General features: G+C 58.0%; 56 protein-coding genes and 1 tRNA gene (1 of these 57 cut by a window edge). 32 read left to right on the top strand and 25 right to left on the bottom strand.

The genetic code is table 11. The annotated features are described in order from the left end of the window. The 4 genes from EE949_RS09385 to EE949_RS09370 all read left to right on the top strand — a co-directional run. Positions 1-350, top strand: partial view of a murein hydrolase activator EnvC family protein gene (locus tag EE949_RS09385; protein WP_122664221.1) — the final stretch only. The gene continues 973 nt to the left of window position 1, outside the view; only the last 350 of its 1,323 coding nucleotides appear in the window; the start codon falls outside the window, past its left edge; the stop codon is at positions 348-350. A 30-nt stretch (positions 351-380) separates the two neighbouring features. After that, positions 381-1,703, top strand: a complete 1,323-nt coding sequence (locus tag EE949_RS09380; RefSeq protein ID WP_122664021.1) for a S41 family peptidase — start codon at positions 381-383, stop codon at positions 1,701-1,703. Positions 1,704-1,707: 4 nt separating this feature from the next. Then, positions 1,708-2,499 carry a divergent polysaccharide deacetylase family protein gene (locus EE949_RS09375; RefSeq protein WP_122664020.1) on the top strand — a complete coding sequence of 264 codons (792 nt, stop codon included), beginning with the start codon at positions 1,708-1,710 and terminating at the stop codon, positions 2,497-2,499. A gap of 373 nt (positions 2,500-2,872) precedes the next feature. Further along, positions 2,873-4,372 carry a trypsin-like serine peptidase gene (locus EE949_RS09370; RefSeq protein WP_122664019.1) on the top strand — a complete coding sequence of 500 codons (1,500 nt, stop codon included), beginning with the start codon at positions 2,873-2,875 and terminating at the stop codon, positions 4,370-4,372. 29 nt (positions 4,373-4,401) lie between these two features. Here EE949_RS09370 and EE949_RS09365 read toward each other — a convergent pair whose 3' ends face one another. From EE949_RS09365 to EE949_RS09335, 7 genes are all read right to left on the bottom strand, one after another. Beyond that, positions 4,402-5,178: a substrate-binding periplasmic protein gene (locus EE949_RS09365; RefSeq protein WP_122664018.1), complete on the bottom strand. Its 777-nt coding sequence runs from the start codon at positions 5,176-5,178 to the stop codon at positions 4,402-4,404. A 220-nt stretch (positions 5,179-5,398) separates the two neighbouring features. Further along, a complete protein-coding gene (hisF, locus tag EE949_RS09360; protein ID WP_087265831.1) occupies positions 5,399-6,169 on the bottom strand; it encodes an imidazole glycerol phosphate synthase subunit HisF in 771 nt (256 codons plus the stop codon). Positions 6,170-6,373: 204 nt separating this feature from the next. Next, the gene (hisA, locus tag EE949_RS09355; protein ID WP_122664017.1) at positions 6,374-7,111 is read right to left on the bottom strand and encodes a 1-(5-phosphoribosyl)-5-[(5-phosphoribosylamino)methylideneamino]imidazole-4-carboxamide isomerase; all 738 of its coding nucleotides are present in this window, start codon (positions 7,109-7,111) and stop codon (positions 6,374-6,376) included. A 106-nt stretch (positions 7,112-7,217) separates the two neighbouring features. Next, the gene (locus tag EE949_RS09350; protein ID WP_087265827.1) at positions 7,218-7,478 is read right to left on the bottom strand and encodes a DUF2164 domain-containing protein; all 261 of its coding nucleotides are present in this window, start codon (positions 7,476-7,478) and stop codon (positions 7,218-7,220) included. Positions 7,479-7,483: 5 nt separating this feature from the next. Beyond that, positions 7,484-8,122, bottom strand: coding sequence for an imidazole glycerol phosphate synthase subunit HisH (gene hisH / locus EE949_RS09345; RefSeq protein WP_122397909.1), 639 nt, complete (start codon positions 8,120-8,122; stop codon positions 7,484-7,486). After that, positions 8,122-8,715 (bottom strand): imidazoleglycerol-phosphate dehydratase HisB, encoded by a 594-nt coding sequence (hisB, locus tag EE949_RS09340; protein WP_027898918.1) that lies wholly within the window; start codon positions 8,713-8,715, stop codon positions 8,122-8,124. Before hisB ends, hisH begins: the two co-directional genes overlap by 1 nt. Positions 8,716-9,027: 312 nt before the next feature. Beyond that, positions 9,028-10,689, bottom strand: a complete 1,662-nt coding sequence (locus EE949_RS09335) for an OFA family MFS transporter (RefSeq protein WP_122664016.1) — start codon at positions 10,687-10,689, stop codon at positions 9,028-9,030. Between the two features lie 256 nt (positions 10,690-10,945). Between EE949_RS09335 and EE949_RS09330 the strand changes: the two genes are divergently transcribed. The 5 genes from EE949_RS09330 (at position 10,946) to EE949_RS09310 (ending at position 15,317) form a co-directional block, all read left to right on the top strand. Further along, the gene (locus EE949_RS09330) at positions 10,946-11,374 is read left to right on the top strand and encodes an acetyl-CoA sensor PanZ family protein (RefSeq protein WP_122664015.1); all 429 of its coding nucleotides are present in this window, start codon (positions 10,946-10,948) and stop codon (positions 11,372-11,374) included. Positions 11,375-11,453: 79 nt separating this feature from the next. Beyond that, positions 11,454-13,673 (top strand): AsmA family protein, encoded by a 2,220-nt coding sequence (locus EE949_RS09325; RefSeq protein WP_122664014.1) that lies wholly within the window; start codon positions 11,454-11,456, stop codon positions 13,671-13,673. A gap of 130 nt (positions 13,674-13,803) precedes the next feature. Continuing rightward, positions 13,804-14,871: an A/G-specific adenine glycosylase gene (gene mutY, locus EE949_RS09320; RefSeq protein WP_122664013.1), complete on the top strand. Its 1,068-nt coding sequence runs from the start codon at positions 13,804-13,806 to the stop codon at positions 14,869-14,871. Next, positions 14,868-15,140, top strand: coding sequence for an oxidative damage protection protein (locus tag EE949_RS09315; RefSeq protein ID WP_027901312.1), 273 nt, complete (start codon positions 14,868-14,870; stop codon positions 15,138-15,140). Before mutY ends, EE949_RS09315 begins: the two co-directional genes overlap by 4 nt. A gap of 101 nt (positions 15,141-15,241) precedes the next feature. Next, a tRNA-Phe gene (locus tag EE949_RS09310) sits at positions 15,242-15,317 on the top strand. Between the two features lie 211 nt (positions 15,318-15,528). Here EE949_RS09310 and EE949_RS09305 read toward each other — a convergent pair. Next, complete coding sequence (locus EE949_RS09305) at positions 15,529-16,068, bottom strand: hypothetical protein (RefSeq protein ID WP_205505131.1); 540 nt, start codon at positions 16,066-16,068, stop codon at positions 15,529-15,531. Positions 16,069-16,642: 574 nt separating this feature from the next. On the opposite strand from EE949_RS09305, the gene EE949_RS09300 reads away from it, so the two are divergent. From EE949_RS09300 to EE949_RS09270, 7 genes are all read left to right on the top strand, one after another. Beyond that, on the top strand, positions 16,643-17,101 hold the full coding sequence (locus tag EE949_RS09300) for a type IV pilin protein (RefSeq protein WP_122664011.1): 459 nt from the start codon (positions 16,643-16,645) through the stop codon (positions 17,099-17,101). Next, positions 17,101-17,562, top strand: a complete 462-nt coding sequence (locus EE949_RS09295) for a pilus assembly FimT family protein (RefSeq protein ID WP_122664010.1) — start codon at positions 17,101-17,103, stop codon at positions 17,560-17,562. The genes EE949_RS09300 and EE949_RS09295 overlap by 1 nt, the downstream gene beginning before the upstream one ends. Next, positions 17,546-17,959, top strand: a complete 414-nt coding sequence (locus EE949_RS09290) for a hypothetical protein (RefSeq protein ID WP_122664009.1) — start codon at positions 17,546-17,548, stop codon at positions 17,957-17,959. Before EE949_RS09295 ends, EE949_RS09290 begins: the two co-directional genes overlap by 17 nt. Continuing rightward, positions 17,956-18,666: a PilW family protein gene (locus EE949_RS09285; RefSeq protein ID WP_122664008.1), complete on the top strand. Its 711-nt coding sequence runs from the start codon at positions 17,956-17,958 to the stop codon at positions 18,664-18,666. Before EE949_RS09290 ends, EE949_RS09285 begins: the two co-directional genes overlap by 4 nt. Further along, the gene (locus EE949_RS09280; RefSeq protein WP_122664007.1) at positions 18,663-20,666 is read left to right on the top strand and encodes a hypothetical protein; all 2,004 of its coding nucleotides are present in this window, start codon (positions 18,663-18,665) and stop codon (positions 20,664-20,666) included. Before EE949_RS09285 ends, EE949_RS09280 begins: the two co-directional genes overlap by 4 nt. Positions 20,667-20,723: 57 nt before the next feature. Further along, positions 20,724-21,206 carry a hypothetical protein gene (locus tag EE949_RS09275; RefSeq protein ID WP_122664006.1) on the top strand — a complete coding sequence of 161 codons (483 nt, stop codon included), beginning with the start codon at positions 20,724-20,726 and terminating at the stop codon, positions 21,204-21,206. Between the two features lie 219 nt (positions 21,207-21,425). Beyond that, entirely contained in the window at positions 21,426-22,952 is a 1,527-nt protein-coding gene (locus EE949_RS09270; RefSeq protein ID WP_122664005.1) for an amidase, read from the top strand. A gap of 299 nt (positions 22,953-23,251) precedes the next feature. Here EE949_RS09270 and EE949_RS09265 read toward each other — a convergent pair whose 3' ends face one another. Next, the gene (locus EE949_RS09265) at positions 23,252-24,187 is read right to left on the bottom strand and encodes a GlxA family transcriptional regulator (RefSeq protein WP_122664220.1); all 936 of its coding nucleotides are present in this window, start codon (positions 24,185-24,187) and stop codon (positions 23,252-23,254) included. A 277-nt stretch (positions 24,188-24,464) separates the two neighbouring features. On the opposite strand from EE949_RS09265, the gene EE949_RS09260 reads away from it, so the two are divergent. The 3 genes from EE949_RS09260 to EE949_RS09250 all read left to right on the top strand — a co-directional run bounded on the left by EE949_RS09260 (position 24,465) and on the right by EE949_RS09250 (position 27,054). Beyond that, entirely contained in the window at positions 24,465-25,352 is an 888-nt protein-coding gene (locus tag EE949_RS09260) for a 3-keto-5-aminohexanoate cleavage protein (protein ID WP_122664004.1), read from the top strand. Positions 25,353-25,496: 144 nt separating this feature from the next. Next, the gene (locus tag EE949_RS09255) at positions 25,497-26,462 is read left to right on the top strand and encodes an L-carnitine dehydrogenase (RefSeq protein WP_122664003.1); all 966 of its coding nucleotides are present in this window, start codon (positions 25,497-25,499) and stop codon (positions 26,460-26,462) included. 112 nt (positions 26,463-26,574) lie between these two features. Next, a complete protein-coding gene (locus EE949_RS09250; RefSeq protein ID WP_122664002.1) occupies positions 26,575-27,054 on the top strand; it encodes a thioesterase family protein in 480 nt (159 codons plus the stop codon). A 138-nt stretch (positions 27,055-27,192) separates the two neighbouring features. Here EE949_RS09250 and EE949_RS09245 read toward each other — a convergent pair whose 3' ends face one another. The 7 genes from EE949_RS09245 to EE949_RS09215 form a co-directional block, all read right to left on the bottom strand. Beyond that, entirely contained in the window at positions 27,193-28,350 is a 1,158-nt protein-coding gene (locus EE949_RS09245; RefSeq protein WP_122664001.1) for a glutathionylspermidine synthase family protein, read from the bottom strand. 14 nt (positions 28,351-28,364) lie between these two features. Next, positions 28,365-29,078: a DUF1190 domain-containing protein gene (locus EE949_RS09240; protein ID WP_122664000.1), complete on the bottom strand. Its 714-nt coding sequence runs from the start codon at positions 29,076-29,078 to the stop codon at positions 28,365-28,367. A 26-nt stretch (positions 29,079-29,104) separates the two neighbouring features. Further along, positions 29,105-29,530 carry a DUF350 domain-containing protein gene (locus EE949_RS09235; protein WP_032629074.1) on the bottom strand — a complete coding sequence of 142 codons (426 nt, stop codon included), beginning with the start codon at positions 29,528-29,530 and terminating at the stop codon, positions 29,105-29,107. 12 nt (positions 29,531-29,542) lie between these two features. Further along, complete coding sequence (locus tag EE949_RS09230; RefSeq protein WP_122663999.1) at positions 29,543-30,211, bottom strand: DUF2491 family protein; 669 nt, start codon at positions 30,209-30,211, stop codon at positions 29,543-29,545. Between the two features lie 50 nt (positions 30,212-30,261). Further along, positions 30,262-30,822 carry a rhomboid family intramembrane serine protease gene (locus tag EE949_RS09225; RefSeq protein ID WP_122663998.1) on the bottom strand — a complete coding sequence of 187 codons (561 nt, stop codon included), beginning with the start codon at positions 30,820-30,822 and terminating at the stop codon, positions 30,262-30,264. 81 nt (positions 30,823-30,903) lie between these two features. Continuing rightward, positions 30,904-31,611, bottom strand: a complete 708-nt coding sequence (locus EE949_RS09220) for a PspA/IM30 family protein (RefSeq protein WP_122663997.1) — start codon at positions 31,609-31,611, stop codon at positions 30,904-30,906. Between the two features lie 15 nt (positions 31,612-31,626). Then, on the bottom strand, positions 31,627-32,247 hold the full coding sequence (locus EE949_RS09215; protein ID WP_027899474.1) for a YjfI family protein: 621 nt from the start codon (positions 32,245-32,247) through the stop codon (positions 31,627-31,629). 168 nt (positions 32,248-32,415) lie between these two features. Here EE949_RS09215 and EE949_RS09210 point away from each other — a divergent pair, with 168 nt between their 5' ends. From EE949_RS09210 to EE949_RS09150, 12 genes are all read left to right on the top strand, one after another. Further along, on the top strand, positions 32,416-33,489 hold the full coding sequence (locus EE949_RS09210; RefSeq protein WP_122663996.1) for an FUSC family protein: 1,074 nt from the start codon (positions 32,416-32,418) through the stop codon (positions 33,487-33,489). A gap of 356 nt (positions 33,490-33,845) precedes the next feature. After that, positions 33,846-34,889, top strand: coding sequence for a methyl-accepting chemotaxis protein (locus EE949_RS29960; RefSeq protein WP_122663994.1), 1,044 nt, complete (start codon positions 33,846-33,848; stop codon positions 34,887-34,889). Between the two features lie 256 nt (positions 34,890-35,145). Next, positions 35,146-35,607: an Lrp/AsnC family transcriptional regulator gene (locus tag EE949_RS09195; RefSeq protein ID WP_122664219.1), complete on the top strand. Its 462-nt coding sequence runs from the start codon at positions 35,146-35,148 to the stop codon at positions 35,605-35,607. 253 nt (positions 35,608-35,860) lie between these two features. Further along, positions 35,861-37,540, top strand: a complete 1,680-nt coding sequence (locus EE949_RS09190) for a flavin monoamine oxidase family protein (protein WP_122663993.1) — start codon at positions 35,861-35,863, stop codon at positions 37,538-37,540. 15 nt (positions 37,541-37,555) lie between these two features. Further along, a complete protein-coding gene (locus tag EE949_RS09185) occupies positions 37,556-38,356 on the top strand; it encodes a carbon-nitrogen hydrolase family protein (protein WP_122663992.1) in 801 nt (266 codons plus the stop codon). Positions 38,357-38,572: 216 nt separating this feature from the next. After that, complete coding sequence (gene pqqF / locus EE949_RS09180; RefSeq protein ID WP_430735972.1) at positions 38,573-40,891, top strand: pyrroloquinoline quinone biosynthesis protein PqqF; 2,319 nt, start codon at positions 38,573-38,575, stop codon at positions 40,889-40,891. Positions 40,892-41,044: 153 nt separating this feature from the next. Beyond that, positions 41,045-41,116, top strand: coding sequence for a pyrroloquinoline quinone precursor peptide PqqA (gene pqqA / locus EE949_RS09175; protein ID WP_008365141.1), 72 nt, complete (start codon positions 41,045-41,047; stop codon positions 41,114-41,116). A 97-nt stretch (positions 41,117-41,213) separates the two neighbouring features. Next, a complete protein-coding gene (gene pqqB / locus EE949_RS09170) occupies positions 41,214-42,125 on the top strand; it encodes a pyrroloquinoline quinone biosynthesis protein PqqB (protein WP_122663990.1) in 912 nt (303 codons plus the stop codon). Between the two features lie 140 nt (positions 42,126-42,265). Continuing rightward, on the top strand, positions 42,266-43,021 hold the full coding sequence (gene pqqC, locus EE949_RS09165) for a pyrroloquinoline-quinone synthase PqqC (protein ID WP_099268493.1): 756 nt from the start codon (positions 42,266-42,268) through the stop codon (positions 43,019-43,021). Further along, positions 43,018-43,293, top strand: a complete 276-nt coding sequence (gene pqqD / locus EE949_RS09160) for a pyrroloquinoline quinone biosynthesis peptide chaperone PqqD (RefSeq protein WP_122663989.1) — start codon at positions 43,018-43,020, stop codon at positions 43,291-43,293. The genes pqqC and pqqD overlap by 4 nt, the downstream gene beginning before the upstream one ends. Then, the gene (gene pqqE, locus EE949_RS09155; protein ID WP_430735971.1) at positions 43,265-44,452 is read left to right on the top strand and encodes a pyrroloquinoline quinone biosynthesis protein PqqE; all 1,188 of its coding nucleotides are present in this window, start codon (positions 43,265-43,267) and stop codon (positions 44,450-44,452) included. The genes pqqD and pqqE overlap by 29 nt, the downstream gene beginning before the upstream one ends. Continuing rightward, complete coding sequence (locus EE949_RS09150; protein ID WP_122663987.1) at positions 44,418-46,262, top strand: S9 family peptidase; 1,845 nt, start codon at positions 44,418-44,420, stop codon at positions 46,260-46,262. Before pqqE ends, EE949_RS09150 begins: the two co-directional genes overlap by 35 nt. A 118-nt stretch (positions 46,263-46,380) precedes the next feature. Here the strand turns inward: EE949_RS09150 and EE949_RS09145 are convergent, their stop codons facing one another. The 9 genes from EE949_RS09145 to dgcB all read right to left on the bottom strand — a co-directional run bounded on the left by EE949_RS09145 (position 46,381) and on the right by dgcB (position 56,918). Next, entirely contained in the window at positions 46,381-47,010 is a 630-nt protein-coding gene (locus tag EE949_RS09145) for a glutathione S-transferase (RefSeq protein ID WP_122663986.1), read from the bottom strand. Positions 47,011-47,076: 66 nt separating this feature from the next. Then, positions 47,077-47,253, bottom strand: coding sequence for a hypothetical protein (locus EE949_RS09140; RefSeq protein WP_122663985.1), 177 nt, complete (start codon positions 47,251-47,253; stop codon positions 47,077-47,079). After that, the gene (locus EE949_RS09135) at positions 47,250-48,383 is read right to left on the bottom strand and encodes a PepSY-associated TM helix domain-containing protein (RefSeq protein WP_122663984.1); all 1,134 of its coding nucleotides are present in this window, start codon (positions 48,381-48,383) and stop codon (positions 47,250-47,252) included. Before EE949_RS09135 ends, EE949_RS09140 begins: the two co-directional genes overlap by 4 nt. 272 nt (positions 48,384-48,655) lie before the next feature. Further along, complete coding sequence (locus tag EE949_RS09130) at positions 48,656-51,094, bottom strand: TonB-dependent siderophore receptor (RefSeq protein WP_122663983.1); 2,439 nt, start codon at positions 51,092-51,094, stop codon at positions 48,656-48,658. A 100-nt stretch (positions 51,095-51,194) separates the two neighbouring features. Continuing rightward, positions 51,195-52,199: a FecR domain-containing protein gene (locus EE949_RS09125; protein WP_122663982.1), complete on the bottom strand. Its 1,005-nt coding sequence runs from the start codon at positions 52,197-52,199 to the stop codon at positions 51,195-51,197. After that, positions 52,196-52,714, bottom strand: a complete 519-nt coding sequence (locus EE949_RS09120) for an RNA polymerase sigma factor (RefSeq protein WP_122663981.1) — start codon at positions 52,712-52,714, stop codon at positions 52,196-52,198. The genes EE949_RS09125 and EE949_RS09120 overlap by 4 nt, the downstream gene beginning before the upstream one ends. Before the next feature lie 241 nt (positions 52,715-52,955). Beyond that, complete coding sequence (locus EE949_RS09115) at positions 52,956-53,762, bottom strand: electron transfer flavoprotein subunit beta (RefSeq protein WP_122663980.1); 807 nt, start codon at positions 53,760-53,762, stop codon at positions 52,956-52,958. Then, the gene (locus EE949_RS09110) at positions 53,752-54,972 is read right to left on the bottom strand and encodes an electron transfer flavoprotein subunit alpha/FixB family protein (RefSeq protein ID WP_122663979.1); all 1,221 of its coding nucleotides are present in this window, start codon (positions 54,970-54,972) and stop codon (positions 53,752-53,754) included. The genes EE949_RS09115 and EE949_RS09110 overlap by 11 nt, the downstream gene beginning before the upstream one ends. Then, complete coding sequence (dgcB, locus tag EE949_RS09105) at positions 54,972-56,918, bottom strand: dimethylglycine demethylation protein DgcB (protein WP_122663978.1); 1,947 nt, start codon at positions 56,916-56,918, stop codon at positions 54,972-54,974. The genes EE949_RS09110 and dgcB overlap by 1 nt, the downstream gene beginning before the upstream one ends. A gap of 62 nt (positions 56,919-56,980) precedes the next feature. Here dgcB and EE949_RS29650 point away from each other — a divergent pair. After that, positions 56,981-57,223, top strand: a 243-nt coding sequence (locus EE949_RS29650) for a hypothetical protein (RefSeq protein ID WP_431194219.1), incomplete at its 3' end; no start/stop codon positions are given.

The following is a 57,223-nucleotide window of genomic DNA, read 5'->3' as shown; positions in this document are numbered from 1 at the left end:
CACGCTACGGTGAAGCTCGTGGTGATGACGCTCGTTCTACATGGGACGGCGTCATGATCAGCGCATCGGCTGGTAGTCAGGTACATGCTGTACACGGCGGTCGGGTGGTCTTCGCAGACTGGTTGCGCGGCGCCGGGCTTCTGGTCATTCTCGACCATGGCAACGGTTACTTGAGTCTGTATGGGCACAACCAGACGTTGCTCAAGGCAGCCGGAGACATTGTTAAAGCCGGTGAAGCTATCTCCACTGTAGGCAACAGTGGTGGACAGGACACACCGGCGTTGTATTTCGCTATTCGTCAGCAGGGTCGCCCTAGTGATCCGGCCCAATGGTGCCGCACTCAAGGATAAGTCGGTTCCACCTTCAGGAGTTCGTTAGACATGCCGTATCTGTCCCGCCTCACCTCGCTGGCCCTCGCTATTGCCGTCGTCATCGGCGCTCCACTGGCGCAGGCTGCGGAAGTCAAAGCAGCGCCAGCCGCTATTCCGCCTGCGGCGACTACCGCCAAGGCGCCGCTGCCGCTCGATGAGCTGCGCACTTTTGCAGAGGTCATGGATCGGGTCAAAGCTGCTTATGTCGAGCCGGTTGACGACAAGACGCTGCTGGAAAACGCCATCAAAGGCATGCTCAGCAACCTCGACCCACACTCGGCTTATCTGGGCCCTGAAGACTTTCAGGAGCTGCAGGAAAGCACCAGTGGTGAGTTTGGCGGGCTGGGCATCGAAGTCGGTGTTGAAGACGGCTTCGTGAAAGTCGTCTCCCCGATCGACGACACGCCAGCCTCAAAGGCTGGCATCGAAGCCGGTGACCTGATCGTCAAGATCAACGGCGCACCGACGCAAGGTCAGACCATGCAGGAAGCGGTCGACAAGATGCGCGGCAAGATCGGCGAGAAGATCACCCTGACGCTGGTCCGCGACGGTGGTAACCCGTTCGACGTGACGCTGGCGCGGGCGACCATTCAGGTCAAGAGCGTCAAGGCGCAGATGCTGGAAAATGGCTACGGCTATATCCGCATCACCCAGTTCCAGGTCAAGACCGGTGATGAGGTCGGCAAGGCTCTGGCCAAATTCCGCAAGGACAACGGCAAGAAAATGAGCGGGTTGATTCTTGACCTGCGTAATAACCCTGGCGGCGTCCTGCAATCGGCCGTTGAAGTGGCTGACCACTTCCTGACCAAGGGCCTGATCGTCTACACCAAGGGCCGCATTGCCAACTCCGAGTTGCGCTTCTCGGCTGACCCGGCGGATGCCAGCGAAGGCGTACCGCTTGTGGTGCTGATCAACGGTGGCAGTGCCTCCGCTTCGGAGATTGTCGCGGGCGCCTTGCAAGACCAGAAGCGCGGCATCCTCATGGGTACTGACAGCTTCGGTAAAGGCTCGGTGCAAACCGTATTGCCGCTGAACAACGACCGCGCCTTGAAAATCACCACGGCGCTGTATTACACGCCTAACGGTCGTTCGATTCAGGCGCAGGGCATCAACCCTGACATCGTGGTACGCCGCGCCAAAGTCACCAACGAAGCGGATGGCGAAGCCTACAAGGAAGCCGATCTGCTCGGTCACCTGGGCAACGGCAACGGCGGTGCGGACAAGCCGACGGTCAAAGGCGGCGCAGCCAAGGCCCGTCCGCAGGATGATGACTTCCAGCTCAGCCAGGCTCTGAGCCTGCTCAAGGGTCTGAGTATCACGCGCGGCAACTAAGGCCATGCGTGTATTCCTGGCGGGTTGGCTGCTGGCCACTCTATGCGTCCTGACTGGCGTTGCTCACGCAGCGCCAGCCACGCAGGGCGGCAAGCCTCATACGGCGTTTCTCACATTGATCATCGATGACCTGGGCCAGAATCCGGCCCGGGATCAGCGCGTACTTGCCCTGCCCGGCCCCGTCACGCTGGCGATCATGCCGGATACCCCTCACGCCACCGAGTTCGCCCGTCAGGGCCATCGTGCTGGCAAGATCGTCATACTGCACATGCCTATGGACCCAGCCACTGGCCCCTATGCCTGGCATCCCGAGCTCCCGCTTGCCGAACTGGAAAGCAGGCTAAACGCTGCGCTGCTCAAAGTCCCGTACGCCGCTGGGATCAATAACCACATGGGCAGCCGCATGACCGCCGAGCCTGTAGCCATGGGGTGGTTGATGGCCGAACTGCAGCGCCGTCATCTTTTATTCGTCGACAGCCGCACCAGCGCGAAAACCGTTGCGGCAGCCGAGGCGCAAAAAATCGGACTGGCCAGCGTGTCACGGGATGTCTTTCTCGATGATGAGCGCACGCCGCAAGCCATCACCCGGCAACTGAATATTGCCATTGAGCTCGCCCGTAAACAGGGTTCGGCGGTGATGATTGGTCATCCTTATCCCGTGACACTCGACGTGCTTGAACGCGAGCTACCGCGCCTGAAAGCACAGGGCATCGAGTGGATCGACCTGCGCCAGATGATCAGTGTGCGGGGTAATCAGGCGATGGCAGGGCACGGCAAGAACGGGATTTACCGCTAAGGATCGGGTTCATCAAAACCCGGGGGATTGAACGTGTTCGCGAGGCGATGTGCAGTGGTCATCGCGAGCAAGCTCAGCTCCCACAACCTATGGGAACGACCGAGGCGGTATTTCATTCGACACAAAGGCTACGGATGTACTGGCGCCTTCGCGAATAAATTCGCTCCCACTGGGAGTTGAGCCAGCAGAGAAACATAGAATCTCCCGCAGGCTGTGCGCTATTCCAAGTGTTGCCGCGATGCCGTGGGAGCAGAGCTTGCTCGCGATAAACACGCTGCCATGCATCAGATCAATAGTTAACGCACTCCCCCGTCGCATTACTGGCTACATGCGCTGACTTCCCCATTTCGGGGTTTTCAATGCAAGGATAGCCATGAAAACAACATTCTCCGCGCTTACAGGTTGTGCATTCGCCGTGTGCTTCTGGGCTGCTGGCGCGCATGCCAAAGACTTCGGCGACGGGCTGGAAAACCTGTCGCCTTCCAGAGTCCTGACCAACCAGAACGCTCACAGCGATCACTGGAAAAGCATCGGCCGGATTCGCAGTGATGACGGCAGCTCCTGCACTGCGACGTTGATAGACACCCGAGCCGACGACAGCACCAGCGCCACCCCAGCCTATGTGCTGACCAGCGGCCATTGCCTGTATCGAAAGGATAACGGCGTGATCATTACTGATCTGCCCGTGACCGGGACCATCACGTTTAACTATTTCGCCGATACGGTGGAACATCAACAGCCCTACCCTCTCAAGCGGGTCAACTGGAGCAGCATGCAAGGCGTGGATCTTGCCATCGTGGAGCTACACGCCTCGCTTGATTCGCTGATAGCAGCCGGGATTGAACCTCTCCACATCGCACAGAAAACGCCGGCAGCCGGTGCGGACATTCTCGTCGTCGGTGCGCCATTGGGGTTCGAAAGTCCTTATTTACGGATGGCCGCCTGCACTTTGCAGCAATCTGATGAGTTCATCGAACAGCCATGGGTGTGGCGTCATACGGTGAAAAACCAGTGTCAGGACCTCAAACAGGGCAGTTCCGGTAGCCCGGTGCTGACTCGAGAGACGAACCAGATAGTCGCGGTGCTCAACACCACGACGCTGTCCAGCAATGGCCAAAATGCAGCGGTCGTGCCGGTGGATGAGACGCCATCACTCCGGCAGAGCGGTAACTTCGGCAACCCCGTCAGCTACCTGCGCCAATGCTTCGTGGCCGGCCAGTTCCAGACCGACCCCGAAATATGCCCACTGTTTCCAACCTTCTCAGTCGAACCGAGCGGCATCGCCAAATACCACACCAAGGTGAAGCTCAGCCCAGAGGGAAAAGAGATTTACCCCGATTGGGATATGGCCTTTGCCATCGACAAACCGTTCTATCGCTATAAAACCGTGCGCCAGGCCATTCAATGCGAAAACCCGCGCGACTACAGTCCGGCAATTACGGCCGAAAACGTCAGGATCAATGCTCGAATAGGGCCGCAGACTGGCTTACATATGCTGTGCATTCTAGGTGTCGACTCAGCAGACGAGCGCCCCTCTATCGGCCTGATGCGCAACGCGCTGACATTGGCCACCGAGCTTCAAGCAGCAGGCCCGGCCAGTCCAGCGCAGGTTCAGATCAGTCGTCGGGCGGACTCGTACGTGATCACATGGCACTTCGACACACAACAGGTCAGTAAACAGACCCTCAAGGTCGGGCCAGTCAGTTCCACGGACTGCAGTGACGCTACAGGTTACAGGGGGGCGTGGCGCAGGCTCATCTTGCGGCCTCACCAGCTGCCGGCGAAAGTCTGCACCATCGCTTATGACCATGCGGGTCAACCATCAGCCATTCGCGAGGATGTGTTGGAGAGGGTGAACCCTGAAGCGGGCTGAGAACCTGAAGGACGGACCTGGTCTGGGTATCAGCGATATCGGGACAGAATCTTATCCACAACGCCTTCCGCACGCAGCTGGTCCAGTGACGCCTGCAGCTTGTTCACCACTTCATCGGGCGTGGCCTTGTTCAAGGCCAGATACAGGTCAGCATGATGGAAACGCAACACGGTCTTGAGACCGGTCACGCCTTCAATTCTGGCCAGATAAGGTCCGGTCGGATCGCCCGCCGCCCACAGGTCGATCTGCCCGTTGACCAGTTTTTTGGCATTGTCCTGATCGCGCAGCAGCAGGATCGGGTTCAGCCCTTGGGCCAGCAACCGTTCACCGATGGCGTCACCTTTGTATGCACCAATACGGTAAGCCTTGGCCTGCTCCAGACTGGTCAGCTTGATTGGACTGTCGGCCTTGGCCAACATGATCCAGTCATAGGAACCCACTGGCCCAACCCATTTGAAGAGGTTTTCCCGCTCGGGCAAACGCGCAGTGGAAAACACCGCGTAGCCGGGCTTTTCCAGAGCAAGCTTGTAGATGCGTTCCCAAGGAAAGCGCAACGTCATGCTGTAACCAATCCCGGCGCGCTTGAAGGTCTCACGCACCACTTCGGCAGCGACGCCTTCAATGTTACTTTCCTGAGCGAAATTCTTGCCGTCTATCGCCATGTTGTAGGGCGGCAGGTTTTCGGTCATCAGCACAATGGAATCGCGTCCCGGCGCCTCGATGGCGTCGTCGGCCATTGCAGCCTCGGTGGCACTAATGAGCAAAGCGCTAAAGGCCGTAAGGGCAATAAAACGGGATTTGAACATTGGCGCTCTCCATACGCTGAAGGCAGACAGAGTGCAGCGCTCAAAAGCGCTTGTCCAGCAGACATGGCGCATTGCCAACAGAGCGCCGATAAAGCTTAAGCACAACTTGAACCGTAGGAGCTGTCGAGCCCCGCGAGGCTGCGATAGCGCGTCGTATCAGGTACACCGCTATCGCAGCCTCGCGGGGCTCGACAGCGCCTACAGAGTGAGGACGCGAATCTCAGCGAACCACAATCCCGCGCGCGGCCATGTAGGCCTTGGCTTCCGGTACGGTGTATTCACCGAAGTGGAAAATGCTCGCTGCCAATACAGCACTGGCGTGGCCTTCAATCACACCGTCAGCCAGGTGTTGAAGGTTGCCAACGCCGCCCGAGGCAATCACCGGAATCCCCAGCGCGTCACTGATTGCGCGGGTTACGCCCAGATCAAAGCCGTTCTTCATGCCGTCCTGATCCATGCTGGTCAGCAGAATCTCACCGGCACCGAGATCTTCCATCTTCTTGGCCCACAACACAGCGTCCAGCCCCGTTGGCTTGCGGCCGCCATGGGTGAAGATTTCCCAACGCGGGGTTTCACCCGGTAGCGAGACTTTCTTGGCGTCGATGGCGACCACGATGCACTGCGAACCAAAATGCTGAGCGGCTTCGGCGACGAACTCAGGGTTGAACACCGCAGCCGTGTTGATCGATACCTTGTCGGCACCCGCGTTAAGCAGATTGCGGATGTCCTGCACGGTACGCACGCCACCGCCCACAGTCAGCGGGATAAACACCTGGCTGGCCATGCGTTCGACGGTATGCAACGTGGTATCTCGGCCATCGACACTGGCGGTGATGTCCAGAAAGGTGATTTCGTCAGCGCCCTGCTCATCGTACAGACGCGCAATTTCAACCGGATCGCCAGCGTCACGGATGTTCTCGAACTTGACGCCCTTGACCACACGACCGTTGTCGACGTCCAGGCAAGGGATGATGCGTTTGGCCAGGGCCATGGGCTTAATCTCCGAAACAGATAACCATCGAACAACACACAACTGCTCGAACCGGACGTGTATCTCCGTGGGAGCGAATTTATTCGCGAAGTGGCCAGGCCTGAAAATAAATCAGGGGCTGACACACCGCTTTCGCGAATAAATTCGCTCCCACAGGTTCTGCGTCAATGCCATACAGCGAGGTATCAGGAAGTCAGAAGCGGTTTAGCGCTGGTAGCTGTCACACAGCGCCTGAGCTTCAGCCACATCCAGCGTGCCTTCGTAGATCGCACGGCCGGTGATTGCACCGATGATCCCCGGAGCCTTGGCGTCCAGCAACGCACGGATATCGCCCAGGTTGTGGATACCACCGGAAGCAATCACAGGGATCCGCGTCGCAGCAGCCAGCGCAGCCGTGAACGGAATATTGCAGCCCTGCATCATGCCGTCTTTGGCGATGTCGGTATAAACGATGGCAGAGACACCGTCAGCTTCGAAACGCTTGGCCAGATCAATGACCTGCACAGTGCTGACTTCAGCCCAGCCATCAGTCGCCACAAAACCGTCTTTTGCATCCAGACCAACGATCACTTTGCCAGGGAACGCACGGCACGCTTCAGCAACAAATTCAGGCTCTTTGACAGCCTTGGTGCCGATGATCACGTAGCTGACGCCCGCTTTCACGTAGTGCTCGATGGTTTCCAGCGAGCGGATACCACCGCCAATCTGGATCGGCAGTGTCGGATAGCGCTTGGCGATGGCGGTAACCACGTCACCGTTGACCGGCTGGCCTTCAAAGGCACCATTCAGGTCGACCAGATGGAGACGGCGGCAACCGCCATCAACCCATTTGGCAGCCATGGCAACCGGGTCATCGGAGAACACAGTGGAATCTTCCATCCGGCCTTGGCGCAGACGCACACAGGCACCGTCTTTAAGATCGATAGCGGGGATGATCAGCATGCTTTTTCCTTCGTCAAAAGAGCCACAAGCTGCAAGCCATAAGCTGCAAGCATGCGTACCCGACAATTCTTGCAGCTTGAGGCTTGTCGCTTGAAGCTGCTTCTATTCAATTCTTCTCGAGCGCCCAAAGGTCACTCTCGATGCTCTCGAACCTCTCTTTGAGGTGCTGCTGAACATCGAAAATCGCTCGATTGTAATAATGCGGGGCAATCTCGCTGGTAAAGAACTCAAGCACCTCGGCGACTTCGAACGAACCCAGGTCCAGTTCGAAGCGTTGAGAGAACAGCCGCTTGAGCTTGTCGATGGCCTGCTGCTCGTGCTCGGCACTCAGCGTCAGGATCGGCGGCTTGTTTTTACCTTTGGCCATAACGATTACCAGCGACCATCCCATGCGGCGAAGTTCTGCAGCAACTGCAGGCCATGGGTATGACTCTTCTCCGGGTGGAACTGCACGGCAAAGCGCGAACCGTCAGCCAGCGCTGCGGCGAAGTCGACGCCGTAGTGACCGCGCCCCACAACCTGACGCTGATTGGCCGCATCAATGTAGAAGCTGTGCACGAAGTAAAAACGCGCCATGTCCGGAATGCTGTGCCACAGCGGGTGATCCACTGCCTGCGCAACTTCGTTCCAGCCCATGTGCGGCACCTTCAAATGCGCGCCGTCTTCATGCAGATCCTTGCCGAAGAACTTCACCTGGCCGGGGAACATGCCGATGCAATCCACGCCGCCATTCTCTTCACTGCTGTCGAGCAAGGCTTGCATGCCGACGCAAATACCGAGAAACGGGCGATCCTGGCTGACTTCACGCACCAGCGAATCAAACTCAAGGCGGCGAATTTCAGCCATGCAGTCACGAATCGCACCCACGCCAGGAAACACCACGCGGTCGGCTTCACGAATCACATTGGCGTCGCTGGTGATGTGCACCCGGCCAGCGCCAACGTGCTCAAGCGCCTTGGCAACCGAGTGCAGGTTGCCCATGCCGTAATCGATGACCGCGACTGTCTGCATCAGAGCACACCCTTGGTCGAAGGCATTTGCCCGGCCATACGATCATCCAGCTCAACCGCCATGCGCAGTGCGCGACCGAAGGCCTTGAAGACGGTTTCGATCTGGTGGTGAGTGTTGGTGCCACGTAGGTTGTCGATGTGCAAGGTCACATTGGCGTGGTTGACGAAGCCCTGGAAAAACTCCTGGAACAAGTCCACGTCAAAGCCGCCCACAACAGCGCGGGTGTACGGCACATGCATTTGCAGGCCTGGACGACCCGAGAAGTCGATGACTACGCGTGACAGCGCTTCATCCAGCGGCACGTAGGCATGGCCATAACGACGGATGCCTTTCTTGTCGCCGATAGCTTTGCTGAAAGCCTGACCCAGAGTGATACCGACATCTTCCACCGTATGGTGATCGTCGATCTCAAGGTCGCCTTTACAGTTGATATCCAGATCGATCAGCCCGTGACGGGCGATCTGGTCGAGCATGTGCTCAAGAAAAGGCACGCCGATATCGAATCGGGCCTTTCCGGTGCCATCCAGGTTGATCGAAGCGTTGATCTGGGTTTCCAGAGTATTACGCTCGACGTACGCCTTACGTTCGGCCATCACCAGCTCCGCAAAATCATTGGGCGAAAAAGGCGAGCATTATAGGCCCAGAACCGGCTGGCATGAAGCAAACAGAAGAAGGGAAAGAGAGAAGACGACGAATTACGGAAGGATGCTGCTTTTTGGTGCAAATAAATCGGTTTTTACTCGGGGATCGCACCGCAGACTCGGGCCAATGTGGGAGCGGTGCTTGCCCGCGATAAGGCTGGACGCGATCTAAAGTGAATCGCGTCGACCTTATCGCGGGCAAGCCCGGCTCCCACAACACAGCGTTCCAACATGAGGCTTGGGTTGCTAGCCTCTACAGCGTACTTAGTGGAACAACACCGCAGTCTTCTGCAGAGTGATCCAGACGCCCCACGCCAGTGGGATGCCTACTGCCAGCCAGGCGGCGATAGCCAGTGGCTTGCTGCCCGGATCGGCTTTCCACTCAAGAACGGTGGTGTGATCCGCGCCTTTGTCCATACCGTAGGATTGCTCGACAGCCAGTTCTTCATCAGTCATGAAGTACTTGTCAGCCACCGGACGAACCAGCAGGTTGCAGATGAAGCCCAGCACCAGCAGACCGGCCAGGATGTACAGGGTCATATCGTAAGCATCGGCACGGGCAACGCCGTGGCTCAGCTGATATTCACGCAGGTAGTTGACCAGAACCGGACCGAGGATGCCCGCCGCAGCCCAGGCAGTCAGCAGACGACCGTGGATCGCGCCAACCATTTGCGTACCGAACAGGTCAGCCAGGTAGGCCGGAACGGTTGCGAAACCACCGCCGTACATCGACAGGATCACGCAGAACGCGGCTACGAACAGTGCAACGCTGCCCATGTGGCTCAGGCTTGGTACCAGCGCGTAGAGCAGGAAGCCCAAGGCGAAGAACACGAAGTAGGTGTTTTTGCGACCCAGGTAATCCGAGAACGAAGCCCAGAAGAAGCGACCACCGATGTTGAACAGACTCAACAGGCCGGTGAAGCCCGCAGCGATGGCGGCGATCTGGCCCAACTGAGCAGCATCAAGCTGGTTGAACGCCAGGTCGAGGCCCAGCAGCTTACCGGCGAAGACTTCCTGCAGCAGCGGCGAAGCCATACCCAGAATACCGATACCGGCAGAAACGTTCAGGCAGAGCACCAGCCATACCAGACGGAATTGCGGTGTTTTCCAGGCCACGTTCACGTGTACGTGACGGTTGGTGATCATCGCGTTGTTGGCTTTCTTGACGGGAGCAGTCCAGCCTTCCGGTTTCCAGCCAGTTGGCGGAACGCGGTAAGACAGTGCGCCACCGATCATGAAGATGAAGTAGATCACCGCCATCACCACGAAGCTCTGCCAGACGCCCACGCCTTCAGGCGAAGCGAAATGGTTCATCAGCGCTGCAGCCAGTGGAGCACCTACCATCGCGCCGCCGCCGAAGCCCATGATCGCCATGCCGGTAGCCATGCCGCGCTTGTCCGGGAACCACTTGATCAGGGTCGAGACCGGCGAGATGTAGCCGAGCCCGAGACCGATACCGCCGATCACACCGGAGCCGACCCACATCAGCCATATCTGGTGGGTATAAATCCCCAACGCAGATATCAGCAGACCGCCACACCAGCACAGAGCCGATACCACACCGGCCTTGCGCGGGCCTGCGTGTTCCAGCCAGCCACCCCAGATGGCAGCCGAGCAACCCAGGAAGATGAAGAACAGGGTGTAGATCCAGCCCAGCATGGAGATGGGCCAGTCGCAAGCAGACGAGAAAATCTGTGCGAAGAAGCTCATGTCAGGTGCACAGGCTACTGGAGCCTTGATGCCAACTGCCTTGGACAACGGCAGCCAGAACACGGAGAAGCCATACGCCATGCCGATGCACAGGTGAATAGCCAATGCTGCCGGTGGTACCAGCCAGCGGTTGAAACCTGGCTTGGCGATGATGCGTTCTTTGGACAAGAACGCAGGCTGTGCGGGTGAACCGCCCAACGCAGTGCTTGTACTCATTGTTTTATCCCCAGAAAAAGAAGCTCACAAGGTGTCTACGTTCCACCCACAGCCTCCGTGCGCGTAGGCAACGACCGTTTTATCGGCAGAGTTCCCGAATACGTGACAAATCGACGCACCGGATTAGCGAACGGCGGGAGATTATCATCTGTCAATTAAAAAAAGGCGTTTTGACATCACTTTTTTTGACGTCAGCGCTTTGCCTCTTGTATTTAGGGCACAATCGCCGGTGCCGCCCGTCGCCAGAGGACATTTCATGCCTATCGTCGTTGAGTTTCTTCAGTCGGCCACTTATCAGGATCAGGTGGATTTACAGAAGATCTACCGTGATGCACCCGCCTGGCTATTCCCGCCTTTTACTGATGCTGTGCAACTGATCGAAAGTGGCCTTGAGCAGGGCACCTTCGTTGCCGCCCGACTAAACGATCGACTGTTAGGTTGTGCTCTTGTGCAACGTCACGCGAAGGTCTGGGAGCTATCGCATTTATGCGTACGCAACCCGACTCGCCGCAGAGGCTTTGCCGGGCAACTGATCGGCGAAGTGCAGAAATCAGCCCGTCAGGCGGGTTGCGAGCTACGCTTGCTGGCAACCGCCGAACCTCCCGAAGTCCAGGCTCTGGCGGCCAGACTCCAGGTGCCGTTAGTACTCTTTCAAGCCGAAAATGCTGAACGAGGCCAGGCTTGAGGCATCCAAAACCCTGCACCTGCGTGAGGAGGTTATACTCGCGGGCAAATTTTAAACGTTCGACTACAAGGACTCGCCCATGAAAGCGTTCGGCAAAATCCTGGGACTTTTTGTTCTCGGGCTGTTGCTGATCATCGTGGCTCTCGGCTTCGCCCTGACCCATCTGTTTGATCCCAACGACTATAAAGACGAGATTCGCCAACTGGCGCGCGACAAGGCGCACGTTGAACTGACCCTCAACGGGGATATCGGCTGGAGCCTGTTCCCGTGGCTTGGTCTGGAGCTGCACGAAGCCAGCGTTGCGACCTTGAACAACCCGACCAAACCTTTTGCCGATCTGCAGATGCTGGGGTTGTCGGTTCGCGTACTGCCGCTGCTGCGTCGCGAAGTACAGATGAGTGATGTCCGGGTCGAAGGCCTCAACCTCAGCCTGAGCCGCGATGAAAACGGTCATGGCAACTGGGAAGACATCGGCAAGCCTGCTCCGTCGGACGTGGCTGCGACACCGGCTCCAGCCGCAGGCGAACAGACTCCAGCGCCCAAACCAGACAAGCCCTCTCAGCCGATCAAGCTCGATATCGACAGCCTGACCGTGAACAACGCACGGGTAGATTACGTCGATGCGCGCAAAGGCCAGTCGTTCACGGCCGAGAGTATCCAGCTGAGCACCGGCGCTGTTCACGAAGGCGCTGATATCCCGATCAAACTGACAGCGTTTCTGGGTACAACCCAACCGGTCATGCGCGCCAAGACCGAACTGGTCGGCCAGCTGCGCCTGGACCGCGCACTCAAGCGTTATCAGTTTGGTGACATGCGCTTGTCCGGTGAAGCGTCGGGTGAGCCACTCCAGGGCAAGACCGTGACCTTCGCAGCGCAAGGCCAATTGCTGGTCGATCTGGCCGCGAATGTCGCCGAATGGACCAACATGAAGTTGTCTGCCAACCAGCTGCGCGCGCTTGGCGACTTCCGCGCGCGCGATCTGGACAAGACACCGCAGGTCACTGGCGCAGTGTCCATCGCACCGTTTGATCTGCGCACGTTCCTCGACAGCGTCGGCCAGCCACTTCCGGCCATGAGCGAAGGCAGCCTGAGCAAAGTGGAAATGATCACTCGCATCAGCGGCACGCCAAACAGCGTGGTGCTTGATGAGCTCAACCTGAAAGTCGACGACAGCACCTTCACCGGCCGTGTAGCCGTTGAAGACTTCGCCAAACAGGCGCTGCGCCTGCAACTCAAGGCTGACACTTTCAACGCCGATCGCTATCGCCCAGCCGAAAGCGAAGAGAAAAAAGGCGCGAGTGCAGCACGCAAATCTGAAGTGCAAAACAGTGAAGCCGCCGCGGTGGCAGGCGCAGGCACCACGCCTCTGCCGGAGCAACCGACCAAGGCCGCCTGGAGCACCGAAAAACTGCTGCCACTGGAGCGCATGCGCAAACTTGATGTCGACGCAGACATCAGCTTCGGCGCGTTGACTGTCGAGAAACTGCAGATCCAGAACGCCGTGTTGAAAACCCAGGCGCTGGATGGCGTAGTCAAAGTCGACAGCCTGCGTGGCGATCTTTACAACGGCAATTTCGACGTCAAAGGCAATCTTGATGTGCGCCCGGATGTTCCGCTGATGAGCGTGCAGACGCGCATCAACAAGGTGCCGGTCGAGCGCTTCCTGCAAAGCCAGGATCAAAACCCGCCCGTCAAAGGCCTGCTGACCCTGAACAGCGATCTGACTGGCAAGGGCAACAGCGAAAAAGCCCTGATCGACAGCCTGAACGGCACTGCCAGTTTCATGCTCAACAATGGCGTGCTGGTCAATGCCAACCTTGAGCAGCAGCTTTGCCAGGGCATCTCGATTCTTAACCGCAAGACGCTCAGCGGCGAACCTCGCGGCAAGGACACACCGTTCCGCCAGCTCAATGGCAATCTGACCTTCCGCAATGGTGTCGCCAGCAACCCGGACCTCAAGGTGCAAATACCCGGCCTGACCGTCAACGGCAATGGTGATGTGGACCTGCGCGTGCTGGGCATGAACTACCACGTCGGCGTCATCATCGAAGGCGACAAGACCGAGATGCCCGACCCTGCCTGCGAGGTCAACCCGCGCTACGTCGGTATCGAGTGGCCTGTACAGTGCCGCGGCCCACTGGAACTGGGCGCCAAAGCGTGCCGTCTCGACAAGGAAGGCCTCGGCCAGGTAGCCGCGAAAATGGCGGGCGACAAGCTCGGCGAGAAGATCGAAGAGAAGCTCGGCGATAAAGTCAGCCCAGAACTGAAAGACGCCCTGCGCGGGCTGTTCAAACGCTAAAGAAACATCCCTCTGTAGGAGCTGCCGAAGGCTGCGATCGCGATCTCATGACAGACCGATATCGCAGCCTGCGGCAGCTCCTACAAGGTTCCCCCCGATAAAAATTAGCCACATCAAAACCGGATCAGCAATGCAACCCGAGCAATTCTCCAGCGCTGTGCTTGATTGGTACGACCGCCACGGGCGACACAATCTGCCCTGGCAGCAAGGCATCACGCCGTACCGGGTGTGGGTGTCGGAAATCATGCTGCAGCAAACCCAGGTCAGTACCGTCCTGAATTACTTCGACCGTTTCATGGATGCGCTGCCCACCGTGCAGGCATTGGCCGAAGCGCCTGAAGACGAAGTGCTGCATCTGTGGACCGGCCTGGGCTACTACACCCGAGCGCGCAACCTGCAGAAAACCGCAAAAATCGTGGTCGCCGATCACGACGGTGAATTCCCTCGCGATGTAGAAAAGTTGATCTTGCTGCCCGGCATCGGCCTGTCTACTGCCGGGGCTATCGCCAGCCTGAGCATGGGCCTGCGCGCGCCGATCCTCGACGGCAACGTAAAACGCGTTCTGGCGCGTTTTACGGCGCAGGAGGGTTACCCGGGCGAGCCGAAGGTCGCCAAACAGCTGTGGGCCACCGCAGAGCGCTTCACGCCACATGCCCGGGTGAACAACTACACCCAGGCCATGATGGATCTGGGCGCAACGCTATGCACGCGCAGTAAACCAAGCTGCCTGCTCTGCCCGCTGGAATCTGGCTGCGAAGCGCACCTGCTGGGCCTGGAAACCCGCTACCCAATCCCAAAGCCGCGCAAGGAAGTCCCGCAAAAGCGCACACTCATGCCAATGCTTGCCAACCGTGATGGCGCAATTCTGCTTTATCGCCGTCCGTCTAGCGGCCTGTGGGGCGGCTTGTGGAGCTTGCCGGAGCTGGATGACTTCGAGGACCTTCAGCATCTGGCCGTGCAACACTCGCTGGAGCTGGGTCAACATCAGGAACTGCCGGGACTGATCCATACCTTCAGTCACTTTCAACTGAGCATCGAACCCTGGCTGGTCCGGGTCGAGGAGTCTGCTCATCACGTGGCCGAGGCCGACTGGCTCTGGTATAACCTCGCCACCCCGCCGCGCCTGGGCCTTGCCGCCCCGGTGAAGAAGCTGCTGAAACGCGCAGCCGACGTATTGAATGCAGGAGAGTCGTCATGACCCGCACCGTAATGTGCCGCAAGTACAAAGAAGAATTGCCAGGCCTGGAACGCGCCCCATACCCAGGCGCCAAAGGTGAAGACATCTTCAATCACGTCTCACAGAAAGCTTGGGCCGACTGGCAGAAACACCAGACCCTGCTGATCAACGAAAAGCGTCTGAACATGATGAATGCCGAAGATCGCAAATTCCTCCAGACCCAGATGGACAAGTTCCTGTCCGGTGAGGAATACGCTCAGGCGGAAGGTTACGTTCCCCCCGAGAAATAAAGCGTTTCAAGCAGTGCGGGTCGTAAGCAACGGTAATAATTCAGATTTTTTTAAAAACATGCTTGACGACCCCCTGAAAAACACGTCTAATGCGCCCCGTTGCCCAGATAGCTCAGTCGGTAGAGCAGGGGATTGAAAATCCCCGTGTCGGCGGTTCGATTCCGTCTCTGGGCACCACTAATTGATTTCAGGTGGTGCAAGCATCACCTGAAAAATAAAGAAACCCGCCTAGTGCGGGTTTTTTTATGGCTGCAGTTTTCTGCCACGACCTGCAAGCGCTGCCGGTTTCAAGCAGGCCAGTTCGCTCTAAACATCTACTCATATCACAACGGCAATTTATAAGGCCCTTGTTGTCTTCGAATCGATTCGTGCTGCCCGCTCAGTAGCATTACGGCCGGTAAAGCGGGAATGCTTCCATCAGCGGTGGTATCTCCTGGCCCATCTCTGCTGCGCTGTCAGAGGGGTTGCTCGGCTTTGGAATATTCCTGGCAAAGTGAAAGATGATGGTCTGGCCGGTGGTGCCATCCCTGTAATACTTGAAATAGCTGATCTCCGAGAATTGCCCGTCTTTACGCAATGATTTTGGATAAAACATCATCGCGTAATCGATCCCTGTTCTATTGTCGGTCAGCAGGACTGCCGGCATGTTCGGGTTTTCCTGCTGATGAAGCTGGATGGCGCGCTTGCCGATGTCGAGGGGTTTGAAGCCGTTCATCTCGCGAGGGACGACGGTAAAGTCCACCATTTCATTCCAGGTATCCATGCTTTCCTCTGGCGGGAAATACTCCCACAAGCCCGGCTTCTGGAATTTCAGGACGAACGTCTTGCCGCCGAACACCACCGTTTTGGTTTCTGCAATCGACGGGCTGGACATGTCGGAGGTGAGCGGCGTGGTGCAACCGCAGAGCAAAACAAAGGCGAACAACACAAGCGATGTGACTTTCATTTCAATCCTTGAAGATTTGCGTCAGTGAATTTTTCGCGAGTAACAGTAGCCCAACGTATCACTGAATACTTTTTTTATCGGGATCGCTCCTGAATCAAATCGCGAAACGGCTATGCACTTACTGGAAATTCCGTTCATGAAAAACGGACTCCCCTGACAGAAATTCTCCCCCCTCTGCTCGCGACAATCATCCTCCAGCATTTGCAAAAACCGGGCACCGCTTTGATTCGATGGTGATCTGCTCCAATATTGAGGAAATCCCCAAATCCGATAAGCGTCGACTGCTCAACACTGCGAATGATGTAGTCGCAACGATTCAGGATACTGACGCAATCAAGCAGAAAATCCAGCACCGCCTTAGCGCCTGAGCAGCATACGCAGCCTGGATATTCGTCCCCAGTAAACGACTCAGTCCCGGGTGCGTCTGGCCGGTGTCGCAAAACAATCGACGACCGGTCATCGGATCCGCCCAGCCATTGATCCACGCCAGTTCACGGCAGGTGGTATGGCATAGTAATATCGCATTAATACTTTAGTTCCCCTTGGCGGTTTTCGTATGCGTGCTTCAGGCGCGAGCAAGTCTTCTGGTTTTACGCTGATCGAGTTGCTCATCACCGTAGCCATTGTCGGCATCCTGGCTGGCATCGCATTCCCCGCCTACGACAGCTACGTCACCAAGAGCAAAATCAAATCGGCTCAGGCTGATCTGGCTGCATTGAGCCTGGTGATGGAAAACCGCTTCCAGCGCCAACTGGTTTACGGAACCACGACGTCCAGCACCACCGCAGACACAAAATGTGTGGCGACCACAGGCAGCACCGGCTGCACGGCGGCAGCCTGGCAGCCAAGCCAGTCCGATTCGTTCACCTACAAGATCGTGACGTCGACCAACTCCACCTACAAGCTGGAAGCCTTGGGCAACAGCGGTAAGGTCAACGGCTGCAGTATCACCCTGACTCAAGACAATATCCGTGCGGTGGCCAGTTGCAGCCCTTACAACGGCGCGTGGCTGTGATGCGCACCAAGGGTTTTACGCTGATCGAGTTGATGATCACCATCGCTATTTTCGGCATCTTGCTGGCGATTGGCGCGCCCTTCACCAAAGCGTGGAGCGATAGCGCCAAGCAGCGCGAGGCTGCCGGGGTACTGAAGCAAGGCATCAGCCGCGCCAAAGCCACCGCCCTGCGTAACCCGGAAGGCGCCCGTGATGATGTGGCCGCCGCCGCCCTGTGCCGCTCAGGCCAGACGCTGAAGCTGTTCAAAATGGCCACCAGCGTGGACTGCGCCTCCAGCGCAACACCGCTCTGGACCGCACAACTGCCTGCCTCTGTCGGCGTGAAGGTGGGCGGCTCGGATGTTTCCTGCGTGGCCTTCAATAGTCGCGGTTTGCCAGTCGTGGGCGGCAATGCCTGCACCACCGCCAGCATCGACGTTACGGCAGGCAGCGAGAGCACCTTCAATGTCCCGATCATTTAGCGGTAACGGACGCAAGGAACGCGGCGACATACTCATGGAATCACTGATCGGCATTGTCCTCATGTCGATCATAGGTTTGGGCATCAGCTACGCGTCATCGCGAGCAACCAACACTCAGCGCGACATGAAGCTGCAAAACGCCACCGTCAGCCAGATGCGCAATCTGCTCGCGCTAAATGGCAAAGCTTTGTGCACCAACGCCTCGCTGGCAACCATTACGCTGCCAACACAAACCAACGCCATCAATCTGGATGTCGCCTGCACGGCCGCATCAGCCGTAACCATCGGCGGACGCACAGTCACGGGCGGTACTTCGTTAGGCACCGTGGTGCTCACAACCCGCACCTCTGACAGCGCGCTGTTCGGCGGCGTGATTCGCGTCGGCGACGAGACATGAAACATACCCAGCGCGGTTTCAACCTGGTCAGCCTGCTGGTGGGCGTAAGCCTGTCGATGATCAGCATTCTGGCGCTGCTCTCGCTGTACAAAAACCTGATCGGCGTGTCCGTGCAGTCCATCCAGGACTCCCGGCAAGACGGCCAGATTGCCGCCGCTGTACTGACGGCGCAGCGTGAGTTGTTGAATGCGGGTTTTCGGGTTGATGCCAACCCTGTGCAGATCATTTTGCTTACCGATGCAACCCTCAACAATGGCACGCTGACCGGGACACCTCGTGCGTTTAATGCAGCCACGTCGACGGCTCCCACAACGGGCAATGCCATGATCTGGACCTACAAGCCCACCGCAACCGGTAGCGCGATGTGCTCTGGATTGCTGATGAAGAAAGATAGCGGCAAGGAAACAGGCAGCCTTCTGCGCCTGCAAGGCGCCACTAACTGCTCGCTGGTATCGCAGTGGGGCACCACGACGTGGACCAGTATTGCGCTGATTGAAACGAATCAACCCGCAGCATTTTTCTCGGTGTTCTACGCACCCTGCTGGCCCTTTGGGAAAACTGCCGACGCGACCGCCAATCGTCTGCAAGTCATGATGACCGCCAGCACGAGCACGATAGACATCAACAGCAGCGAGCCTCAGCCTGCTTACGTCAAAAGCAAAAGCACCACCTGCCTGCCCAACCTTGAAAAACCGAGCGCCTCATGATGCCCAACGCTGGCCTCAACTCCAGAGCACGCCAACGGGGCATGGCGACCACACTTGTCATGCTGCTCACCGGCATGGCGATGACCGTAACGGCCATGGGTATGGTGTATGGCATCCGCAGCGCTCAAGACCAACAGATGGCCAGCCATGCGGCGGTTCCGGCCGAGTCCAGAGCCTGGGAAGGTGTGGAGCTGGTGCGCCTCTACTTGCTGGATATCGCCAGCCAGACACAGCCTGAAGATCGCCTGGTCGCGCTCACCGGCAACCTGGCGAGCAATATCAACGGGCTGACGATTAGCGTTTCAGAGCCTTACGTCAAAGCGACCGGCTTTATCGGCTTCAATATCTCATCGGCAGCAGGCAGTAACGGCGCAGCGGGTGCGACCGCGACGTTGCAGGTTTTCTATAACGTCAAACTACCTTCGTCCGCAGGCGCAGGCAGCGGCCCCCCCGGAAAAGGGGGCCAGTCGGACATTATCACGATAGGCAAACCGCTCAACCTGACAGGCTCGATTACCTTCAAGGGCAACCCCAGTGCGAAGATATCAGTCAGGGGCGACGCCAACCTGAGCGGCTCTGTCACGGGCTTACAGTCCTTGCAGGCCAGCGGCGATATTGTCATCGGTGGCGGTATTCAGGTTGACGAGTTGTTCGCCAATGGCACGCTCACGCTCAACGGTTCGGCAAGTACTCAGAAGGGATCAGCACTTGGCAACATCACTTTGGCCAGTGGTGGTTCTCAAGGCGTGCTTTACACCAATAGCGATATATCGATCAGCAACGGTTCGGTAGGCATGGCCAATGCGCTCGGCAAGATCACCACGTCAACGGGCGGGACGCTGGGCACCCTGAATGCTGGCAAGACCATTGCCATCAGCAATGGCACAATCACAGAGTCCAACGCGGTTGGCGATGTGACTGTCAGTAGCTGGCCGAGCATCAACCGCATCAATAGCAAAGCTAACGTTACGTGCCCCAGTCCGTACTGGTTTCCTCAAGGCACCATCAAAGCCAAAAGCGTCAGTAACTGCCCGAACACGACCGCAGTGGTTGCCCCAACCAGTGTAACGGTGACGCTGTTTACGCCACTGACAGCGAAGGTCGAGGACACCGCCAAGGTTGACGCATACGATTACAAAGACGCCTCTAACTATGTTTTCGAGTATGTGAACGGCAAAAGGCAGGTCACCATCCAGAACATCAACGGGCTGACCAACGGAATTTACTACCTGGGTAATTACCCTCAACAGAACGGCCGGGGCTACAACGACTTCCTGTGTAAAACCGTCGACAGCTCGAACAACTGCACACAACCTGCGACCCCCGGCTCAGCCACTCGCACCCTGTGCCAGGGCCAGTCGACATACAACGGATGCATCAGTTACGCGAATGGCACGTGGACTGTCTCAGGCAAAAACCTGGCACCCGGCGCGCTGTGGTTCAAGGGCAACGTGCAGATGAGCAACGGCGAGTACTACAACACCGTGGTGGCTACCGGCAACATCACCACCAGTGGTGCCCACGTCCTGTATGCGCTGAACTACGCTGGTTACAAAGTCATCTGCACCAATAAATTTTTGAAGGACTCAACCAACGACTTCGCAGGCATGTACCCGACCAACTTCTGCGACACGTCCGGCGCCAAGCTGATATCCAATTCGTTGGGCAACGTTGGTTATCTGGACGGCAGTTTTACCAACGGTGTGTTTTCCGGAGGCGCCATCACGCTGGGCGCCTCAAGCGTTGTTTACGGAAGCATCGTGGCCGGGGACGTTTTCCTCACCGAGGGCAGCAGCACCGTTCACGGCTATGTCACCGCAGCCTCTCAGGGAGCTACTCCCGCCAATGCGTGGGGCGGTTCAACCCTGATTGATCTGAGCGACCTACCCGATAGCTATGTGCCTGGCCAGACACCTGACAAGGGCGATCCACCGTGCACCAGCAACTGCACGGGTTCCACTGCGGCGACTGTCGCAGTAAAGTGGACGCGCTATTTGTGATGCGGGCAGCGTCAGGCTCGTCTCGGTAACTCAACTTCAAGATCAGGAAATTCACCGGTGGCTTCGCCAGACAAGCAGCAAAAACGCGCTCAACGGGCGAAAGCCAAGGCCAAGCAAAATCGCTCGCAAAAGCCCGGCAAAAAAGTGGTGCACCCAGTCTTCGCTTCGCCGCTGGTTGACCAACCCTTCGATGATGTCGAACTTGATCTGAGCACGTTCGACTTCAAGGACATCGTGGAAAACGGTTTCGACCCGGCCGACTTCGACGACCTGTTCCAGACCATGAAAGCCGCTCAGGCCATCAGCCAGTTGGCAATGTGCGCCGTATTCCTGCAGTACCCGGTGCTGGCATTGGTCATTGCGGAAGAGGACGAAGAGCAAGCCACCGACTTCATGATGGGCCTGTTGATCACCTACCGCGCGATGTTCTTTGACGAGGACGAAGAGACGGCCATCGAGTGGATCGGCAGCCCTGCGTTCCAGGCGGACTATAACGAAGCGTCCCGGTTGTTGATGGTTCGGGACCAAAAGGCTTCGTGATCCGTATTCAGTGCAGGGTTTTGTAAGAGCGGCCGAAAGCAGCGATCTCGGTGCACCAGAAGAAATGCTTTCGCAGCCTCCGGCAGCTCCTACAGCAGTCTCGCGCCGAACCAACAACCCATGCCAAAACAGCAATAAAACATTCGAAAACTTGAAATTGTGGCAAGCCTCGGACTGCTCTAGATTCGAGGCAACAATCACTGTTGCCAGGTATCTCGAATGCACCGTCCTGATGAACTCGTCGAAAAAACCGCCGTTGAGTTGCGCCGCCTGATCGGCAGCAAACAGATTTCCCCTGTGGAATTGATGGACGCGTGCATCGAGCGCATCGAGCGGGTCAATCCTTACGTCAATGCGGTCACTGCTACATGCTTTGATCAGGCCCGGCAACAGGCTCGTGATGCGGAGCAAGCGGTGCTGTCGGGCCAACCACTGGGCTTGCTGCATGGTCTGCCCATCGGCATCAAGGATCTGGAAGCCACCGCCGGGCTGCTAACCACCTACGGATCACCGCTCTACCGCAATAATGTTCCGGCCAAAGACAACACGCTGGTTGCAAGACTGCGCGCGGCCGGAGCCATTGTCACTGGCAAGACCAACGTGCCGGAAATGGGCGCAGGCGCCAACACGCGTAATGACGTTTGGGGCGCAACGGGCAACCCATTCAACCCCGCTCTGAACGCAGGCGGTTCTTCCGGTGGCTCGGCGGCGGCGCTGGCCACTGACATGCTGCCCTTGTGCAGCGGTTCCGACACCGGCGGTTCACTGCGCATCCCGGCAGCTAAATGCGGCGTTGTGGGCTTACGCCCTTCTCCCGGTCTGGTACCCAGCGAGCGACGCCTGTTGGGCTGGACGCCCATCTCCGTGGTCGGCCCCATGGGGCGCACGGTGGCCGATACCCTGTTGCAACTGCAGGCAACGGCCGGGTTTCATGTCAGCGAACCCTTGAGTTATGAAGTCGATAAAACCCTATTCAGCGCCCTGCCTGACGTGGATCTCGGCACCTTGCGGGTTGGCTACACAGAAGACTTCGGTTGCTGCGATGTCGATGACGATATTCGTCAGGTGTTCCGTCGCAAAATCGCCGCGCTACGACCGTTGTTTCGCAGTTGCGAGGAAGTGCAAATGGAACTGGGCGAAACGGATCGCTGCTTTGACGTACTGCGCGCCGAGAGTTTCGTAGCCGGAACGCGTGACGCCTATCTGCGTGACCCGAACTCACTGGGCGAAAACCCGCGTGCCAACTACGAAATGGGCATGCGCATGACTCTCGAAGACTGCGCCTGGGCCGCCACTGAACAAACCCGTATCTATCGCCGCTTCCAGGCGCTGTTCGAAGACTACGACCTGATCCTGTCGCCTACGACGCCGGTCTCCCCTTTCCCCTGGAACGACCTTTACCTGAAAAGCATCAACGGCAAGCAACTGGAGAATTACTACCGCTGGCTGGCCCTGACCTATGTCGTCACGCTGGCAACCAACCCGGCGCTGTCGCTGCCTTGCGGTGTTGACCATGTGGGCATGCCGTTTGGTCTGCAAGTGGTGGGCGCGTTCCGTGCAGACGCTCACCTGCTGGCCTGCGGCGAACAGATCGAACGTGCGACTGCAAACAGTCCAGAACTCAAGCGCCCGAAGCCGGATATCAACAAGCTGCTCACAAGTCAGGTTGACTTGAAATCCATCGTGACCGCACCCCCTTCGAGTGAAGGCGGAATCACTGGTACGAGCGAGGTATCGTCGGTTTAACCAAAATACGCAGTGCGGCCAATACTGGATCACACCTGCAGGAGCTGCCGCAGGCTGCGATCTCGGTCTGTCAGGATAAATGCTTCGCAGCCTTCGGCAGCTCCTACCGACAGTGCATTTCAATCCAGTAATTTGAATGTTGTTTGATGAGCGCGAGGCATGCCCGCGATGAACGATGACTCGGTATGACTGCAAACCGCAGTGTTCTTATCGCGAGCAAGCTCTGCTCCCACAAGTTCCGCGCAGCCTGTGGGAGCCGGGCTTGCCCGCGATGGACGTCGCAAGCCAGGCAGCGCCTCTTAACCTCGCCGGTCCTCCCGCGGGCAGTGGCTGAAACGCGCACGATAACTGCGTGTGAAATACGAAGGCGATTCAAAACCACAGGCGATGCTCACTTCCAGCACGCTCATGTCGCTCTGACGTAGCAACTGGCGAGCCTTGTCGAGACGCAAACCGAGGTAGAAATTACTCGGCGTGTCATTGAGGTGCAGACGAAACAGCCGCTCCAGTTGACGGCGTGTCACCTGAATACCTTCAGCCAATTCCAGGGTGCTCAAGGGCGGCTCCGTATGCTGTTCCATTTCACCGATCACCTGTACCAGCTTCTTGTTGCTGATGCCAAAACGCGTGGCGATCTGCATGCGCTGGTGATCTTTGCGCGGGCGGATGCGGCTCAGCACAAACTGCTCGGACACCTTGATCGCCAACTCCGGGCCGTGGGCCTGTCCGATCAGGTCGAGCATCATGTCGATGGACGCAGTCCCACCGGCACAGGTGATGCGCCGCCGATCAATCTCGAATAGCTCCTGAGTCACCTGTAACCCGGGCCATGTTTCCTTGAAAGCGTCGATGGCTTCCCAGTGCATGGTCAGCCTATAGTTATCCAGCAAACCAGCCTGAGCCAGAACAAAACTGCCTGAGTCGATAGCGCCCAGCGTCACGCCCTCGCTGTCCAGCCGTCGTAGCCAATGCTCTATTTTCGGCGTGCAAGATCTCAAAGGCTCGAACCCCGCCACCACCCATAACGTTGCGCCTTTCTTCAGCGGCTCCAGCGCGGCGTCGGCGTTGACCGACATGCCATTGCTGCCAATGACCGCACCGCCATCAACACTCAACACATGCCAGCGATACAGCTCACCGCCAAACCGGTTAGCCACCCGCAGCGGTTCTACCGCCGATACGAATCCCATCACGGAGAAGCCGGGCATGAGCAGGAAGTAGAAGTCGTGGGGCATGCAATCGCTTCTGTTGAGTAAGGAGTGAGCAAACAGGATGAATCGCTGAGACCAGACGATCATGCGATGAACAGACAACCTTGAGGAGCTCATTCATTTGCGCTCCCCGCATCACCGCAAGCTATGGCTCTTTTGAAATACGCCGGTTGCGCGAACACAGCAATAGACCATGTCGCTACCGTGCAAGTGCTGGTCGCCGCTGTGCGTTTTCGCGAGGCCATGGCTGCGTAGCTTTGCATTATCAAAAGCGAAGCAAGCCTGTAAGGAACCCTCCCTCATGAACCACGACGTCATCATCACCTGCGCATTGACCGGCGCGGGCGACACGACCGGGAAAAGCCACCTGGTACCCATCACGCCCAAACAGATCGCCGACGCCGCCGTTGAAGCAGCCAAAGCTGGCGCGACGGTTGTGCACTGTCACGTTAGAGATCCGCAGACCGGCAAGTTCAGCCGCGACGTAGCGCTTTATCGCGAAGTGATGGAGCGGATTCGCGAGGCGGACATAGACATCATCGTCAACCTCACCGCTGGCATGGGTGGCGACCTTGAGATCGGCCCGGGCGAGCGTCCCATGGAGTTCGGCCCTAATACTGATCTGGTCGGGCCGCTCACCCGCCTTGCTCACGTCGAAGAGTTGCTGCCGGAAATCTGCACACTGGATTGTGGCACGCTCAATTTTGGCGATGGCGACACGATTTATGTCTCGACCCCGGCGCAACTGCGCGCAGGCGCCAAACGTATTCAGGAGTTGGGCGTGAAGGCGGAGCTGGAGATTTTCGACACCGGGCACCTATGGCTTGCCAAGCAGATGATCAAAGAAGGCCTGCTGGACAACCCGTTGTTCCAGCTATGCCTCGGTATCCCTTGGGGCGCACCGGCAGATACCACGACGATGAAAGCCATGGTCGATAACCTGCCTGCCGATGCGGTGTGGGCAGGTTTCGGCATCGGTCGCATGCAGATGCCTATGGCCGCGCAAGCCGTGCTGCTCGGCGGGAATGTGCGGGTCGGCCTGGAGGACAACATCTGGCTGGATCGCGGTGTGCTGGCCAGCAATGGAGCACTGGTCGAGCGTGCCAGTGAAATCCTCACCCGACTGGGTGCCCGGGTGCTCACCCCCGCGGAAGGTCGAGTGAAGATGGGGCTGACCAAGCGCGGTTGAATCCAAAAATTACCGTGATCCCTTGTGGGAGCGGATTTATCCGCGAAGACGTCGGCACATTTAACATCATCAGTGCCTGACGCTACGCCTTCGTGAATGAATTCGCTCCTACAGGTCCGACTCTCGACCCGCCAGGAAAACAATATGACCTTCATCACCCACATAAAAACCTTCGCTGCACTGGGCAGCGGTGTCATCGGCAGCGGCTGGGTTACCCGTGCACTGGCCCACGGGCTGGACGTTGTCGCTTGGGATCCGGCTCCGGGTGCGGAGGCCGCGTTACGCCAGCGGGTCGCCAATGCCTGGCCGGCGCTGGAGCAACAAGGCCTGAAGCCCGGTGCCGCTCAGGATCGTCTGCGATTCGTCACGACCATCGAAGAGTGCGTGCGCGATGCTGACTTCATCCAGGAAAGCGCTCCTGAACGGCTTGACCTGAAACTCGAGCTTCACGCAAAGATTAGCGCCGCGGCCAAGCCGGATGCGCTGATCGGCTCCAGCACATCCGGCCTGTTGCCGAGCGAGTTCTACGAAAGCGCGACACATCCCGAGCGCTGCGTGGTGGGGCATCCATTCAACCCTGTGTATCTCCTGCCCTTGGTAGAAGTGGTGGGCGGCAAGCACACTGCACCCGAGGCCATTCAGGCCGCCATTAACGTCTACGAATCTTTGGGCATGCGTCCCTTGCACGTACGCAAGGAAGTCCCCGGATTCATCGCAGACCGTTTGCTGGAGGCGTTGTGGCGCGAAGCGCTACACCTGGTCAACGACGGCGTCGCTACAACCGGAGAAATCGATGATGCGATCCGCTTTGGTGCCGGGCTTCGCTGGTCATTCATGGGCACCTTCCTGACCTATACGCTGGCCGGTGGCGATGCCGGAATGCGGCACTTCATGAACCAGTTCGGCCCAGCACTTAAGCTGCCCTGGACTTATCTCCCGGCGCCGGAACTGACTGACAAGCTGATTGACGATGTGGTCGATGGAACCCGGGATCAGCTGGGTAACCACAGCATCGCTGCGCTGGAGCGTTATCGCGATGACTGTTTGCTGGCGGTAATGGAAGCCGTGCGCACGACCAAAGAAAAGCACGGGATGGCGTTTAGCGATTAGCTCCCCTCCCCACACGTTAAGTCCTGTAGGAGCTGCCGAAGGCTGCGAAAAGGTTTCCCTGATACACCACTTTCGCAGCCTTCGGCAGCACCTACAGGTCAAGGAACACGAAATGCCCGCACTCATCACCTACAAAACCCCCATCCTCGCCGACTGGGTCGACTACAACGGCCATCTGCGCGACGCGTTTTATCTGCTGATTTTCAGTTACGCCACCGATGCCTTCATGGATCGGATCGGACTCACCAGCGACAACCGGGATGCCAGCGGTCATTCGCTGTTCACCCTGGAGTGCCACATCAACTATCTGAATGAAGTGAAGCTGGATGAACAAGTAGAAGTGCAAACGCAGATAGTCGGTCATGACAAAAAGCGCGTGCACCTCTATCACAGTCTTCACAAGGCAGGCATTGATGAGCCGCTATCGGCCAGCGAGCAGATGCTCTTGCATGTTGATCTGGCAGCCGGGCCGCGTTCAGCGCCGTTCAGTGAGGCTGTTCTAGGCGAGCTGGCAGCAATGGTCGCGAGCCAACAGGACTTACCTGCGCCGCACTACATAGGGCGCGCCATTGGGTTGCCGGGAAAAAGCTGAAGTCAGGCACAGCTAAAAATCCTGTGCGAATTTATTCGCGAAGGGAGCGTTGCATCCGATAAAGATCTGTCGCCTGTGATGCCGCATTCGCGAATGAATTCGCCCCCACAGGTATGCCGCGCTTGCAGTTCCGTAGCCTCAATCCACCACAACATGCGGCAAGAACCGGCTGCTGTCCTTGGTGATCAAGCTATCGTCTTCCCGAATCCCAATCCCTGAAGCCAGGTCGCCCACGACCCATGAACCGATGAGCGTGTAGCTGTCGCCAAAGCGCGGCAGCGGGGCGAACTGTTGCAGGATGTAGGGCGCGTCGTTGTAGGGGCCGTCTTCAAAGATGACTTCGTCACCCGGAGTGCGGATTTCAATGTTGGCACCTTCGCGGGAGAAGTAGGGTTTGCGGACCCAGCCTTTGGGGACAGGTGCTCGCGGGTCTTTGTCGACGAAGGTCGGCAGCAGATTCGGATGCCCTTCGTTGAATTTCCAGAGCAACGGCAGGATGCCTTTGTTGGAGATGATGGACTTCCACGCAGGCTCGATGAATTGCGTGTCGCACTGCGGGACTGCCTGCCCATGAGGCTCGTGGAACACGTGTTCCCAGGCATGCAGTTTGAAAATACGCTCGATCCAGCGGCCTTCGAGGTCAACGAAGCGGCCCTGAGAATTGAGGCCGATGTCTTCGATATCGATGTGCCGGGTTTCAATGCCGACGTGTTCGGCCATCTTGCGCAGGAATTCGGTGGTGCCCCGGTCTTCGGCGGAACCGGACATCGAGGAGAAATAGAATGGCCCGCCCTCTCTGATAGCCGCGAAGGCTCTAACCAGGTCTTCCGCCAGCGAGTTGAACTGCGAGGCATGCGCAGGCAATACGCCTCGGGCAATCTGCTCTTCCAGCCAGATGAGCTGGAACGCTCCAGCCTCATAGGCAGAAGTGGGCGTATCCATGTTGCCTTCCAGCAGCTTCGCCGGGTTTACGCCGTCGTAACTGAAGTCGAAGCGCCCGTACAAATGTGGATGCCCCTCCTTCCAGGAGGTCCGTACCAGATCGAAGAACGCTGGCGGGATTGCCAGCTCGGTCAACAGCTCCTCGCTTTCCACCACTCGCTCAACGGCGTCCATACACATGGCATGAAGCTCCTGAGTCGGAGCTTCGATATCGCGGGTGATCTGAGCTTCGGTGAACTGATAGTAAGCGCGCTCATCCCAGTAGCGCTCGCCGTCGATGGTGTGGAAATCGAATCCCTCACGCTCGGCGGTTTCACGCCAGTCCGGCCGCTCTTCGATACTGATTTTTTTCATGGCTAGCGCTCCCGTCAGCCGCCGAAACCGCTGCTTTTACCACCCCAGCCACTACGAGCAGTTGCCTGGCTGCCAAATCCCCCCCGGGAAACCGAGGACGAGACTGACGAGTTACGACCCAGCGTGCTCTTGGTGTAAGCACCGGTTGAACTGGTACGTGCCTGAGTGGAATTGCCGAAGGTCTTGCCGCGCTCGATTTGACGGGAGAGCGTCGAAGACTGGTAGCCGCCGCGCGAATCACGCTCCTGATAAACCGGCTGAGAGTTGTAGCGACCGCCGCCACCTATGTTATTGACCATGTTGCTGACCAACATGCCCATCAGGAAGCCATTGACGCCCGAGCTGGCAAAACCTGAACCACCCGACTGCCCCCCCTGAGCGTTGGCCGCATCGACCTGCTCTTTGGGCAACTGACCGGAAAGCTCCAACTGGAAACCGCCGAGCTTGGGAGTGAACTTGCCATCAGAGTTCTGCTGACAGTAATCGGGAACAAAGTCTGCTTCACACGCAGCCGCACTGTCGTAGGTTGGCGCGATGCGACGGTGATCTGCCAAGGCAGTCATGTAGGCATCCGAGCACACATCGACGGGAACCTTCTGGTCCACGCAAGCTTGCACCGTCGGAAACGTCTGTTGCGCGGTGACATCAACGGTATCGGACTTGCCGCATGCACTGAGTGCCAGCGGCAACGTGCTGGCCAGAACCAGCTTCAAAGAACTACGTCTCATCGAATACTCCTTTCGATCACAGGCAATCAGGTCGACGGCGTCATGCAGGCCGAATTGAGGAAGCCGACACTGATCGAGACGCTGGCTGCGTAAATGGCAGCGGCCAGTTCGCCACGGGTGATGCGAGCCGAGAGGTCCTTGAGAACAAAGTTGGTTGCGGTGAACGCCAACAATTGCACAACGGCTGCGATGACCGCCCAGATCACTACGTCCAGCACGCTGATGCTGTAAGTAATTACGTTGCTGGCAGGCAGGGCGAAGCCAATCAATGCGCCGCCCAGTGCTACGGCTGCGGCAACATTGCCTTCACGAATCTGCACGAACTCTTTGTGCGGGGTCAGGCGGGTGTAGGCCATCTGGAACAGACCGAACAAACCACCGGCCACGATGATGTAGATAACGAAGCTCAGCACCGACTGAAAGCTGAGGGACAAACTAAGCGCATCAAGCATTTTTACTTCCTTTTAGATGACGGTGAAGTCAGTGGACTGCAGCGTGACGCCAACCGAAGTCGTAAGAGAAACGATGCCCTCTTCATCCTCTTCAACCGACAGCAGCAAAAACTCGCGACGATCAATCAAACCCGTATCGCGGGCGTACAACATGCTCAAATGCTCGATACGGTAGCTGCCTTCCGGGTTGGCTACTTCTTCGGTCATCGGGGTCAGTTCAGTCTGACCTTGTTCGGTGCCCCACTGACGCTCGTACTCCCAGCCGTCATGCTCGTACACCGGCAAACCGATTTTTGATTCAGGGCCTACCAGACGCTTCAGTTCCGACTCGCTGTTGATGGTCACGACGCTGCTGTAGCCGAACAGGATAACGTCCTGAACGTCTTCTGCCGCAGGACCGTTCATCATGACCTGCATCCAGTAGTCTTCATCTTCGAAGTAGAAGCGCACCAGGCGAATGGACTGCCCAAGGTCAACGTGACCAACGGACCAGACGACCTCTTCATTGGGTACGACCAGTTCTGAATGCCCATCCAGCAGCAACTTGAGCGAGTCATCAAGATCCAGCATGCGGCCGCTTGCCAGGCCAAACGGCGTGAGCAGCGCCGCGCTATTTAACGGCGCGACTGCTGCGGCTGGCTTTGGCGGTGCCAGGCCTAAAGCTCGTTTGATCCAACTCATAATGCGTTTCCTTTCATGGGCGCCGAAGCGATGCTCAGCGCGAAAATTACTCACACTGACGGATTTTCAACCAACCCTTTTGCGTGCATCAGCCAAGCCACGACAATACCGGCAAGCGCGCCCGCGATGTGTGATTCAACCGAGACGCCCGGCACGGGGATGAAGCCCAGGATCAATCCGCTGTAACCCACCAACGTAACCAGTGCGACGGCGAAGCTGATCAGACTGCGCTGAAACCACGCGCGCGCCAAGAGATAAGCCCACAACCCAAAGATCAACCCGCTGGCCCCGACATGAATCGTCGGCCGGCCCACTATCCAGACCAACAGGCCGCCCAGTAGCGTTACCAGCAACACCACCCGGACATAACGCTGCAAGCCTTCAGTCGCCACCAGCCAGCTCAGCACGATAAAGGGCAGAAGATTACTCAGCAAATGACGAACGGAGCCGTGCAGAAACGGGGAAAAAATAATGCCTTGCAGCCCCGCCCAGGTTCGGGGGACCAGACCATGGCTCAGCAGGCCGTTTGCGGTCAGCGAGTTAATCACCTGAACTGCAATCATCACAGCGGCAAGGCCAAGAATAACGCGTAGTCCGCTTCCGACATTCATGTAGGCACCGCTCAAACCAAACCAAAGCAACCAAACAAAAAAAGGGAGAAACGGCTTTCCGCTTGCCCCTTTTTCAGGGTGTTACTGACCCGCGTTACCACCTTGGCTCTGCGCTTTCAGACGAGCCAGAACGTCAGCAGCGCCACCGGTTTTCGCACCGATACCGGCGTCTTGCAGGCGACGCTCCAGATCACCACCATTGGCGGCGTCCGCGAGTTCCTCTGCGGCTTCCAGCTTGGCATCTTGCTCATCCTGACGTTGCTTGATGCGCGCCAGAGATCCCACTGCAGTTTCCAGACGACCATTGGCACCGCCAGTGGCTGCTGCGGCGTTGATTTGCGCTTTCTGTACGCTATCACGCGCCTTGGCCATGTCGGCTTGCTGACGCAGGCCTTTGATCTGGCTTTCGGCCTTGGTGACTTGAGCCGTCAGCTTGGTGACCTGAATGCCGAACTGGTCAGCTGCGGCTTTTTCCTGATCACGCAGTGCGGTCAGTTCAGAAACCTTTTCCGCACACTCCAGAGCCAGACCTTCTTCGCCCTTGTTCATGGCGGCGATGGCTTTCTGTTCCCAGTTAGCGATGTTCTTGTCGTGCTCATCCACACGCTGTACGGACAGCTTGTGTTTGGCTTTGATCTGGATCAGTTGGTTGCGGGCGGCGAGCATCGAAGCATCGGCGTCGCGGATTTCCTGATCCAGAATGCGTAGTGCTTGAGCGTCGACGATTGCCTCACCGACCTCGGAGGCGCCGCCACGCATAGCGGTAACCATTTTCTTCCAAAGGCTCATTTATTTGTCTCCCGATTACTGTGAGTCAACTGTTAAAAAATCTTCGTAGGCATCAGCGGCGCGGATTACGTTATCTGCCAGGGTAAATACTTCCTGGACAATAACGGTCAGTGAAGAAGCCGCGCTCAATGCGCCAAACATGCTGTAAACGGTCTCGCCGTTCGGCATGGTTTCGATACCGATGGACGACAGCGGGAAGATGTCCCGGCTGCGCAATACGGTGTCGTTGAATGCGGCGACGTCTTTTACCTGGGAGGCATACACCAGTACGCAATCCACCAGAATCTGGTCGCCGGCAATTGCAATGATGATCGGCAGGCCGCCGAAGTTGTTCATCGTCACGCTCAAGCTTGGCTCGGCCCCCTGGACCAGCGTCAACTCGACTTCATTACTCTTTACCACGTCCAGTTCAGCGAGCGCCGAGTGCAGCGTGTCGATGGTCCAGTTGGTATTTTCGCTCATGAATTCCTCCAGTTTGATGCGGTTCCCCAAATAGGGCTGGCGTAACACTTTTTCGACGTTTCTCAAGACTTCAGCGTTTTCAGGAAGTACATACAGCTCTCTTTTGACGTACCCGGCCGCCGTCAGCCGTGCACGCATTTCACGCATGTAGTCGGTTGAAGTTTTTCGAGCCATCCGAGCGCCTTCCAGGACATCACATGTGATAGACGAGCAAGCTACGCTTAAAAAAATTCATGCGCAACACCTCACATGTGATGAAACATTTCATCGCGACTGTGGCTTACTGACGCCATCCCGCGTCTCCTCCGGGATCGATTCCAAAACCGCGCGGTCTTTAAACGCATGACGAATTCCCGCTCTCTCCGTTTGCCTTTCTGGTTGCGTCGCGTTTTGCGCCCCCTACTGGATCCTTATCGCCGCTATCGCCACGCACGCCTGATTCATGCGGCGCGGATCGCAGTCGGGCTACTGGTGACGATTCTGTTGACCACGGGGCTAAATCTGCCTCACGGCGAGTGGGCCTCGGTGACGATGTTGATTGTGATTGGCGGCCTGCAGCATCACGGCAACATCCGCAAAAAGTCTGTCGAGCGTGCCTACGGAACGTTGATTGGGGCAGGACTCGGATTGCTGGTCGTCGTGCAGCAGGGCTATCTGGAGATGCCATTGCTGACCTACGCAATGATGTCCGTGATGTGCGGATTCTTTGCGTACCACGCGATCGGCAAGGGTGGGTACACCGCACTGCTGTCAGCCATTACGTTGTTCATCGTCGCAGGCCATGGCTACAACCCGATCAGCGACGGCTTGTGGCGCACAGTCGACATTCTTATCGGTATCGCACTGGCGTTGGCGTTCTCTTTCGCCCTGCCACTGTATGCGGTGTTCTCCTGGCGCTATAACCTGGCCAGCGGCTTGCGTGACTGCGCCAAGGTGTACAGCCGCATCATCCACGGCCAGCCAGTTACCGCCGATGAGCACTTGAAGTTGGTGGCGCGGCTCAACGGAACAATGCTGCAGCTGCGCTCGCTGCTGCCATCCGTGTCCAAGGAAGTGCGAATTTCCATGGTCGAACTTGATGCCATTCAAGGGCACTTCCGTATGTGCCTGAGCACACTGGAGATCCTCGCCAATATCCGTCCGGACGATCTTGACCAGGCGGCTGGCCCGGAATGGCGTGCACGTCTGGATACCGAGTTTCGTCAAACCCGCCGCCAGTTGATCGGCATGGCTCGCGCGCTACAAACCGGGGCCACCGAACGCCTGCAACGCACGTCGGAAACCAGCCTGCCGGACCTGGGTTATCCGATACCTGTGCAATTGACCGGCTACCACCTGTTGATGCTGCAACTTGCGAGCAACATCGACGGCTTGCAACAGCGTCTGGCGAAGACAGCCAGGCGCTGGAGAATTTAAGCACGGAGCAGCCACTTGACTGGTTGCTTCGTCTTTCGAATCCCCAACACTTGTTCGTCATCGCGCTGTCACACAGCGCAGATAGCTTCATCTACAAAAATCATCCTGATCGCGACCAAAAACACTTTCAAAAACGACATAAAAGACAAGATTTTGGCTCCATCAGCCAGGCAGATGACAGATCTCCAAAACTGCGCTAGCTTGCGTGAAAGCAAGTTGATATCAGCGATAAAACAAAGAGGAAGTACAGACTTCCCGAACTCCAAAGGGGCAATTACCAGCCCCTTTTTCTATACTTTTTTTGCACATTTTTTATGTGAAGGCTGCCGCCTAATCACTCTTTGAAGTACACGAAAATGATCGAACCCGAACGGATCGTCACTCTGTCCCGTGAAGTGGAAGCGTTAGCGAATCGAGGTGTCAGCGATATCCAAATGATCACTCGGCAAACTCGACTTTTGGCGATAAACGCGCTGATTGAAGCGGCGCATGCGGGTAAGGCGGGGCTGGGGTTTTCGGTGGTGGCGGAAGAAGTCAAAGACATCTCCGAACGGATCTCTAAAATCGCGAGCGGCCTGACTCAGGATCTGCAAGCGTCGGTCAATGAGCTGACCGATCTGGGTCGCGGCATGTGCTTCGACGTACGCGGTCAGCGGCTGGCCGATCTTTCGCTGAACATGATTGAGATCATCGACCGCAACCTTTACGAGCGCACCTGCGATGTTCGCTGGTGGGCGACCGATGCCTCGCTGGTCGATGCGCTGACGGCGACGACGCCGGAAACCAGTGCTCACGCAAGCGAGCGTCTGGGGATCATTCTCGACAGTTACACCGTTTATCTGGACATCTGGGTCGCAGACACCAAAGGGCGCGTCATTGCCTCGGGTCGGCCGGACACGTTTGGCAAGGTTATCGGCTCAAATGTGGCTGAAGCGGCGTGGTTCAAACAGGCGGTACGACATTCATCCGGCGATCAGTATTTCGCGGGCGAAGTGGCAGTTGAGCCACTGCTCACCGGCTCACAGACCTGTGCATTCAGTGCCGCTGTGCGCAGCAAGGCTGGCAAGCAGACGCCGGTGATTGGTGTTATCGGAATTTTCTTCGACTGGAAAAACCAGGCGGACTCGATCATCAACGGCGTACGCTTGAGTGACGAAGAGCGCTCGCGCAGCCGGGTGATGCTGGTCGATGCCAGCCACAAAGTCATCGCCAGCTCCGACGCGCAAAGCCACTTGGGGCAAAACGTCGATTTGCAGGTCAAGACTGGCCAGGCTAGCGGTTACACCATCCTGCCGAACAATCTCATCCAGGGCTACTCCATGACTCCCGGATTCGAGACCTATCCCGGAATGGGTTGGCTGGGGGTCATTGAGCAGCAATTGCCGACGATAGAGGGATAGCCTGCAGAAGCATCGCTTATAAAAATGCAGTTCTTTTAATTTGAAATGCATTCCCTGTAGGAGCTGCCGAAGGCTGCGAAGCATTTTTCCTGACACGACGCCATCGCAGCCTTCGGCAGCTCCTACAAAGACCGTGCAGTGCAGTAAAGGCGCCTTCAGCGCGCACCAGAATCATTCTTCTTACATCGTTTCAGCTCTCCGCACCCCATTGGCAGCCACCACAGGTAATATGCCTGCTGCCTTGAAGGAGATGCTCTTGTCCACGACGCGCCAGCCAGTTCTTGATGAAATTGACCGCCAATTGATTGCGGCCTTGCAGCTCAATGCTCGTGAAAGCGTGGCGATGCTGGCCCGGCAGTTGGGCATAGCCCGCACGACCGTGACATCCAGACTGGCCAGGCTGGAAAGCACGAAGGTCATCACCGGATACGGCGTGCGGCTGAGTCAGCGCGTGGTCGATGGCGGTTTGCAGGCTTATGTCGGCATCACCGTGCAACCGCGTTCGGGCAAGGAGGTGCTGCGCCGCCTGAGCAGTCTGGCCCAGGTTCAACAGCTATGCGCGGTTAGTGGTGAATTTGATTATGTGGCCTGGCTACGCACTGATTCACCTGAGCAACTGGACCAGTTGCTGGACCTGATCGGCAGCGTTGATGGTGTCGAGAAGACCACGACGTCGATCATCCTCAGTAGCAAGATTGATCGCGGTCAGCCTGTTTAGAACAACGTGCCCCTGTAGGAGCTGCCGAAGGCTGCGATGCATTTATCCTGACATTCCGCCATCGCAGCCTTCGGCAGCTCCTACAGAAATGCGTTTCAATCTAAAACGGCGTGGGCAAATATAGAAAACCGTCTAAATGATCACTAATTTCGTCACATCGCACAAAACCACTGCATAACGACGACACTTTGCGTCTTATTTACGTCTCAGCTCCTGTCTAGACTGTCCCTTTCGCGTGCCAGCCAGGTCAGTCATGAAAAACAATCGCCACCCCGCAGACGGCAAGAAGCCGATCACTATCTTCGGCCCGGATTTCCCTTTCGCTTTTGACGACTGGATCGAGCATCCCGCCGGGCTGGGCAGTATCCCCGCAGAAAATCACGGTCAGGAAGTGGCGATCGTTGGCGCGGGGATCGCCGGATTGGTGGCGGCCTATGAGCTGATGAAACTGGGCCTGAAACCCGTGGTTTACGAAGCGTCGAAAATGGGCGGCCGTTTGCGCTCCCAAGCCTTCGAGGGTACTGAAGGCATCATCGCGGAGCTGGGGGGCATGCGCTTTCCGGTGTCTTCAACCGCCTTTTACCACTACGTCGATAAGCTTGGCCTGGAATCAAAGCCGTTCCCCAACCCCCTGACGGCCGCCTCGGGCAGTACCGTTATCGATCTCGAAGGCGTTACTTACTACGCGCAGAAACTCTCTGACTTGCCCGCGATGTTTCAGGAAGTGGCTGACGCCTGGGCGGATGCGCTAGAAGAGGGTTCCGGCTTCAAAGACATTCAGCAAGCCATTCGCGACCGCGATGTGCCGCGCCTGAAAGAGCTCTGGAACACCCTGGTTCCGCTGTGGGACGACCGCACGTTCTATGACTTCGTCGCCACCTCAAAAGCATTCGCCAAACTGTCGTTCTACCACCGCGAAGTCTTCGGCCAGGTCGGCTTCGGCACCGGCGGCTGGGATTCTGATTTCCCCAACTCGATGCTGGAAATCTTCCGCGTGGTCATGACCAACTGCGACGACCACCAACACCTTATCGTCGGCGGGGTCGAGCAAGTGCCGCTGGGCATCTGGCGGCATGTACCGGAGCGCTGCGCCCACTGGCCCGAAGGCACCAGCCTCGCGTCTTTGCATCACGGCGCACCGCGAACCGGGGTGAAACGTATTGCACGCGCCGAAGACGGTCTTCTGGCCGTCACTGATAACTGGGGCGATACACGCCACTACGCTGCTGTTTTGACCACCTGCCAGAGCTGGTTGCTGACCACTCAGATCGAATGTGAAGAATCGTTGTTCTCACAGAAGATGTGGATGGCACTGGACCGTACACGCTACATGCAATCGTCGAAAACCTTCGTGATGGTCGACCGTCCATTCTGGAAAGACAAAGATCCGGAAACCGGCCGCGACCTGATGAGCATGACCCTCACGGACCGTCTGACCCGTGGCACTTATCTGTTTGATAACGGTGACGACAAGCCCGGCGTGATCTGTCTGTCCTACTCGTGGATGAGCGATGCGCTGAAGATGTTGCCGCAGCCTATCGACAAGCGGGTCAAACTGGCACTCGACGCGCTGAAAAAGATCTACCCTAAAGTCGACATCGCAGCGCGGATCATCGGCGACCCGATTACCGTGTCATGGGAAGCGGACCCGCATTTCCTCGGAGCCTTCAAAGGCGCCTTGCCGGGGCATTACCGTTACAACCAGCGCATGTATGCGCACTTCATGCAGCAGGACATGCCCGTGGAACAGCGCGGCATGTTCATCGCCGGTGACGACGTGTCATGGACGCCCGCATGGGTTGAAGGCGCCGTACAGACCTCACTGAATGCAGTGTGGGGCATCATGACCCACTTCGGCGGCAAGACCCACGCCGATAACCCAGGCCCCGGCGATGTGTTCCACGAAATTGGCCCCATCGCTCTCGCCGACTGAACAAGAGGCTCGACCATGCGCATCGCCGTTTACCAATGCCCGCCACTGCCACTGGATATCGGTGGCAATCTGCAACGCCTGGATGACCAGGCGCGGGAGGCGGCGGCCATTGGGGCGCAGCTACTGGTGTGCCCGGAGATGTTCCTCACGGGCTACAACATTGGTGCAGAGGCGGCACGCGCATTGGCGCAGCCCAGTGATGGCTTTGCGGCGGGTGATATCGCCGCGATAGCCAAGGGTTACGGCATCGCAATTCTCTACGGCTACCCGGAACGCGCCGAGGAGGACGTGATTTTCAACTCAGTGCAGTTGATCGACGGCCACGGCAAAACCCTCTGTAACTATCGCAAGACGCATCTTTACGGCGAACTGGATAAGGCGATGTTCAGCCCCGGCGAGGACCGCTTCCCGATTGTCGAGCTGGACGGCTGGCGGCTGGGCTTTCTGATCTGTTACGACGTGGAGTTTCCGGAGAACACCCGACGCCTGGCTCTGGAAGGTGCCGAGTTGATTCTGGTTCCGACGGCCAACATGGCGCCTTATGATTTTGTCGCCGAAGTGACTGTGCGTGCACGGGCTTACGAGAATCAGTGCTACGTGGTTTACGCCAACTACTGCGGCAGTGAAGAAGATATCCACTACTGCGGGCTAAGCAGCCTCTGCGCCCCGGACGGTAGCCGGCTAGCTGTGGCGCAACAGGATGAAGTGCTTATCTGGGGCACGCTGGATCGACAGGTGATGGAGCAGTCGCGGTCGATCAATACCTATTTCAATGACCGACGGCCGGAGCTGTATGTGGGGTTGGGCGAAGGCTAAAAGGCCGCTTTTACAAACAGCGCCTAACCATCTGAACTCACACCTCGTGGGACCGGATTCATCCGGGAAGAGGCCAGTACATTCGCTACATTTTCATCGCCAGGATTGCCGCCTTCCCGGATGAATCCGGTCCCACAGATTTGTCTGTTTGCCGCGAGATCGCGCGGTGCCATGAAAGAGCAATTCCGCTAGCATGACCCGATCACGTCATCCGGAATACCCATGCCTGCCTCCCCCACCACCGAATACCTGAGCCTCGCCAACGGCCTGAACGTCGTGCTGTGCCATGCGCCACGGCTCAAGCGCTGCGCTGCTTCGTTGCGGGTGGCGGCAGGGAGTCATGACGTATCGGCTGCATGGCCTGGCTTGGCGCATTTTCTGGAGCATCTGTTCTTCCTCGGCACCGGGCGGTTCGCCGGGGACGAAAAGCTCATGGCCTTCGTCCAGCGTCACGGCGGGCAACTCAATGCCAGCACCCGTGAGCGGACCACTGATTTCTTTTTTGAACTGCCAGAACCGGTCTTCGCTCAAGGCCTGGAACGCCTGTGTGACATGCTCGCTCACCCGCGGATGACCATGGCCGATCAACTTCGCGAGCGCGAAGTGCTGCATGCCGAGTTCATCGCCTGGTCTCGCGACACCACCGCGCGCCAACAAATACAGCTGCTGGAAGGCATCTCAGCACGCCATCCTCTACGCGCCTTTCATGCAGGCAACCGCTACAGCTTGCCAGTGCCGCGTCCGGCGTTTCAGCAGGCGTTGCAGGATTTTTATCGGCGGTTCTATCAGGCCGGGCAAATGACCTTATGCCTGACGGGGCCTCAGTCGCTGGAGGAGCTAAAACGGCTGGCGACGAGTTATGGCGCAGGTCTGGCCAGCGGCATGAAGGTCGCGCAAGCCGCCCCTCCGAGGCTGGTTGACGATGGGGATCGGATACTCGTGAGAGCCGATCAACAACTCCTTCTGGCCTGTGAGGATTTGCCTGAGGGCGCAGACGAGGCCGCTGCGTTTCTGTGTCATTGCCTGAATGGCAGCCGGGCGCAAGGCGTTGTTGATGCGCTGAAGGCGGAAGTGGTTTATCAGTTTGCTGGTCAATTGTTGATCAAGGTTCAGTCCAGCATTTCCAGTCAAATCTCCATCGCGAGCAAGCTCACTCCTACAGGGAAGCGCAATTTACCTGTAGGAGTGACCGGGGTGGCGCTCCACCTTGCTCGCATGACGTCGGCACTGACACAAAACTTCAAAACCCATTGGCCAACCTTACGCGACGACTACAACCGCCTTCAGCAACGACAACTGGATATCAGCGGCCCACTGGAACTGGCCCACCACCACGCCCGCAATCAGCCGCAAGGCTTGTCCGAGCAAGGCTGCACAGCGCTGATCGCATTGCTGGACCAGATTCAACCGAACACACAGCCTTCAGAAATCCACTGGCAATTCCCGAAACCCAACCCATTCCTGACCGTACCGAGTAACGGCTACGATGGGGCGCTCTATCTGCGCTGGCATCTACCGTCCCCACAACCCACGCTGTGGCGGATGTTTGATCAGAGCTTGAAGCCCCTGGCGCGGGATGCGAAGCAAGCAGGCGTCAATCTTGAGTTCAGTGCGTACGGCGATTACTGGCAACTCAAGCTCAGCGGCCTCGACGCACCGATGCCCGAGATCCTCAAGCAGGCATTACAACACCTGAACGCTGCAGACGAAGCAGCCCTGGGGCGCTTGAGACAAACGGGCGATGAACCTGCCCTGATTCCAATCCGGCAGTTGCTCAAAGCGCTGCCCGATTGCTATCTGAACGCCACGCCCGCTGACGAGACCAGCGATGTTCAGACCTTCTGGTCAGCAACGCAGTGGATCAGCTTCACGTCAGGCTTTGCACAAGAAACGATCCCCATGCTGAACACCGTGCTACTCAATACGCCAGGGCGACGCGACGAGCAAACACTGCGGGCGCCAGCACTGGCAAACGGTAAGCACTGGGAAGCGGGCGCACCAACGTCCTCAGAAAGCGCAGTGCTACTGTTTTGTCCGGCACCCTCTTCCTCCGTTATCGACGAAGCGGCGTGGCGGCTACTCGCGCACCTTGCACAAGCTCCGTTCTATCAACGGCTCAGGGTTGAGCTGCAACTGGGTTATGCAGTTTTCAGCGGCTTGCGACAGATTGCCGGACGAACGGGGATACTCTTCGGCGTCCAGTCGCCTAACGCTTCTGTGCCACAACTGGTCGGGCATATCGAAAGGTTTCTGGATGAACTACCCGAACGGGTAAACGACGCCGATGTAGCCGCTCAAGCGGCAACGCTGATTACGCAGCTGGATGTCGATGCCATGGAGACCGCGCAAGCAGCCGAACTGCGTTGGCAAGCGCATCTGGCTGGCCGTGACGAACAGTTCCTGTCCGCACTGCATGAAACATTACGAAACCTCGACAGGCACACTTTGTTGCAAGCCGCTGCTAGCCTTCAAAAAGCAGTGGGCGGCTGGCTCTGCCTGACAAACAGCCCGCAAAACCCTTGGCACGCAGCTTGATCGTTACCAAAGCTGCAAAAGCTTTGTTCACGAATCCGACAGCCAGAATTTGTTAAATTAAGTAACATAGCTTCCTAACCATCGAACGTATGCCTTCGCAGGTGTACTAACGATTTACCACCCACCGCTGCAATCACCCAGAAGGAGTCTCTTATGTGGACTAAACCTGCTTACACTGATCTGCGTATCGGTTTCGAAGTCACCATGTACTTCGCAAGCCGTTGATTACAACGCGGTGCAAAGCCTCGGTTCGCCGGGGCTTTTTTTATTGATAAGTCGTCTTTTTTCTTGAAGTTTTTCATGCCTCGCCCATGGAGCTGACATGTACATCCAGATTCTAGGTTCCGCTGCTGGCGGCGGCTTCCCACAGTGGAACTGCAATTGCGTGAACTGCGCTGGTTTCCGCGACGGTAGCCTGCGGGCCCATGCCCGGACTCAATCGTCCATCGCGCTGTCCGATGATGGCGTTAACTGGGTACTGTGCAACGCTTCTCCGGACATCCGCGCGCAGCTGGCCGGTTTTGGCCCTATGCAACCAGGTCGCGCCCTGCGCGATACCGGGATCAGCGCGGTCATTCTCATGGACAGCCAGATCGATCACACTACCGGCTTGCTCAGCCTGCGCGAAGGCTGCCCGCATCAGGTCTGGTGTACCGATATGGTTCACGAAGACCTGAGCACCGGCTTTCCGCTGTTCAACATGCTCAAACACTGGAACGGCGGCCTGGTCTGGAACAGGATCGAACTCGAAGGCAGCTTTGTGATTCCTGCCTGCCCGAACCTGCGCTTCACGCCATTCCCGCTGCGGAGCGCCGCGCCGCCTTATTCGCCACATCGTTTCGATCCGCACCCTGGCGACAACATCGGCTTGATGGTTGAAGACCTGAAGACCGGCGGCAAGCTGTTCTACGCACCAGGGCTGGGCAAAGTCGATGACGCGCTGATGGAGAAAATGGTCGCTGCCGATTGCCTTTTGGTGGACGGCACGATGTGGGACGACGATGAAATGCAGCGTCGCGGCGTTGGCACACGAACCGGTACGGAAATGGGTCACCTGGCCCAGAACGGCCCCGGCGGCATGCTCGAAGTGCTTGAGCGCCTGCCAAAGCAGCGCAAAGTGCTTATCCACATCAATAACACCAACCCGATCCTCGACGAAGATTCGCCTGAGCGCGCAGAGCTTGCTCGCCGCAATGTCGAAGTGGCGTTTGATGGGATGAGTATTGAGTTGTAAACAGCGGAATAACACCAAATCCGTTGGAGCGTGGCTTGCCCGCGAATACGATGGCTTAGACGCAAAAGGTGTGTCGAATGTACCGGCCTCTTCGCGGGCAAGCCTCGCTCCAACAAAGTTAGTTTTTTGAGGGAGTCTAAATGAGCGAAGCAACGCCGCTGTCCCCCGCTGAATTCGAACAGGCCTTGCGGGCCAAAGGTGCGTATTACCACATCCATCACCCGTACCACGTGGCGATGTATGAAGGCCGTGCCACCCGCGAACAGATTCAGGGCTGGGTCGCCAACCGCTTCTATTACCAGGTGAACATCCCGCTCAAGGACGCAGCCATTCTGGCCAACTGCCCTGATCGCGAGATTCGTCGTGAGTGGATTCAGCGCCTGCTGGATCACGACGGGGCACCCGGTGAGGACGGCGGTATTGAAGCCTGGCTGCGCCTGGGACAAGCCGTTGGTCTGGACCCTGATCAGCTTCGCTCCCAGGAATTGGTCCTGCCCGGCGTGCGCTTCGCCGTAGACGCTTATGTCAACTTCGCTCGCCGTGCCAACTGGCAGGAAGCCGCCAGCAGCTCGCTGACCGAGCTGTTCGCCCCGCAGATCCACCAGTCCCGGCTGGACAGCTGGCCGCAGCATTACCCGTGGATCGATCCGGCTGGCTACGAGTATTTCCGTACCCGGCTGGGCCAGGCGCGTCGCGATGTAGAACACGGCCTGACGATTACCCTGCAGCACTACACCACGTACGAAGGCCAGCAGCGCATGCTGGAAATCCTGCAGTTCAAACTCGACATTTTGTGGAGCATGCTGGACGCCATGAGCATGGCCTACGAGCTGAACCGCCCGCCTTATCACAGCGTGACCGACCAACGGGTCTGGCATAAGGGGATCGCCCTATGAGCTTCGATAGACAACAAGTCCCGAGCTGGCGTCGAGGCTATCGTTACCAGTTCGAACCCGCGCAGAACGGCCATGTGCTGCTCTACCCGGAAGGCATGATCAAACTCAATGAAAGCGCCAGTGCCATTGGCGGCCTGATCGATGGCAAACGTAGCGTGGCCGCGATCATTGATGCACTGAACGAGCAGTTCCCAGGTTTCCCCGAGCTCGGCACCGACGTCGAGCAATTCATGGAGGTCGCCCGTGGCGAACACTGGATCGAACTTGCCTGATTCGACACTGATCGCTTCAGCCATCAAGATTCCGCCCAAGCCCGAAGTGGGCCTGCCGTTGTGGCTGCTCGCCGAGCTGACCTATCGCTGCCCGCTGCAATGCCCGTATTGCTCCAATCCTCTGGACTTCGCCAAACAGGGCCAGGAACTGACCACCGAACAGTGGTTCAAGGTCATGGCCGAAGCGCGGCAAATGGGTGCGGCGCAGATCGGTTTCTCCGGCGGCGAACCGCTGGTGCGCCAGGACCTGGCCGAACTGATCGGCGAGGCGCGTCGGCTCGGCTATTACACCAACCTGATTACGTCTGGCATTGGTCTGACCGAACAGAAGATCATCGATTTCAAGGAAGCTGGGCTCGATCACATTCAGATCAGCTTCCAGGCCAGTGACGAGCAGGTGAACAACATGCTCGCCGGCTCGAAAAAAGCCTTCGCGCAGAAGCTGGAGATGGCCCGTGCGGTCAAGAAGCACGGCTACCCGATGGTGCTTAACTTCGTGACCCACCGGCACAACATCGACAAGATCGATAAAATCATCGAACTGTGTATCGCCCTCGAAGCGGATTTCGTCGAGCTGGCGACGTGTCAGTTCTACGGCTGGGCGCACCTGAACCGCCAGGGCTTGCTGCCCACCAAGGATCAGTTGGTTCGCGCCGAGCGGGTCACCAACGAATACCGCGACAAACTGGCTGCCGAGAATCATCCGTGCAAGTTGATCTTCGTGACCCCGGACTATTACGAAGAACGTCCGAAAGCCTGCATGAACGGCTGGGGCAGCATCTTTCTGACCGTGACCCCGGACGGCACGGCGTTGCCCTGCCACGGCGCGCGGCAGATGCCGGTGCAGTTTCCCAACGTGCGTGACCACACGATGCAGCACATCTGGTACGACTCATTTGGTTTCAACCGCTTCCGCGGTTACGACTGGATGCCCGAACCGTGCCGCTCATGCGACGAAAAAGAGAAGGATTTCGGCGGCTGTCGTTGCCAGGCATTCATGCTCACCGGCGATGCCGCCAATGCCGATCCGGTGTGCAGTAAATCGCCTCATCACGGGATGATTGTGCAGGCTCGAAAAGAAGCCGAATATGCTACCCAAACCATTGAGCAGCTGGCCTTTCGCAATGACAGAAACTCGCGCCTCATCGCCAAATCCTGACACGTTCACAGCAGCCCAGGCGGTCGCCGCCGGAGTCGACTTCGCGGAGCTGGCGGTCAGCCCGCTGGGCTTGTTCTGGAATGAATACCGGCCTGAGGATGGCGCGAGCCGCATCTGGCGCTGGTTCGAGGACAACAAGACGTGTCTCACGCCGGAAGGCTTCAGTGTACGCAGCCGTGTTTATGAGTACGGCGGTGGGTCGTTCTGCCTGACTGAAGATGCGCTGGTGTTCGTCAACGAAAGCGATCAGCAGCTCTATAAACAGCCCCTGATCTGGGACGAGTTCGAAGAGCAAGGCCTGCCTGAAGCCATCACCACCGGCAAAAAACGCTACGGTGATCTGGTGTTCGCCAATGGGCAGATTCTGGCCGTAGAGGAAGACAAAGACGTCCACCAACTGGTCAGTATCGACGTTGCCAACGGCAAGCGCCTGGTATTGGCCAGAGGCGCGGATTTTTACGCATCGCCCACCATGAGCCCGGATGGGCAGCGTCTGGCCTGGATTGAATGGCAGAAGCCGCATCAACCCTGGACCAGCACCTTGCTGATGAGCAGCAAGCGTCAGGCGGCGGGGGGGTGGTCCGAGCCGCGCTGTCTGGCGGGCGATCGTGAAGAAGAGTCCATCCAGCAAGCGCGTTTCGATGCCACGGGTCGGCTGTATTGCCTGAGCGACCAAGGGGGCTTCTGGCAACCGTGCGTGGAAGGCTCGTTCGGCCTGACCCACCTCAAAGCTTCCGACGCCGACCATGCGCCAGCCCCATGGCAACTGGGTGGGCGCAGCTGGCTGCCATTGCATCATGGCGCCTACCTCGCCACTTGGTCGGAAAATGGTGCCGGCGTGCTGGGCATGCGCGACACCCACGGCGCGCTCGAAGATTTCAGCGGCGAGTACAGCCGCTTCCGCAGCCTGGCGCTCGACGATCAATACGTTTATTGCATCGCGGCCTCCGCAACGAGCCCCTCGGCAGTGCTGGCTATCAGTCGTAAAGACCACCGCGTCCAGGTGCTGGCGGGTGGCGTCGCCCCACTGCCGCCTGAACAAATCAGCCGTCCACAAACCTTGCGCTACAAGAGTGGGGACGGTGAAGCGCACGGTTATTTCTATCCCGCCATGAATGCTGTGGGCACACCGCCGCTGGTGGTGTTTGTGCACGGTGGTCCGACGTCAGCCTGCTACCCGGTGCTTGATCCTAAAATCCAGTACTGGACACAACGCGGCTTTGCCGTGGCCGACCTCAACTACCGCGGCAGCACCGGTTACGGACGTGAGTACCGCCAAAGTCTGCACCTCAATTGGGGGGTGGCAGACGTGGAAGATGCCTGCGCAGTGGTTGCGCATCTGGGCGAGCGCGGGCTGATCAATCCCGAGCAGGCATTCATTCGCGGTGGCAGTGCTGGTGGCTACACCACGTTATGTGCACTGGCCTTCAAGAAAGTATTCCGCGCCGGTGCCAGCCTTTACGGCGTCAGTGACCCGTTGGCACTGGGCAGAGCCACACATAAGTTCGAAAGCGACTATCTGGATTGGCTGATCGGCGACCCAGAGGAGGACATCGACCGCTATCACGCCCGCACGCCGCTGCTGCATGCCGCCGACATTCAAGTGCCGGTGATTTTCTTCCAGGGCGAGCTCGATGCAGTGGTCGTCCCCGAACAAACCCGCGCCATGCTGATGGCCCTGAAATCCCGAGGTGTCGTGGCTGAAGGGCATTTTTACGCCGACGAACACCATGGCTTCCGCAAGGCGGTTAATCAGGCCGATGCGCTGAAGAAAGAGTGGGCGTTTTATCGCAAGGTGATTGATGGTTGAGCAGCGCCGGTAAGCTGCGAACAAAGGACTTGTAGGAGCTGCCGAAGGCTGCGAAGCGTTGATCCTGACATACCGCTATCGCAGCCTTCGGCAGCTCCTACAGCAAATGCATTCCAAATCAAACCGAAGGCAAGGTCGCCTGCATCGACGGTCGCTGGCTGACTTCAAAGTACCAGTTGGCCAGACGCGGGTAGCGGCTGCGCCATGCCAGGTCCGGCTGGCGGAAGTCGATGTAACCCAGCGCAGCGGCGACGCTCATTGAAGCCACGTCAAAAGACGAGCTCAGTTCGGTAATCGCCTCCTGCTCAAAATAACCGAGTGTGCGCTCGATTTTTTCCTGCTGATTATCGAGCCAGAGTTCCCAATGCTTCTCAGCCGGGCGCAATGCGGTTTCATAGCGAATCAACAACGCGGCATCCAGCAACGCATCCGCCAAAGATGCCAGGGTCAAACGCCGCCAGCGTGCCGAGCCTTCGCGTGGGATCAGCGGTACGCCGACATGCTGATGATCGAGATAGTCGAGGATGACTCGGCTGTCATGGATAACGTTACCGTCCGCCAGACGCAAAGCCGGGATCTTGCCGGCAGGGTTATCGCTGTTCAATTCTGCAACGGGGGCGACAGGCGTCAGGATCGTGGTTTGCAGCGTCACCCTGTCCAGCTGTCCGGTTTCATGCAGTACAAGTAGCACCTTGCGGGCGAAAGGAGATGCCGGGTTGTAGTACAAAGTCATGGTTGGCGCGGACATGGAGGTTCCTCGAATAAGACAGTCCCTCAGACTAGCCAGCGCTACCGTTGTCCGCAATATCTGCTTTCAGGACTTGCGCACCAGCAAGCCTCTGATGCTGAGAACAGCCGCTAGCCCCATGCCCAGCCAGGCCAGTGCATCCCACCAGCCATCCCCCAGCAGAGCAGCGAACAAGCCAAGCCCGGTCAGCAAGGCAATCAAGCCGGGCGCTGCAAAGGTCTTCCAGAGTGTCGAGCGCTTCATGGCAGCGCCCCTTGTGGCGAGACACCGTTCGATCGCGCCGCTCGCCTGCGAACCCACCATAGGTACAAACCACTGCCCAAGACGATAATCGTCAGCACATCCAGCACGGCCCATAGCACTTTCATCGGCATGCCGCCGTAATCCCCAAAGTGCAGCGGCTGAGACATGCCCAGCGCATCCATGTACCAGGGCCGTTCGACCACCGCCGTGACTTCCAGGGTTTGCGCATCGATCAGCACCGGGGTCATCAAGTGCGCCGTCAGATGCGTATTACCTTTCATGAACACCGCGTAATGGTGCTCACTGGAGAAGCGCGTTCCGGGGAAAGCAATGAAGTCGATCTGCATACCGGGCGCTGCGGATTCAGCGATCTCTACCAGGCGTGTTGCCGGAGCGAGTTGAGTCAGCGGCGGCGCACCGCGATACGGTTCGATCATCGCGGCCAGCGTGTCGTTGCGCCACGAGGCGATCAACAGGTCGGCGCAGGCACTGATTACTCCGGTCACGCCCACCACCAATGCCCAGGTCAGAGTCACGACGCCAATCAGGTTGTGCAGATCCAGCCAGCGCATGCGTGTTGATTTGTCGGCACGCACGGTGGCGAATTTGAGTTTGCGCATGAACGGCGCGTACAGCACCGTCCCGGAAACGATTGCCAGCACGAACATCAAGCCCATGAACGCCAGCAACAACTTACCCGGCAGCCCCGCATACATGTCCACATGCAGGCGCAGCATAACCATCATGAATCCACCGTTGGCAGACGGCGTTTCATAAGCCTGGCCCGTACGCGAATCGAGCATGAAGGAGTGTGAATCGTTGGGGTCTGTACCCGCCGTTTTGGCCGTGATCGCCCAGACACCGTTCGGGTCGTCGTCCTCCCAGCCGAAGTACTGCAGAACTTCGCCGGGACGATGAGCCTCGGCAGCCACAACCAGTTGTTGCAAGTTGAGGTGCGGCGTGTCGGCTGGCAATTCCTTGAACTCAGGTGAATTGCCCAACAGGTGATCAATTTCGTGACTGAACACCAGTGGCAAACCGGTCAGCGCCAGCATCAACAGAAACAGGGTACAGATCAGGCTCGTCCAGGTATGGACGAAGGACCAGCGGCGCACGGTTTGGCTTTTCATGCTGTTCTTCTCAAGCTTTTATCCAAAAGCAAAAGGCCGCGGCATAAGCAGCGACCCCTTTTGCGTCTATCAAACAAAAATAAAGATAGTTAAACGGGTGCGACTTCATGTGGGAGCGGTGCTTGCCCGCGATAAGGCTGGACGCGGTTCACTTTGGATCGCGTCCAGTCTTATCGCGGGCAAGCACCGCTCCCACAAGAAACCGCGCTGTCTGGCGACGGCGTGGTGTCAGGGACACAGGGCGATATCTTATCGACTACAAACTGGTCAAATCACCATTTGTAATTGACGCTGGCCAGTACGGCACGGCGGTCACCGTAATAGCAGTAGAAGCCGTCGCATGTCGATATGTATTCCTTATCGAATACGTTGTTGGCGTTGACTGCGACACTGACACCTTTAAGAGAATTGTTTACGCGGCCCAGGTCGTAATGCACAGCAGCATCGTAAACGGTATACGAACCGGCGTGCCCGTCAGACTTGTCGCGTACAAACCCTAAGCTACCGATGGCGACGTTATCGGTCTCGCCGATATAACGTACGCCGAAGCCAAGACCGAAACCATCAAGCAATCCGGTGTGCCACGTGTAATCGGCCCACGCCGCGGCTTGGTTTTCCGGGGTCAGCGGCAGTGGACGGTTCTTGTCCAGATCGCTGCCCACCTTGGTCATTTTGCTATTGGCGTAGGTGTAAGACGCAGTCAGTTTGAGGTTCTCGTTAACGTTGCCTACCGCTTCCAGTTCAAGTCCACGAACCTGAGCTTCACCCAATGGACGGCTATTGCCGAATGTATCGCTCATCACGATATTCTTGCGGGTCAAGTCATAGACCGCAGCGGTGAACAACATGTCGCTACCTGGCGGCTGATACTTGAGGCCCAGTTCGTATTGCTTGCCGGTACTGGGTTCGTAGGCCGCGTTAGTGGCGTTGTTACCGCCCTGCTCAGCCTGGAACGACTCGGCATAAGAAACGTAAGGGGTGAAACCCGAATCGAAGACGTAGCTTAATGCTGCGTTGCCGCTAAAAGCGCTATCGCTACGGGTATCCTTGATGCCGGTTTCATGAAACGTGGTGTCGGTGTCCAGCCAGTCCTGACGACCGCCCAGGGTCAAACGCCAGTTATCCAGTGCAATCTGGTCCTGCACGTATAAACCGGTGTCGCGGGTTTTCTGACTGTAGTTCTGAAAAGCGGTATAGGCGACGTTGCTGAAATCCTGACCGTACACCGGATTGATAATGTTGCTGGTCGGTGCGCTGCCGAACAGCCATTTGTAGTTGTGGTTGATGCGTTGGTGATCGAGCCCCAACAGCAAGGTGTGCTTGAGCACTCCGGTATCAAAGTCGGCCTGGAAGTTGTTATCCACCGCAAACTGACTGATGTCTTCGTTGACCACGTTGGCGCCACGGGACAAGGTGCCGTCAGCCGCTACGGAGCCAAAAAACCCTCCTGCGGTGATGCCTTGGAACGACAGATCGCTCTTGGTGTAACGCAGGTTCTGTTTGAACTGCCACATGTCATTCAGGCGATGTTCAAAGGCATAACCCAACGCGTAGTAGGTCTTGTCGTAGAACTCCCACTCTGGATCGCCAAGGTTTTTGTGGTACTTCACTTCGCCGGCCGGCGTGGACAGCTTCGTGCCCTCAAGCGGCAGGAACTGGCTGGTGATGCCCGTATCGTCACGGTTGAACTGGCTGAGGAAGGTTAGCTTCGTATCGGGGTCGATGTTCCACGCCAGGCTCGGTGCCACGTTGTAACGTTTGTCATCAATATGCTCGATGGCCGTACCGCTATCGCGGACAACCCCGCTGACGCGATATTCAAAGACACCGGCATCATCAATCGGCCCGGTGCTGTCGAAGCTGATCTGTTTACGATTGTAGCTGCCAACCTGCGCCTGGATTTCATGACCGGCAACTGCTTCGGGTCGGCGGCTAACCATATCCAGCAAGCCACCTGGCGGTGTTTGGCCGTAAACCGACGAAGCCGGCCCACGCAACACTGCAACGCGCTCAAGATCCCAGGTTTCCAGTTTGGGCATCACATAGACGCCCTTGGGTAGCGGCAGACCATCGAGCACCTGAGTCGGTTCAAACCCGCGGATTTTCAGCCATTCCGCACGGGTGTCACTGCCATAACTACTGGCGGTCACGCCAGGCATGTAACGCACGGCGTCATCCAGATTCTGGACGGCGCGGTCTTCCATCTGCTCACGCGTGGCGACCGAGATTGAGCGCGGCGCTTCAAGGATCGCAGTATCGGTTTTGCTGCCGGATGCGGTGCGAGTCGCGGCGTAACCTTCGACCGGGCTCCATGCAGTTTCAGCACTACTGCGCCCCTCAATGTTGGTTTCCGGCAGCGCCACGGTGCCTTCCGGAGCCGCTGCCAGGCTGAATGTGCCAGCGCTGCTCTGTACCAGTTGCAAACCCGACCCACGCAACGCCTGACGTAACGCGCCTGCAGCATCGAATTCACCTTTTACCGGAGCCGATGTGCGGCCACTGGCCAAAGCCGGATCCACGGCCAGCGCAAGACCAGCCTGGCTGGCGATCTGGTTCAGCGTGGTCGACAGTGCTCCGGCGGGCAGGTCGTACGAGCGCACGCTGCTGGTCTGGTCGACGGCAAGCAATTGCGGGCTGACCAGCGGGGCTGACAAAGCAATCGCCACGGCCAGAAGGCTTGGGCGCAACAGGGTTTCAAGCGTGCGGGACATAGAAGGCTCCAGAGGAGAAACGGTTCTCAATGCCTATGTGCCGCACGAAATTCAAAAAGTGACAGGCCCAATCGAAAATAATTTCGATTGAGATTATCAGTCACTGCTTTGCTGGATTAATTCCTGTGTTCTTGTCTTCTCGGGCAATCACCTTGGTCCACCACTGCGTGTGTTGTTCGACCTGCACTGGCAATGTCGGCGACAACGCCTTAAGGGCCAGATCGGTGTTTTTCAGCGGGAAGCTACCGGTGATGCGCAGGTCGGCGATTTCCGGCGCGACGCCCAGATGCCCTGCGCGATAGCGGCCCAGCTCAGCGACAAGATCTGCGAGCCGAGCGTTCTCCACCACCAGCATCCCGCGCGTCCAGGCATCGGCGCCAGGCTTGAGCGCCAACATGGGGCCCAAACCGTCACGGGTCATGAGCATCTGCTGGCCTTCACGCAGAATCTGTTCGCGATCATCGTTTTGAGCGTGAGCCGCTACAGCAGACTCAAGGACGCCAAGCAGCGTGCCTTCATCTTCGCGTCGCACCAGAAAACGGGTACCCAATGCGCGCATACGACCATCGCGGGTCTCAACGATAAACGGCCGAGGGTCTTCATGACTGCCGGTTTCAATGAAAATCTCGCCGTCCTGCAAAATCACCCGCCGCTGAGTAGCATCAAAGCGCACGTCGATTGCGCTGTGGGTATTGAGCTGGATGAGTGTGTTATCTGCCAAACGCACGGTGCGTTGCTCGCCCGTTGCCGTACGCTGATCAGCCAGCCAGTAATCGACGGGCATGATGCGATTGCCCATAACCAGGGCCAATCCGCAGGCCAGCATCACACTCGCCAACCCTCCGCCCAACTTGCGCATGCGCCGCACCGCTCCGTTGTGCGATTGCATCAAGGCAGAGCGTGCAGGCGCCGACGCCAGGGAGAACTGCTGATCGAGCATGCCCAACTGAGCCCATGCCCGGGCGTGCTCTTCATTTGCCGCCAGCCACCGGGCGTGCTCGTCACGCTCGACTTGACTGCCGTTGCCGCTATCCAGGCACAACTGCCAGGCAATCGCCGCATCCAGCACCTTTGCTGAAACCGGCCTGGAATTGAAGGCGTTCATAGCGGTTCGCCGTATAGCGCCACATAGCACTGACGCATGCCTTGAGCCAGATACTGCCGCACGCGGGATGGGGAGACGCCTAGACGTTCAGCGATCTCATAATGGGTCAGACCATCGATACGGTTATAGAGAAATGCTGCTCGCGCCTTGCTCGACAGCTTGCCGAGCAACCGGTCGATGGATTTCAGGTCTTCGAGGATCAACAACTGATCTTCCAGCGAAGGTTGCTCGGCCTCGGGGACCAGCATCAGCTCGTTGAGATAGGCTTGCTCAAGCGCTGCCCGGCGGAAGTAATCGAACAGCAGTCCCTTGGCGATTGCGGCCAGAAATGCACGAGGTTCACGCGGGTGATCCAGTTGCTCGCGATTGAGCAGACGCACGAAGGTGTCCTGACTCAAATCCTCAGCCCTCTGCGGACACGCGACATTACGCCGTAGCCACGCCACCAGCCAACTACGGTGGTCGCGATACAAGACGCCAATAAGCTCGCTTTGAGGGCTTGGGGCTGACGACACGAAACGTACCTCGGGAAAGGCGCATTAAATAACGAGAATTATTCGCGATTGTGTCAGAGCCAATGATTACTGGCAAATGCTGGCTGTCGGATGAAAATGCTTTCGAAGCTTTGTGAGAAAGGTACTCCGTGTCGTAAAACCTGTAGAAGTGACCGGGGTGGCGCTCCTACAGGGTCCGGGCTTGCTGCGCGACAGCGCGGCGTCTGGACGACGGGGCCGCAACTACAGAAATCAAAAGCCTTTAACGAACCACGCCCTCTTCAATCAGCAACTTGAGGATCGCCTCCGCCCCCGCCTCGGGAGTGACACCCTTGAGCACTTGCCCGCCGCCACCGCTGGCTTTCGCCGTCGCAGCTTTCATGCGGTCGGCGCCGCTTTTAGCTTTGATGACTTTCAAGCGCTTGGGTCGGGGTTTGGCCGGTTGCAGGGGTGAACCACTCAGAAGTTCGTCGCTGACGATTTCCACCTGCTCTGCCGCCAGCGTACCGCGTTGCGCAGGGCCGTAAGCGCTTTGCCGGGGTTTCGGTGCAGCGTTATCCACAGTCGCCAGAAAAGGCAGGCGCACCTTCAACCGCCGCCGCTGGCCACGGGGTAATGCCTGCAAAACAAGAGCAGTGCCGTTATCCAGCGACTCCACCTCAGCCAACCCCACGACCAACGGCCAGCCAAGGTTTTCCGCGAGCAGGAACGGCAGCATGCCCGAGCCTTCGCCGGTTTCTGCCTGGCTTCCGGTGAGCACCATTTGTACCCCCGACTCACGGATGTAATCCGTCAAGGCAGGCAATGCATCGGCGTTTTCCGGCTGCTCCAGCACATGCAGCTCATTCAGGCCCATACCAAGGTAAGCCCTTAGAGCGGGTTCTTCGGCATTTCCTGCATGTAGCACGTGCAAGTTATCCCCAGCCAGTTGCAAGCCCAACTCAACGGCGCGAGCATCCTGTTCGGCGCGACGTGAACGACCCGATGTCGGGTGCGCGCCGATCGATACAAGGCTGATGACGTGCAGCGCAGCATTATCCACAGAGGAAGCAGTTGGCTCAGGCCGCATCTTGTTTTGCTCCATTGCGATGGATGTGCACGGCTTCGATCAGCGCCTTGAGGATTGCAGCGCTGTCGCCGATCACAGAAAGATCGGCGCGTTTGATCATGTCGCAACCGGGATCCAGATTGATCGCTACCACTTTGTCGCAGACGCCAATGCCTTGCAGATGCTGGATCGCACCCGAAATACCCACCGCCACGTAAACCCGCGCCGTCACCCAGGTACCGCTGGCACCGACCTGTCGATCACGGCCCATGAAGCCATCGTCCACCGCGACACGGGAGGCGCCTTCAGTGGCACCCAGCGCTGCGGCGGTTTGATGGAATAGACCCCAGTCCTTGACCCCATTGCCCCCCGAGAAGATGAACTCCGCTTCCGCCATTGGAATCATGGACGGGTCGACGGCGACAGCGCCCAGGTCTTCAATCCGGGGCAGGCTGCGCGCGACGCTTGTGGATAACTCAACCGGCAGCGCTTCATGACGGGTTTCACTGACCGGTTCAGCACATTCCACGGCTGCCAGGATCAAGCGTGCCAATGGCCTCGCCAGATCCTGTTGTCCAGCTCCAGCGCGGCCGATGCATTGCTCGTCGCTAACCTGCCAGACACGCGTGGCGGGGCGCTCGCCCAGGCTCGCGGCAAATCGCCTCCCCAACTCACCACCACCGCTGCGGCTATCCGGTAATAACCAGTGCCGAGGGTTGAACTGGCTATCCACAGCTCGCAGACCCTGAACACGTTGCTCCGGTGAATAACCGCTGAATTCGTTACCTTCGAGTGTCAGCAGGCGATCAACGCCTGCCGTCGCAAAAGCGCTCTCTTTGTGCTCGCCAAATACCACGGCGAGTACCGCGCCGTTCTGGCCAGCGAGCTGATGAGCAAGCCCCAGAAGGTCTCGGTCGTGACTGCTCAAACGTCCGCCAACCATGTCCGGCACCACACCGATATAGAACGTCGGTTCCAGCACTTGATGCAGCGGCAACTGCACGTCGGCTGCGGCCGAGCGTTTCACCGCCCCGCCTTGCTGCGCACCACTGCGGTCAATTCTCTTGATGCCGTTAGGACCGATGAAACCGATGCCGTGCACGTTCTTGCGCATCAGACCGTTTGGCCCCATCCAGCTGGTTTGCGCCGGTTGCATCGTTGCATGCAGCGGGTGCAAGCGGTTGCGGGCAATCCACTCGGCACGTGGATCGCGGCGAATAATGTCGCTCATCAGTGCACCTCCGCAGGTTCACGTTTTACTGGCGCAGATTTGCTGGGGATAACTTCTTCCTGCAACGCGTCGGCTACCAGTTCGGCGATGTCTTTGATCAACGGCCGCGGTTCGACCACGCCTTCGAGCATCGCGGTGCATTGCGGGCAGCCGACCGCCACCAGCTCCGCACCGGTTTCGCGGATGTCTTCCATGCGCATATCAGGGATACGTTGTTTGCCAGGAATATCCGTAATGGGTGCACCGCCGCCACCACCGCAGCAACGGGAGCGGAAACCGGAGCGCTGCATTTCCTTGACCTCGATGCCCAGCGCGCGCAACACCTCACGCGGGGCTTCGTACTCGCCGTTGTAGCGGCCCAGATAACACGGGTCGTGATACGTCACGCTGGAGCCTTTGTGCTGGCCCAGATTCAGCGCGCCACCTTGAATCAACTCGGCCATGTAAGTGCTGTGGTGCTGCACGAGGTAGTTGCCATCGAAGGCGCCGTACTCGTTTTTCAGCACATGGAAGCTGTGCGGATCGCAGGTGACGATACGTTTAAAGCTGTATTTGTTCAGGGTCTGAATGTTGCGTTTGGCGAGCATCTGGAACGTTGCTTCATCCCCTAAACGACGCGCGACGTCGCCACTGTCGCGCTCTTCAAGACCGAGCACGGCGAAGTCGACTTTGGCCGCTTTCAGGACTTTGACGAAAGCGCGCAAAGTCCGTTGGTTGCGCATGTCGAAAGCGCCGTCGCCGACCCAGAACAGGACGTCGACCGTTTGCTTGTCGGCCAGCACGTTCAGGCTCAAATCCGCCGCCCAGTTCATCCGCCCGCCCGGTGCGAAACCGCCGGGGTTATCGGTGGCGATCAGGTTTTCCAACACTTCAGCGCCTTTGTTCGGCGTCGCGCCTTTTTCCAGAGTCAGGTGACGGCGCATGTCGACGATGGCGTCCACGTGCTCGATCATCATCGGGCATTCTTCGACGCAGGCACGGCAGGTGGTGCAGGACCACAAGGTTTCAGCGTCTACCAGGCCGTTGACGATGGGCTGATGGGGGTTACCGCTGTGTTCGCCGATGGCTTTGCCTGGATAAGGGCTACCGGCGAATTTGGCGTCGGTGCCGCCGGCCAGTCCGACAACCATGTCCTGAATCAGCTTTTTCGGGTTCAGTGGCTGACCGGCGGCGAATGCCGGACACGCGGCTTCGCATTTACCGCACTGCACGCAGGCGTCGAAACCCAGCAACTGGTTCCAGGTGAAATCCTTGGGCTTTTCCACGCCCAGCGGTGCAGTTTTGTCGTTGAGGTCGAGCGGCTTGAGGCCGGTTGAGCGGCCACCGCCAAAGCGTTCGGCGCGACGGTGCCAGGCCAGGTGCAATGCACCGGCAAAGGCGTGCTTCATCGGACCGCCCCAGGTCATGCCGAAGAACATTTCCGACACGCCCCACAGGCATCCCAGGCCCAATAGCGCGACCAGCACCCAGCCGCCGAAGTCCTGCGGGAGAATCCCCGCCACCGGCAGCGTGACCAGGAAGAAGCTGACGGAAAACGCCATGAGGCTTTTCGGCAAACGCATCCACGGGCCTTTCGACAGCCGAGCCGGTGGGTTGCGGCGGCGCAGATACATGAAGATTGCGCCAATGAACATCAAGGTCGATGCCAGCAACAGCGCATAACCGAGGATGCGGCTGTGCAGGCCAAAGCCGTGTACGACGATCGCGAGCAATGCCGACAGCACAAAACCCAATGCCGTCGCGACGTGGGTGTTGGCGATGTATTTGTCCCGGGCGACGACATGGTGCAGATCGACCATATAGCGCTTGGGCATGGCCAACAGCCCGCCGAGCAGGTCGACTTTAGAGGCTCGGCCGTTGCGCCACATATTCACCCGCCGCACAGCCCCCAGGACAGCAAGGCCCAGAGCAGCGAACAGCAAGATGGGAAGCAGTGTGTTCAGCATGTGAAGCTCCTACGGCGCATGCGGCCTGAAGGAGCGCGCTTGCCCGCGATAAGGGCGCTGCGGTGTATCTGGTAAACCGCGTTATCGTTTATCGCGAGCAAGCTCGGCTCCTACAGGGGTATTCGGTTTCTTCTGTGGGAGCCGGGCTTGCCCGCGATAAGGGCGCTGCGGTGTATCAGGTAGACCGCGTCATCGTTCATCGCGAGCAAGCTCGGCTCCTACAGGGGTATTCGGTGTTTTCTGTGGGAGCTGGGCTTGCCCGCGATAAGGGCGCTGCGGTGTATCTGGTAAACCGCGTTATCGTT

The organism is Pseudomonas viridiflava, assembly GCF_900602065.1.
Classification (GTDB): Bacteria; Pseudomonadota; Gammaproteobacteria; order Pseudomonadales; family Pseudomonadaceae; genus Aquipseudomonas.
This window is presented reverse-complemented; position numbering and strand designations above follow the sequence as displayed.

Bases quoted from the DNA above. Each gene is read 5' to 3' on its own strand.
- EE949_RS09210 (WP_122663996.1), top strand. From the start codon at position 32,416: ATGACGAATTCCCGCTCTCTCCGTTTGCCTTTCTGGTTGCGTCGCGTT.
- EE949_RS09225 (WP_122663998.1), bottom strand. From the start codon at position 30,822: ATGAATGTCGGAAGCGGACTACGCGTTATTCTTGGCCTTGCCGCTGTG.
- EE949_RS09325 (WP_122664014.1), top strand. From the start codon at position 11,454: ATGAAAGCGTTCGGCAAAATCCTGGGACTTTTTGTTCTCGGGCTGTTG.
- pqqD (WP_122663989.1), top strand. From the start codon at position 43,018: ATGAGCTTCGATAGACAACAAGTCCCGAGCTGGCGTCGAGGCTATCGT.
- EE949_RS09125 (WP_122663982.1), bottom strand. From the start codon at position 52,199: ATGAACGCCTTCAATTCCAGGCCGGTTTCAGCAAAGGTGCTGGATGCG.
- hisF (WP_087265831.1), bottom strand. From the start codon at position 6,169: ATGGCCCTGGCCAAACGCATCATCCCTTGCCTGGACGTCGACAACGGT.
- EE949_RS09270 (WP_122664005.1), top strand. From the start codon at position 21,426: ATGCACCGTCCTGATGAACTCGTCGAAAAAACCGCCGTTGAGTTGCGC.
- EE949_RS09140 (WP_122663985.1), bottom strand. From the start codon at position 47,253: ATGAAGCGCTCGACACTCTGGAAGACCTTTGCAGCGCCCGGCTTGATT.
- EE949_RS09335 (WP_122664016.1), bottom strand. From the start codon at position 10,689: ATGAGTACAAGCACTGCGTTGGGCGGTTCACCCGCACAGCCTGCGTTC.
- pqqC (WP_099268493.1), top strand. From the start codon at position 42,266: ATGAGCGAAGCAACGCCGCTGTCCCCCGCTGAATTCGAACAGGCCTTG.
- EE949_RS09150 (WP_122663987.1), top strand. From the start codon at position 44,418: ATGACAGAAACTCGCGCCTCATCGCCAAATCCTGACACGTTCACAGCA.
- EE949_RS09255 (WP_122664003.1), top strand. From the start codon at position 25,497: ATGACCTTCATCACCCACATAAAAACCTTCGCTGCACTGGGCAGCGGT.
- hisH (WP_122397909.1), bottom strand. From the start codon at position 8,122: ATGCAGACAGTCGCGGTCATCGATTACGGCATGGGCAACCTGCACTCG.
- EE949_RS09190 (WP_122663993.1), top strand. From the start codon at position 35,861: ATGAAAAACAATCGCCACCCCGCAGACGGCAAGAAGCCGATCACTATC.
- EE949_RS09215 (WP_027899474.1), bottom strand. From the start codon at position 32,247: ATGGCTCGAAAAACTTCAACCGACTACATGCGTGAAATGCGTGCACGG.
- EE949_RS09110 (WP_122663979.1), bottom strand. From the start codon at position 54,972: ATGAGCGACATTATTCGCCGCGATCCACGTGCCGAGTGGATTGCCCGC.
- hisA (WP_122664017.1), bottom strand. From the start codon at position 7,111: ATGCTGATCATCCCCGCTATCGATCTTAAAGACGGTGCCTGTGTGCGT.
- EE949_RS09235 (WP_032629074.1), bottom strand. From the start codon at position 29,530: ATGCTTGATGCGCTTAGTTTGTCCCTCAGCTTTCAGTCGGTGCTGAGC.
- EE949_RS09380 (WP_122664021.1), top strand. From the start codon at position 381: ATGCCGTATCTGTCCCGCCTCACCTCGCTGGCCCTCGCTATTGCCGTC.
- EE949_RS09285 (WP_122664008.1), top strand. From the start codon at position 17,956: ATGAAACATACCCAGCGCGGTTTCAACCTGGTCAGCCTGCTGGTGGGC.
- EE949_RS09185 (WP_122663992.1), top strand. From the start codon at position 37,556: ATGCGCATCGCCGTTTACCAATGCCCGCCACTGCCACTGGATATCGGT.
- mutY (WP_122664013.1), top strand. From the start codon at position 13,804: ATGCAACCCGAGCAATTCTCCAGCGCTGTGCTTGATTGGTACGACCGC.
- EE949_RS29960 (WP_122663994.1), top strand. From the start codon at position 33,846: ATGATCGAACCCGAACGGATCGTCACTCTGTCCCGTGAAGTGGAAGCG.
- EE949_RS09115 (WP_122663980.1), bottom strand. From the start codon at position 53,762: ATGCGGCCTGAGCCAACTGCTTCCTCTGTGGATAATGCTGCGCTGCAC.
- EE949_RS09220 (WP_122663997.1), bottom strand. From the start codon at position 31,611: ATGAGCCTTTGGAAGAAAATGGTTACCGCTATGCGTGGCGGCGCCTCC.
- EE949_RS09230 (WP_122663999.1), bottom strand. From the start codon at position 30,211: ATGAGTTGGATCAAACGAGCTTTAGGCCTGGCACCGCCAAAGCCAGCC.
- EE949_RS09145 (WP_122663986.1), bottom strand. From the start codon at position 47,010: ATGTCCGCGCCAACCATGACTTTGTACTACAACCCGGCATCTCCTTTC.
- EE949_RS09130 (WP_122663983.1), bottom strand. From the start codon at position 51,094: ATGTCCCGCACGCTTGAAACCCTGTTGCGCCCAAGCCTTCTGGCCGTG.
- EE949_RS09290 (WP_122664009.1), top strand. From the start codon at position 17,546: ATGTCCCGATCATTTAGCGGTAACGGACGCAAGGAACGCGGCGACATA.
- EE949_RS09265 (WP_122664220.1), bottom strand. From the start codon at position 24,187: ATGCCCCACGACTTCTACTTCCTGCTCATGCCCGGCTTCTCCGTGATG.
- EE949_RS09295 (WP_122664010.1), top strand. From the start codon at position 17,101: ATGCGCACCAAGGGTTTTACGCTGATCGAGTTGATGATCACCATCGCT.
- EE949_RS09245 (WP_122664001.1), bottom strand. From the start codon at position 28,350: ATGAAAAAAATCAGTATCGAAGAGCGGCCGGACTGGCGTGAAACCGCC.
- EE949_RS09365 (WP_122664018.1), bottom strand. From the start codon at position 5,178: ATGTTCAAATCCCGTTTTATTGCCCTTACGGCCTTTAGCGCTTTGCTC.
- EE949_RS09260 (WP_122664004.1), top strand. From the start codon at position 24,465: ATGAACCACGACGTCATCATCACCTGCGCATTGACCGGCGCGGGCGAC.
- EE949_RS09240 (WP_122664000.1), bottom strand. From the start codon at position 29,078: ATGAGACGTAGTTCTTTGAAGCTGGTTCTGGCCAGCACGTTGCCGCTG.
- EE949_RS09300 (WP_122664011.1), top strand. From the start codon at position 16,643: ATGCGTGCTTCAGGCGCGAGCAAGTCTTCTGGTTTTACGCTGATCGAG.
- EE949_RS09135 (WP_122663984.1), bottom strand. From the start codon at position 48,383: ATGAAAAGCCAAACCGTGCGCCGCTGGTCCTTCGTCCATACCTGGACG.
- EE949_RS09250 (WP_122664002.1), top strand. From the start codon at position 26,575: ATGCCCGCACTCATCACCTACAAAACCCCCATCCTCGCCGACTGGGTC.
- EE949_RS09315 (WP_027901312.1), top strand. From the start codon at position 14,868: ATGACCCGCACCGTAATGTGCCGCAAGTACAAAGAAGAATTGCCAGGC.
- pqqB (WP_122663990.1), top strand. From the start codon at position 41,214: ATGTACATCCAGATTCTAGGTTCCGCTGCTGGCGGCGGCTTCCCACAG.
- hisB (WP_027898918.1), bottom strand. From the start codon at position 8,715: ATGGCCGAACGTAAGGCGTACGTCGAGCGTAATACTCTGGAAACCCAG.
- EE949_RS09280 (WP_122664007.1), top strand. From the start codon at position 18,663: ATGATGCCCAACGCTGGCCTCAACTCCAGAGCACGCCAACGGGGCATG.
- dgcB (WP_122663978.1), bottom strand. From the start codon at position 56,918: ATGCTGAACACACTGCTTCCCATCTTGCTGTTCGCTGCTCTGGGCCTT.
- EE949_RS09350 (WP_087265827.1), bottom strand. From the start codon at position 7,478: ATGGCCAAAGGTAAAAACAAGCCGCCGATCCTGACGCTGAGTGCCGAG.
- EE949_RS09330 (WP_122664015.1), top strand. From the start codon at position 10,946: ATGCCTATCGTCGTTGAGTTTCTTCAGTCGGCCACTTATCAGGATCAG.
- EE949_RS09375 (WP_122664020.1), top strand. From the start codon at position 1,708: ATGCGTGTATTCCTGGCGGGTTGGCTGCTGGCCACTCTATGCGTCCTG.
- EE949_RS09370 (WP_122664019.1), top strand. From the start codon at position 2,873: ATGAAAACAACATTCTCCGCGCTTACAGGTTGTGCATTCGCCGTGTGC.